The organism is Paenibacillus rhizoplanae, from assembly GCF_042684125.1.
Lineage (GTDB): Bacteria > Bacillota > Bacilli > Paenibacillales > Paenibacillaceae > Paenibacillus_AQ > Paenibacillus_AQ rhizoplanae.
Window position 1 is genome coordinate 57,432 of record NZ_JBHUKY010000010.1, and the last position, 49,473, is coordinate 106,904.

The following is a 49,473-nucleotide window of genomic DNA, read 5'->3' on the forward strand; positions in this document are numbered from 1 at the left end:
AAGGACATTAAATATTCACTGCATGTAGCAGTACACCCCTTCGACGGATTCTGGGATCTGAAATATGAGAATAAGGGCAAGCTGCGCATGGCACTGGGCATTCTTATCGCCCTTACCCTGACTATGATTGTGAAGCGCCAATATGTAGGCTATGTGGTCAATTATAATCACCCGCTAGCACTGAACAGCATCAATGAGCTCAAGTATATTATTTTCCCGTTCCTGCTCTGGTGCCTGGCGAACTGGTCCCTGACGACGCTGATGGACGGGGAGGGTAAGTTCGCGGAGATCGTCATTACTACTGGGTACGCCCTGCTTCCGCTGATTCTGATCAACATTCCTAATATCCTGCTCAGCAACGTGATTACGCTGCGGGAGGCTTCCTTCTATCATTTGCTGGATGCTTTGGCCACGCTGTGGTTCGTCTGGCTCTTGTTCATCGGGACTATGACGGTTCACCAGTACACGGTGCTCAAAACGATTACAACCATGCTGCTGACGCTGGCTGTAGTGGGCATCATCATCTTCCTGGGCCTGCTGTTCTTCAATCTGATCCAGCAAATTGTCAGTTTTGTCTACACCGTCTACCAGGAGCTTTCAATTCGCGAATAAGAAAGGAGGAGCCAGGCTTTGAAGAAGAAGCTAACCATCATTGCAATTGTGATTATGCTCAGCGGCGCAGCCCTGCTGCCGTACACAGACTTGGCGGAATCTGCGCCAGAAGCGGAAGCGGCGGTACAGTCTGAAGCAGCGATACAATCCGAAGCAACGGTACAATCTTCAGCGCAGAGCGTGCAGGACACCCCGAAATCGCCGGAGCTATCTGCAGATCTGAAGGCGGCCCTGGACAACGAATATTTGACCCTGTATCTGAATCAGACGACCACGGAGATTGCCGTTAAGGATAAGAAGAGCGGGGCGCTCTGGTATTCCAACCCGCAGGACCGCGAACAGGATGCTGTCGCCACCGGATATAACAAATCCAAGCTGAATGTGCAGGTGGAGCTGACCTACTATGACAGCAAGGGCAATCTCATGAACTACGACAACTACACTCACAGTGTGCAGGGTAGCCAATTTACCATCGAGGAATCGGGCGACAGCCTGAATATCGTGTACACACTGGGGGAGGTCAAGAGCAATATCGATGGGATTCCCAAATACATCAGTGAAGAACGCTTCCGCACCCTAATCATCGACCGCATTGAGAAGGAGCGTGACAAGAAGGAGATCGAGAAACGGTTCAGGTACGATGAATCCAATAAGCGGTATGAACGAAGAGATACCTCCTTCAAGGGAGTAGGGCTTAAGAAAGTGACCTCCCTGTTCGAGCAGGTGGGCTATGATGAGGAGCAAATCGCCATCGATAAGGCGGCCTACGGCGAAGAGGAGGACGGAGCCGCCCTGGTGACGCTTCCCCTGGAATACAAGCTGGACGGGAAGCAGCTGCGGGTAAGCATCCCGGGCGATAAGGTCAGATATCCGGATAATATGCACATTCAGACGTTGTCGCTGCTTCCGTTTTTTGGGGCGAGCGGGACGAAGGATGAGGGCTACAGCCTGGTGCCTGACGGCTCCGGGTCGCTGATACACTTCAACAATAACAAGCTCTATGCTGCCCCATACCGTACCGCGATGTACGGACCGGATGCTGCGCTGACCCAGCTGGGGCAAGTGCAGAAGGAGGAGACCGCACGGCTGCCTGTATTCGGCATGAAGGTTCAGGACCGCGGCTTCCTGGCGGTGATCGAGAGCGGAGATGCGGTTGCAGCCGTGGAGGCAGACGTCAGCGGGCGGCTGAATCAGTATAACAATGTCTTCTCCAGCTATACGCTGGGCAGTCTGGAGGAAGTGACGCTGACCAACGGCTGGCGCTCCAGTACGGTGAAGCAATTTCAGGCTGGTATCTTCTCCGGAGATATCACTGTAGCCTACAGCTTCCTTGATAAGGAGGGGGCCAGCTACTCAGGCATGGCCGCGCATTACCGGGAGTACTTAATCGAACATACCGGGATGGCAAGGCTGGAAGGGGCAGAGGACGTTCCCTTCTACCTGGAATTGATCGGCGGCATTCCGAAGAAGAAATTCTTCCTGGGCATTCCTTACAGCGCTTATGAGCCGCTTACTTCCTTCAAGGAGGCCAAGGTCATTCTGGAGCAGCTGCAGGAGAAGGGGATCGGGGACATTCAACTGCGGTATACCGGATGGTTCAACGGCGGCATCAACCATAATTACCCGAAGGGCGTATCTGTGGACAGCAAGCTTGGCGGAACCAAAGGGCTCAAGGAGCTCCAGGCCTACGCACAGGATAAGGAGGTTACACTGTATCCCGATGCTTCGTTCCTGCAGACCTTCCCGGAAGCCAAGGGCCTCGGCAAGTCACAGGCCTCCCGGCTGATTACAGGTAAGCTGGCGCATACGTATCCCTTTGACTTCTCCATGCTGAAGCTGGATGTGAAGCAGCCCTCCGGTTATGTCGTCAGTCCCCGGGTACTGCCGGGTGTGGTAGACAGCTTCCTCGGGGATTATGCAGCGCTTGGAGTGGACGGCTTGTCCCTGCGGGATCTCGGCAGCGGGCTGAATTCCGATTTCAATGTGGAGGATCTGGTTGACCGCCAGCGGGCCGAGGGAATCGTCAAGGAGCAGCTGGAGCGCGTGAGCAGCTCGGTGCCCCGCCTGATGGTGGAAGGCGGCAATGCGTACGCGGCTCCCTTCGCCCGTCATATTGTGGCTGCGCCCATGCAGAGCAGCGGGTTCAATATTACGGATGAGAGCATCCCCTTCTTCCAGATGGTGTACCACGGCTATCTGCAATATGCCGGAACCGCCTGGAATATGGCTGATGATCAGGATGCATCGCTCAGTCTGCTGAAGGCGCTGGAGACCGGGAGCGCACCGTATTACACCTGGTTCTATGCCGATCCTTCCGCGATTAAAATGACGGGCTTCGACAGGCTCTACTCGGCCGATTACCGCAGCTGGATTGACCAGGCAGCCGGGCAGTATCAGGCCTTGAGCCTTGTGCTGAAGAATGTCCAGTCCCAGACGATCAGAGAGCATAAGAAGCTGGCGGAAGGTGTCTATCAGACGACTTATGAAGCAGGAACCACGATTATAGTGAATTATAACCGTGCGCCGGTGAGTGTGGGCGGAGTGACCATAGACGGAAGGAATTACCGGGTAGGAGGTGAGCAGCAATAATGAAGCTAAAGAAGCTGTCCCTGGAGCAAAAAAACAGATATTACGGCCTGTACTTCATTCTTCCCTGGTTCGCGGGCTTCTGCTTCCTGTTCCTGACGCCGCTGCTGTCTTCCCTGCGGTTCAGCCTCAGTAACCTGCAGGTCAATGATGAGGGCTTCACGCTAAAATATATCGGACTCGCGAACTTCCGGGAGGCACTGTTCTCCCATGAATCCTATGTCCGGACATTAACGGAATCCGTGATGAATATCGTGCTGAACACCCCGCTTATTCTGATTTTCAGCCTGTTTTTCGCCGTGCTGCTCAATCAGAAGTTCCATGGCAGAGTGCTGGCGCGGGCCATCTTTTTCCTGCCGGTTATTCTGGCCTCGGGCATTATTGCCAGCATTGAGAACGGCGATTTGATGCAGTCTGTTGTGCGCAGCGCCAGTGATTCCACAGGCGGAGGCCTGTCGGTGATCAAGAATCTGGAGCTGACCACGCTGCTGATCGAATCCGGTCTGAGCCCCACTGTGGTGCAGTATCTGACTGGAGCGGTGAGCCGGATCTATGAGATTGTCAGCCAATCGGGCGTGCAGATCCTGATCTTTTTGGCGGGGCTGCAATCGATCTCCCCTTCCCTGTATGAGGCGGCGAAGATTGAAGGCTCCACAGGCTATGAGGCCTTCTGGAAAATTACGTTTCCGATGATCGGCCCGCTGATCCTTACGAATCTGGTCTATACCATTATTGACAGCTTCATCAGCGACCAGACCAGCCGCATGGTGGTGGATACAGCGTTCAAGAGCTTCAATTTCGGGCTGAGCGCAGCCATGTCCTGGATGTATTTTGCTATCATCGCGCTGCTGTTGTGGGTAACGACGGCGCTGATCTCACGTAAAGTCTTTTATCAAGACTAGCGGCTTGGAAGGAGGAGCATTCATGAAGACAGAGACCGCAGCAATGCCGCACCGCACCAGGAAAGAGCAGCTGCACCGGCTGGCTTCGGCCGCCTATTGGGTGGAATTTTCGAAAAAATGGTTGTGGGTGATCGCCCGTTTTGTGCTGGTCTTCGGCATATCGTTCGTCATTCTGTACCCGATCCTGCTGAAGCTGTCGATTGCGTTCAAAAGTATGGACGATTTGTATGATTCCACCGTGATCTGGGTACCGCAGGCGTTCACCCTGGAGAACTTCAGGCTCGTATTCAAGGCGATGAACTATCCGGCAGTACTGCGGAACACCATGCTGTTGTCGTCAGCGGTCATGGTGCTTCAGACCATCATCTGTGTGCTGGCCGGTTACGGCTTTGCCCGGATTAAGTTCAAGGGGAGCGGGCTGCTGTTCGCGGCAGTGATCTTTACGATCCTTGTCCCCTCCCAGACAATCATGATCCCGCTGTACCTGCATTTCAAGAACTTTGACCTGTTCGGTCTGATTGAGCTGTTCACAGGGAAGCCGGCGAACCTGATCAATACGTATTGGCCGTTTATCATTTCTTCGATGCTCGGGATGGGCGTCAAGACAGGGCTGTATGTCTATATTTTCCGCCAGTTCTTCAAGGGCATTCCACGGGAGATTGAGGAAGCGGCCTATGTGGATGGAGCAGGCTATTTCACCACCTTCGCCCGTGTGATTCTGCCCAATGCCATTCCGTCCATGGTAACGGTGATGCTGTTCTCCTTCGTGTGGCAGTGGAATGACTCATTCTTCACCAATATGTATCTGAACGAACCGAAGGTCATGTCATCGATGATGTCTTCGGCGGGCTACGGTATTGCTACCTACATGACCGGCGGCGGCCAGGCAGCGAATTCGCTGGTTCAGGACCCGTTCTTCATGTCCATGATGATGAATACCAGTGTGCTGATGGCGATTCTGCCGCTAATTATCCTCTATGTATTCGTTCAGCGGCATTTCGTAGAGAGTGTGGAGCGTTCCGGTCTGGTCGGATAGGAGGAGGATAGGAGCATGAAGCGGCTAACGGTTACGGCGGTTATCGGCGTTGTTCTATTATGTGTTGTTGTAATTCTGTTCAGTAATAGGAATGAGGAGGAAATCCCTGTGCAGCACCAGAAACCGCCGGATGCGGCAGTGACGATAGACGGCAATGTCCGCTATCAGACTATCGATAACTTTGGCGCGTCCGACGCCTGGTCCATGGACCCCCTGGGGAAGGAGTGGACCGAAGAGAATAAGAACAAGGTGGCAGATTTGCTGTTCTCACGCAGCAGAGGGATCGGGCTGTCAGCCTGGCGCTTCAATATAGGCGCAGGCTCGGCGGAGACCGATCAGGCCATCATTCCAGATCCGTGGCGAAGAACGGAAGCCTTCAAAATAACGGAGGAAGGGCCGTACGACTGGAGCAGGCAGGCAGGGCAGCAGTGGTTCCTGCGGGCGGCCCAGGAGCGCGGAGTCGAAACCCTGATTGCCTTCGCCAACAGCCCGCCGGTCTGGATGACCCGGAATGGTCATGCCCAGCCTGATCCAGAGGTAGGGTCCAGCAATTTGAAGGAAGGCTCTGAAGCTGCCTTCGCCTCCTTCCTGATTGAGGTGTTGGAGCATTTCAAGCAGGAGGGCCTTGAATTCGATTATATCAGCCCCGTTAACGAGCCGACCTGGGACTGGAACCATGCGCAGCAGGAAGCCAGCCGGTACAATAATGACGACCTGAAGCGGGTGATTCTGGAGCTGTATGCCCAGCTTCGCGCTAGCGGGCTGAAAGCGCAGATCAGTGCCCCGGATGGAGTGGAGATTATTTCTCTGCTCGATGATGAGCACTACCGGGAGTTCGCGGGCAGCGGCGTCTATTCCAGCGGGGCTAACAGTCTGGGGCTGGGGAAATACCGGGAATACATTAAGGACCTGCTGGGTGACCCTGTGCTGAAGGAAGCGGTAGGCAACAAGATCGCCTCGCATTCCTACTGGTCCGACTACAGTCATTCCGGCGACGACCGGCTGGTTAAGCTAAGACAGCTGCTGGACGGCAATCTGAAGCAATATGATCCGCAGGCCAAATATTGGGTCACCGAATACTGCATTATGGGCGACTATGGCCCGGGACGGGATCTGGGAATGGAGCCCGCGCTTCAGGTGGCGCGCACCATTCACTTCGATCTGACCGAGGCGAATGCAGCCGCATGGCAGTGGTGGACGGCAGTGTCCAAGGTAGATTACAAGGACGGCTTGCTGTACACCGATTACACTCAGCCTGGGGATGAGCAGAACATCCTAACCTCGAAGATCCTGTGGTCGCTCGGCAATTACAGCAAGTTCATCCGCCCCGGAGCGGTGCGGATTGCACTCTCCGGTCTGAGCCAGGAAGCCGGAAGCGAGCTGCTCGGCTCGGCTTATGTGCACGAGGAGGAGCAGAGCATGACGGCGGTGCTGGTGAATGACAGCCTGGAGGAGAAGCGGGTGCAGCTCACCCTGAGCGGACTAGGACTGAAGGCAGCTGCCTTGCGTTCCTATGTAACCAATGCGCAGCTGGATCTGGCCCGCAGCGAGGATGTGGTTGTTGATGTAGCCGCTGATGGGACGGCAGCTGGGGAGCAGGTATTCCAGGCCGTTATCCCGGCCCAGTCGGTGGTGACCCTGGTGGCAGGCGGGCCGGAGCTAGAGGAGGAGGCTGGCCTGCCGGGTGAGGTTGCCGGAACCCAGGTTACCGGGACTCAAGCTGCACAGGACATTCCGGCGGCGGAGGACTATGCAGGCTATCTGTTCAGCTATTTCACAGGCGAAGGAACCGGGGACGGCGAGCAGGTATACTTCGCCCTCAGCGAAGGCAATGACCCGCTGCATTGGCAGGAGCTGAACGGCGGGAAGCCTGTGCTAATCTCCCCCTTGGGGAACAAGGGAGTCAGAGATCCCTTCATCATCCGTTCACCTGAAGGGGGACGGTTCTATCTGATCGCCACCGATCTGAAGATCAACGGCAATTGGGATTGGGGCGCAGCCCAGACACGGGGCAGCCGGTCGATCATCGTGTGGGAATCGGATAATCTCGTGGACTGGTCGGAGCCTTGGGAAGCCAAGGTCTCACCGGAGGAGGCGGGGAATACCTGGGCACCTGAGGTGATCTATGACCAGGAGAGCGGAGAATATATCGTATTCTGGGCCTCGCGGATGTACGCCGGTTCCGCTCACACCGGGGACGCCTACCAGACAATCCTGTATAGCAAGACACGCGATTTCCGCGCGTTCACAGAGCCGCAGGTCTATATGGACTATGGGCATTCGATCATTGATACCACTATGGCTGCGTATAACGGGAAGATTTACAGATTCACCAAGGATGAACGCGAGCAAGGTCCGGAATCCCCTTTTGGCAAAATGGTCTTCCAGGAGTCCCTGGATTCGGTATTTGCGCCTGCGGTGAAGCTGTTAAGCGGGAGTGTCGGCGGACTGAAGGGCATTGAAGGGCCAACCCTGTTCAAATCCAATACGGAGGAGAAGTGGTATCTGTTTGTGGATGAATTCGGAGGGAGAGGGTACATCCCGCTGGAGACGGAGGATCTTGATTCGGGCAAGTGGACGGTATCCTCTGATTATGAGCTGCCGGCCAGCCCCCGCCATGGAACGGTAATTCCGGTCACCCGGCGTGAATACGACGCTCTGAGCGCCAAGTTCATGCAATGAATTCAGGCCGGACCTAGCGTGGCAAGTGGAAACGGCATTGCCGTCCTTTTAAAGGACGGTACCGTTTCAGCGAGAAATAGAAGGATAAGTTATCGTGTGGAACATATAAATTCTTATATTTTAAATAAAAACAGGTTCACCCTTGCCATTACGGCAGAGGTGAACCTGTTTGCTTAGAGCATCATGCTGAAGGCCGATGCTTATTTGGAGCTTTCGTAACGCTTGCCGACTTCTTCCCAGTTCACTACGTTCCAGAACGCCTTGATGTAGTCAGGACGTTTGTTCTGGTAGTTCAGGTAGTAGGCATGCTCCCATACATCGAGGCCGAGGATAGGAGTTGCGCCTTCGCTGATCGGGTTGTCCTGGTTCGGTGTGCTGGTTACAGCAAGCTTGCCGTCCTTCACAACGAGCCAAGCCCAGCCGCTGCCGAAGCGTGTAGTAGCCGCAGTAGCGAAGTCTTCCTTGAATTTATCGAAGCCGCCGAGCTCACTGTCAATGGCAGCAGCCAATGCGCCGGTTGGTGCGCCGCCGCCGTTCGGTCCAATCACTTCCCAGAACAGGGTGTGGTTGGCATGTCCACCGCCGTTGTTGCGGACCGCTGTGCGGATCGCTTCAGGTACAGCGTTCAGGTCGGTCAGAAGCTCGTCGATGCTTTTGTTTTGCAGTTCGGGTGCCTTTTCCAGTGCGGCGTTCAGGTTCGTCACATAAGTGTTATGGTGCCTGTCATGATGAATCTCCATCGTCAAAGCGTCGATGTGTGGTTCAAGTGCGTTGTTCGGATACGGAAGTGCCGGTAATTGAAAAGCCATGGAAAAATCCCTCCTGATTATATGTTGGTTTTGGAATATATCCGTTGAGATACTATTATTAAAACGCATCTGGAACAATAATGCAACATTAAATAAACAAAAATGTTTAAAAAGTATTTTCTTGTCCTCCGTACACAGAAAGTGTTAAGGCTATGTTAAACTATTAAGGCTTAGTAACTGGGACGTTTTGACTACCAATTCTCCTAATACATGTTAAATATGAAACTATATTGCATGAAAACGCTTCATATCAAGCGCTTTCAAAAGAAAAATGATGATAACGCGAGAAAAGTGTGCTTTAATAGAGACAAAAGCAGGTATTCCTCGGTTTTTGATGCTTTTTTCCACTTATACTGTTATGGAAACCCCTTCTTTTTGTAAAATCATAAGCCATAGAAAAGGGAGACTTTTAAGTATGCACGTTCGTTCCTTTCAATTAAGCGATGTTACTCCAGTGACTGAATTGCTGCAGACCGCATTATCGGAAGAATGTTTCGAGAGCACGATCGAGCCTTTCTCCAGGCAATTGTCATGGGATTCTGATCTCATTGTAGTTGCTGAGGATGAAGGAGAAATCATCGGTGCACTGATTGGTACGATTGAGAAGAATCACGGCTGTTATTTCCGCATCGCTGTCCATCCTGATTACCGCCGCAGAGGAGTCGGCAAGAGTCTTGTAACGGCTATGGAGAACAGATTTCAGGCGCGGAAGGTCAGCGGTATCTATGTTGCCGTGGATGAACACAATTCTTTTGCAATGCCGCTCTATGAGGCCATGGGTTATGACGAGAACCACATTTTCAAATCCGTGCGCAAGCTGAGCATTGTCGGGTAACTGTTGCTGAACCGCTGCTGTAAGCGGAATCAAATCTTAGAGTAGAGAACTATTGCAGGGCCGGAACTTCGAATATATGGATATTCCTGCATAGTCTGTTTCATTATACTAAAGCATATCTTCCCTATGTCCATTGCAAATGGGCGGGAGATATGCTTTTCTATTGTTAAGGACCTGATAACCCAATTGAAGCAAGTAGGTGGCCTATGAACCGGGAGCTTGAAGAAGATTACACGCGGAGCCGCAGACAAAGATACAGATCAGTAACGCATAACAAGTCCAGACAGAAGTCCGGAAGAACGTGGGTCAGGGATATGCGGGAGTGGATCATTACGGCGGGGATAGTGTTCGCTGTGATGTCGCTGCTTAATATTTATGTGTTCAATGTGTCTACTGTAATCGGCCAATCCATGGAGCCTACCCTATATCAGGGAGAGAAGCTGATTATTAATAAAATCGCCCTCAGCTTCGGGAAGCCGGGCCGCGGGGAGGTTGTCGTCCTTCATGATCCCAGTACGGGACCCAGCCGCAAGGAATATCTGGTCAAGCGGGTGATCGGTATTCCCGGCGACATTATTGAAGTACGGAACCAGCAGCTCTATCTCAACGGCAAGCTGCTGGATGAGCCTTATATCGATACATCTATAGAAGATCCCGATTTCAGCAGCCTGACCGTGCAGGCGGGGGCCTACTTCGTCATGGGGGACAACCGGCATGCCGGAGCCAGCAAGGACAGCCGTTATTTCGGCGCTGTCGCAGGGGAAAGTATCGTGGGTAAGGTGTCCCTGATCTGGTGGCCCATCTCCAAGATGAAGGCTCTGTAGAGTTACCTTATTCATTCTATAAAGGAGAGGCGGATATGCACCTCAACATCCAGAAAGGTTACGCTCCGCCTCCTTCCAAATGGGAGGAACTTAAGGCTGAGATTAAGGCGGCCGCACCTGCACTCGGTATTGATGATATCGGGTTCACCACTGCGGAGCCGTTTTTATATTTGAAGAACATTCTCCAGGAGCATCGGGACAACGGATATGAATCCGGGTTCGAGGAGCCGGATCTGGACAAGCGGACGGTTCCGTCTTTGCAGTCCGGGGAGCAGCCGCTCTCTATCATTGCGATTGCAGTGGCCTATCCCTCCAAAATGGAGGACCCGCCCAAATCCGAGCCGGGTGCGCGCAGAGGTATTCTGGCCCGCGCCTCCTGGGGCCAGGATTACCATCATGTGCTCCGTGAAGCGCTGGCGAGGCTGGAGAGCTTCATCCGTGAGCGTGTCCCGGATGCCGTGCTGGAGAGCATGGTGGATACGGGGGCGCTTGTAGACCGGGCTGTAGCAGAGCGGGCGGGGATCGGCTTCAGCGCCAAGAACTGCGCGATCATCTCTCCGAAGTGGGGATCATGGATCTATCTGGGGGAGATGGTGACGAATCTCCCGCTGCCCCCCGACCAGCCTGTGCAGGAGGGCTGCGGCGACTGCACCAAATGCATCGACGCCTGCCCTACCGGCGCGCTGGTCGGTCCGGGACAGCTCAATGCCCAGGCCTGCATCTCTTTTCTGACCCAGACGAAGGGCTTCCTGAGCGATCACTATATGACCAAGATCGGCAACCGGCTGTACGGCTGCGACACCTGCCAGATTGTCTGTCCGCATAACCGGGGCAAGAACTGGAACCACCGCCCGCAGCTTCTGCCTGATCCTGAGGTGGTCAAGCCGCTGCTGATGCCGATTCTGGACCTCAGCAACCGGGAGTTCAAAGAGAAGTTCGGCAGCAGCTCAGCGGCATGGCGCGGCAAGAAGCCGATGCAGCGCAATGCGGTCATTGCGCTGGGCAATTTCAAGGAGGCTTCGGCGGTGCCGAAGCTGACGGAGCTTCTGCTGAAGGAGCCCCGGCCGGAAATGCGCGGAACCTCGGCCTGGGCGCTCAGCCGCATCGGCGGCGAAGCAGCGCTTGCGGCTGTTGAGCAGGCGCTGGAGAGCGAAGAGGACAGCACGGTGCGCGACATGCTGGAGCAGGCTGTAGACAAGCTCCGCGAGCAGGGAGCAGCGGACGGGAAATGAACCGCAGGCCAGCGGGAATTGCCAATTGCTGTCCAGTTGTTGAAATGCTATGATAGATTCGCGTGCCTGAACAGGGTTATCGCCAGACAATAGAGTACAAAGGTGGATTACAGATGAATATTGCATTGCCTATTATTACGCTTGTTGTAGGGCTGATCGGCGGATTCTTCATCGGCGTGTATTATCTGCGCAGACAGATGACAACGATGCAGAATGATCCTGAAATGCTGCAGAAGGTTGCCAAGCAAATGGGGTATAACCTGAACGGGAAGCAAATGCAGCGTGCCCAGCAGATGATGAAGAATGGCAATCAGCCGGGGCGTGCTCCTGCTGCGGCCAAAGGACAGTCCCGCAAGAAGTAATAATGATGATCGTATGAAATAGATAAGAGTCAGCTGCAGGTGCGGAAGGGGGGAGCTTTCATGGGGGGCATCAAGGAGTACAAGAACGGGAAGGTTTCTGTAAACCGGGAGCAGATTGAGTATCATGTAGAGAAGATTCTGGAATTAATCGGTGAAGATACCAGCCGCGAAGGCCTGCTCGAAACACCGGCCAGAGTGACGCGGATGTATGAAGAGATCTTCGGCGGTTATTCCATTGATCCGCGCGAAGCGCTGGGCGTAACCTTCGACGAGTCTCATGAAGAGCTGGTCATTGTAAAGGATATTGTCTACTATAGCCAATGCGAGCATCACATGGCTCCATTCTTCGGCAAGGTGCATATCGGCTATGTTCCCAGCGGCCGCATTGCCGGACTCAGCAAGCTGGCCCGGCTCGTAGAAGCGGTCAGCCGCAGGTTACAGGTGCAGGAACGCATCACGGCCCAGATCGCCGACATCATGACCGAGGTGCTGAATCCGCACGGTGTCATGGTTGTAGTCGAAGGGGAGCATCTGTGCATGTGTGCCCGGGGCGTGAAGAAGCCGGGCAGCAAGACGGTCACGATGGCTACCCGCGGCTCCTTCCGTGAGGATGCAGCGGCAAGGGCCGAATTCCTGGCCTTGATCAAAGATTAGGAACGGATAAGCCCGCCTGCCACTTCGACAGTGGCGGCGGGCTTTTTTTGCGCGAAGGGGTGTGGCTCAATGCTCCGCAGAGCCTTAGAAAGGCTGCCAGACCAGCTTACGGGCGGCCCCGTAGCGTTCGGCGACATAAGGCCAGTTCACGACTCTCCACCAGTCTTGGATATAATCGGCGCGGTTGTTCTGATGCTTGAGGTAATAGGCATGCTCCCACACATCGAGCGCCAGCAGCGGAACGACATCCCATTGGGACAGATTCTGATGCTTCTCAGCCGTCAGAATCTCCAGTCTGCGGCTGCGCGGGCTCCAGACCAAGAGAGCCCATCCGCCGCCCTCGACTTTATTGGCAGCTTCACTGAACTGGGCTCTGAAGGCATCATAGCTTCCGAAGCTGCGTTCTATGGCGTCCAGCAGCGCACCGGAGGGGCGGCCGCCTCCTTGCGGGGACATGACATTCCAGAAGATCGTATGCAGATAATGGCCGGCCCCGTTGAACGCAAGCTCCCGCTCCCAATGCTTAACCAGATCGTAGTCGCCACTCAGGCGTGCTTCCGCCAGCTTGTTCTCCGCCTTGTTCAGTCCGTCTACATAGCTCTGGTGATGCTTGTCGTGATGAATGATCATCGTCTTCTCGTCAATATACGGCTCCAGTGCATTATAGGCATAAGGCAGAGGGGGAAGCGTATGCCCGCCGATGGGAACCGAGCCTGCCTCGCGGGATTCCCATAACGGAACTGCGAAGCTTCCTGTTCCCTGGAGATTGTCTCCGCTTGCAGCCGAATCAGGCGAAGGAGCGGCTTCAGCCTGCTCCGGTGGATTCATCCGCAGTATCCCGGGCCCGTAGTCCGCAGGGGTCAGAGCGGCCAGCACAGCGAGGAAGTATTCAGACTCGCGGATGAAGTGCAGCAGCGTGGTTCCCGCTAAGGGGAAGGCATTGACGGCAGCGCTGGCCTCCTTCATGGCCTTCAGGTGCCGAATGAATTCGGTGGACTGGTCGCAGGCGGTGTGCAGCAACAGACCGGCTTCGGCAGATGGGCTCCCCGGACCGCCTGCGTCCGGTACCTGCGGATTGACGAGCAACTGTTGCGCCGTCTGTTCTGTAGCCAGGAAGACAATCGCCCAGTCCTCCAGCAGCTTTACATAAGGCTCCTCCAGGCGTGGGATGATCTGGATTAGGACCTCGGCATGCTCCTTCTCCTGGTTTTTCCAGAAGGCAATCTCCCCTAGAATCTGTACTGGCGGCGGTGCAACGAATACATATGGCATGATTTGCAGTCCTCCCGTCCTAAAGTTTCATCGGTCCATTATATGCCGGAGAGGAACAGCTTATGAGACTGGCCTGTGCGGGGAATTGCAGCGGACTGGAGGTCCTGTGCCCCGCATAGTAAAAAGGCATGCACAGAATGTATCACAGGATACATCTGCATATGCCTTAGGTAATGATAAGACTATTTGCTTGCGGTGGGGTTGCGGGGGCTCCCGCTGATCTGGGCCAGCTGCACATTTCCGAGAAAAGCGGATACCCGCCGCAGATACTCACGCGGGTGCTCGCGGAACAGCAGCTCATGATGGCTGTCCTCTACGATCCATGAATCGGAATACGGATTACTCTGGTTCTCCGCCAGTTCTTCGGCAATCGGATAAGGCGCCTTGTCGTCCTTGGTGCCGTGCATGAACAGCACCGGGAACGGATAATCCTCCGATTTGACCTTGGAATAAGGAATCTGATTCAGTCCTGTGCCGTTCAGCACCGGGAAAAGCATCTCCATAATCTCCAGCGAAGGCTGGCGGGGAAGATTAATGTTCTGCTTGATGTTATGGTACAAGGTGTCCGGCTCCAGCAGGAAGGTGCTGTCCAGAATCATCGCATCCACATCTTTGGTTACTAGACCTGCCTGCAGGGCGGTGCCTGCACCCATCGAGAAGCCCCAGACCACGATCTGGTCTGCCCCCTTCTCCTTGGCGAACTCAATGGCTCCGAGCAACTGCTGGGACTCCTTTTTGCCGCCGGTAGCGATATCCCTGTCAGTCTTGGAGGCGAAGCCATAGTCGAACATGACGACATTGAATCTCAGGCTGTGCGCGTAATGGGCCAGATCGTACATGGGAACCCAGCTCTCTTCGCGGTTCGCGCCGTAGCCGTGGCTGAAGACAATGGTTTTGGTAGCTCCTTTGGAAGGAATATACCATCCGTCCATCATACGGCTGCCGTCCTGGGCAGGGAAGGTGATGTCCTCGTAGGCGAGCCCCTTGGCCTGATAAGGATTGGAATAGATGGGAGCTACGGTAGGATTCGAGAGCACCCAGGCGATATAGGCATGCAGGGCAATGAAGCAGAATACAAAGAAAAAGAATACGGATAACAGCAGAGCAACGACGATATGCTTAACGCGTATCATCCGCAGTGGAATTAAGGATGACGAAGCGGACTTATCCTCATTAGGGATACGGGAGACCGGCGCGCCGGGATGACTTGTTGCCAGATTCATAAGGTCCCCTCCTGAAAGTATCAAGATTCAGAGCATGAATAATTCATATATTTAATCGTAAATTTATGCCCTTACAAAGTCAATGGAATTAGCGCTTTTGTAATGTAACTGTAAACTGCGGACGGCGGAATATGGATGTGGAATCTGCTGGACTTTATTTAGGCTTTTGCACTAAGATAGGGATATCTTAATAATTATGTAACCGGGTTTCAATAGGTGAAACATGTGAAGGGGAGATCGGGGTGGAAGACCGGAAACTGACTGTACGCGCCGTAGAACGTGCGCTGGATATATTGTTGTGCTTCACTCAGGATAATGATGATTACGACCTTAGTCTGACGGAGATTTCTGCAAAGATTAGTCTGCATAAAAGCACAGTGCACCGCTTGCTGACCACACTGGAGGAGAAAGGCTTCCTGCAGCGGGACGAGGGGACTGACAAATACCGCCTGGGTATCCGCATCTGGGAGCTGTCCACACATCTCCCGACGCTGAACGAACCGGCGGTGCTTCTGCTGCCCGCCATGGAGCGGCTGCGCGACCGTCTGGGAGAGACGGTCAGCTTGTACCTGCGCGACAATCTGGAGCGTGTGCGCATTCAGGCTGTGCAGAGCCGGCAGGCCATCCGCCGGGTAGCCCAGATCGGCGCAAGGCTGCCGCTCTCGGTAGGCGCATCGAGCAAGGTGCTGGCTGCTTACGCACCGCCGGAAGTGCAGGTGCGGCTGCTGGCCGACCCCGCATGGCCGGACAGCGTAGAGCGCAGTCAGTACCTTGAGCAGCTGAAGGAGATTACCCGCTGCGGATATGCGACCAGCTTCGAGGAACGCGAGCCCGGCGCGGCAGCCGTGGCCGTGCCCATTGCCGGACGGGCCGGGGGCGTGGTAGCGGCGCTCTCGCTGTCTGGCCCGGTCAGCCGTCTGTCGCGGGAGACCCTGGAGGAATATGCTGTTATTCTGGCCGAGGCCGCAGCTGAAATGGGCCTAATGATGGGCTGAGCTGGAGGCTTCCGTCAGCAGATCCATGCAGGAAAACTTTAGGACATACAGGCTATTTAGCCTTCGTCTTTCATTGAATATCTAGTTAAAATGAACTATTATTAATCATGATTAGCTAAATTAAATTTGAAGAAATAATAGGAATCTAGGGGCATGAGGTGATGGGATGAAAGTAGTTATACCCGATTCACTGATGGGAGAAATTCAAGAGCTCCAGGATACGTTCGGCTCTGTTACGGGTCAGGCGATTGTGCTTACGGATCAGGCGGGGAATGTAGTTACCCGCCCCACGCTTTCCGGAATATTCTATCAGAAGATGTTTAAATCCCTACAGGGAATGGAGCGGCCCTTCGAGCCTGCATTGCTCAGAATAGGTCCCTTGTCACATCCTGCTGTACTTGAGGAATGGGTTCCCGGACTGAAATATGTGGTCAGTCCGCTGGTCCCTGACTATGGCCAGACGTACTATTTATGGTCCGGCTTATATATGGAGGAAGGCACCCGTGGGCTTATGCTGCAGGCGTTCGAGGCCAAGATGCGGAATCACCCCGACTATGAGATGTTGAAGGATGTACTGGCAGCCATGCCTGAGCTTAGCCGGGAAGGCATCGCCAGCATCAGGGGGAAATTGAGTGTGCTCGGGAATGTGCTCTCCAAATTGCTGGCGGGGTGCGCAGTGAAGCCGCTGGAACAGAGACGGGGCCTTGTGATTTCCCAGCTGTTATCCAATCTGGAGAGTGAGTTCCTGAAGATAGAGGTTGTGCTGCAGCAGATGGCCGGTACGTTATCTGACGCAGAGCTGTATGCCTTTGCCCAAGAGCAGGAGGCTGGCCAGTTCACGGTGAAATATTCTGCCGGCAAAGAAGCGGGACTCCTCATGAATGCCGGGTTCCAGCAAGGAGACGGTTTTCTGGGACAGGCCGTTCTGGGCAGAGAGCCACGGCACTGGCAGGGCGTTGCCCAAGATCCGAGATCGTTATTCTTCACCCAGCGCGGGATGACGCAGCCGGAATATTTGTCATGTTATCCGGTGAGAATTCACAGCGGGAAGAGAGCATTACTGCTCGCTGTCGGCTTTGGGAAGAGCCGCCCGATACAGGACTATGCCCAGTATGAGCAGAATGTTACTGCGCTCCTGGGCTTATCCGGACGGGGAGAGCAACTGGTGCAGCGTGAAGCCCTGCGCAGGGAGGCCACTCTGCGTTTGAAGGAGGCCGCCCGCCTGCTGCCGCAGGCCGCATCCACTCAGGAGCTGGGCACCGGACTGCTGGATATGATTATGGGCATGCCGTTCTTCCCGTCATCGGTGCTCGTATTCTTCGAGGAGCAGCCGGGGGATACCCACTACGCCAAGGGGTGGAGGGCGGAGGAGATTACGCCTTATGTCCAGGACCTCCAGTCCCGGTACTCCTCGCAGGCCTTTCTCTCTTCTGCGATCATCAACGGGGAGGCGGAGGGGCAGGTTTTGCTCGAATGTCCGCTGATTGCCGAGAAGGTATTCAAGGGCATTCTGTCTGTGGGCTTCAGACGCCGCAGTGAAGCCGAGGAGTGGCTGTCCTTAACCGGCTGTCTCGCCAGTCTGGCGAGTACTTCAATCCGTCTGATCGAGAAGGAAGCCAGACATATGAAGCAGGCAGGGGTCTTCACCGGGCAGACGCTTCATTATCTCCGGCTCAGTAATTCCGAGCTGCACCGCCTGTCGGCGGAGGCTTCTGCCATGGCGTATGAGCTTGCCCGTTATACAGGACTGCCGGAGCGGGAGTCAGAGCAGATGAGAACGGCCGGTCTGCTGGCACCGTTCAGTCTGGCCTTCCTGCAGGGGTACGGGTTCTATCCGGAGGAGCTTTCTTTGCTGAAGCAGGTGGACCAGTTTGCTTCGTTCTATTTTCAGATCAATAAGCCTTCGGTCTCTGTCACTGCCCAGCTGCTCACGCTAGTGCTTCATCATACAGGCAAAGGCGCGGATAAGGAGCAGCTGGCGAACACAGATCTGGAGTGGCTGGACCCCTCCCGCTTCAATCTGGATGATCATGTGGTCGGAGAGCTTTACAGTGAGCCGCGCAGCACCTTTCAATCCTTCTTGCGCAGCCGCTCGGAAGCGATGCCTGCCAGAAGAGGCGTGTCGGCAGGCAAGCTGCTGAACAATACAGCGCTGAAGACGCCCAAGGAAGAGTGGGGGATCTCGCCGCGCGAGGAGGAAGTGCTGGAGCTGATTATTCTGGGCAAGACGAATAAGGAGATTGCCGGTGCCTTGTTTATCAGCGAGCATACTGTTAAGAATCATCTAAGCCGCATTTTTAATAAAATGGACGTAACGGACCGTTCACAGATTATAGCGCTGGTCTACAAAAGAATATTTGATTCCGAGCGTATCGAAATGTCCTGAAGGCTCCCCTGAGGCCGCGATAATTTATCCGCGTATGCCATAGAAGGGCTGTCCCAAAAGTAAATATTCGTAAAAAAGGAGCGGTTCTCCGTTATTGGAGGAACGCTCCTTTGCGTTTCTGGTCGTTCGCTGCTTGCTTCAGCCCCGCAGCCCGTAACATTTTAGGGTAATATTGCAAGAATTGCAGCAATACTGCCCCATAGAAATGGTCTCTGCTGAAATCCTGCATGAAATGCAACAAATCCAGCGCTAAGTTACACTAAGCACCGGAGTTCCTGCAAATGATGCAACAATGTACCGCAGCCCGTAACATTTTTAGAAGAATCCTGCAAAATGTGCAACAATGCGATCCATACAAGCGGTCCGTGAGAGAAAACGCTCAGAATTGGCAATAAGGCGGAGCACCGCCCGGAAGGAAGAAACACTTCAGAAGGTATGCGGAAACCGGCTACAATGTGCAGCCAAAAGGCATAGGGGCTGGATGTATGTCACCAGAGGCGATGAGGCACCAGCATCCTTAACCCGTTAGGTTGATTTTGTTGTGAAAAAATTCCCGGGAGTGTTGTCAGCCTGCAAACTCTGTGTTATATTACTGATGATAATGATTATCAATATCATACATACATAGGGGGATTATCTTGCGATACTCTAAACGAAGTCTTGTCCTGATTGTCTTTACTCTCGTCATGGCTGTCCTGCTGGCAGCCTGCGGTTCATCGGGTAACTCCGGCTCTGGCTCCGGGACGGCAGCGAATGCACCTGCACCTGCAGCTTCTGAAGCACCCACTGCTGCTCCGGCTGCTGGCGAAGCTTCCGCTGAAGCGGAGATGGTTACCTTCCAGGATGGCGCCGGTGAGGTTCAAGTGCCTAAGAATCCGCAGAGAATCGTGGATACTACAGCTTTTTATACAGGATATCTTCTGGCGCTGGGCGTGAAGCCGGTAGGGGTGATGCAAGGAGCCAAGGATAGTCCGTATCTTGCAGACATGCTTGAAGGTGCAGAAGGGCTTGGTGATGATGTCACCCCGGAGAATATCCTGTCCCTGAACCCTGACCTGATTATTGTGTATACCGGCACAGAAGGCATCGATAAGCTGAAGGAAATTGCGCCTGTGGTACAGATCCAGTATGGCGCCAAGAATTATAAGGATCAGATGCTCGACTACGGCAAGCTGGTGAACAAGAATGATGAAGCTAAGGCCTGGATCGCCCAGTGGGAGGCCCGCATTGCTGAGCTGAAGCCGCAAGTGCAGGCTGCTGTTGGTAATAAGACGGTATCTATCCTGAATCCATATGCCAAGGGGCTGTATGTCTTTGGGCATAACTATGGCCGGGGCGGTGAGATTCTGTATGGGGAGTTCGGGCTGAAGGCTCCCGCTGAAGCGCAGAAGGAGGCCATCGACAGCGGAACTGGCTGGGCTTCCATCTCCATGGAGAAGCTGCCGGACTTTGCCGGAGACATTATCTTCACCTGCCCATGGTCAGGGGATACTACAGACCCGAAGATTGTCTATGACAACCCGCTGTGGAAAGGCCTTCCGGCAGTCAAGGCAGGGAATGTATTCCAGTTGAATCCTGCTGCCGATACGTACAATGACCCGATCTCCCTGGAGAAGCAGCTGGATTTCATTACGACCAGCCTGCTGTCAGTCAAATAGGGCCTTCTTGAATAAGACAAAAAGCTGCGCCGGTATCAGATTTCAGTCTGATACCGGCGCAGCTTGTATAATGATCTAATCTTATGAAGCCGACTTATTCTACCGGTTGAGCCGCTTCCGAAGCTGTAGCATCTGCCAGCATCTGGCGGAGGACTGTCTGCAGAATACCGCCATTGCGGTAGTAGTCGATGTCTACGGTACTATCGAGACGGGCAATGACCGGGAAGTCGAACTGGGTGCCGTCTTCACGGGTAGCAGTGACTGCCAGCTCCTGTCCGGGAAGGACATGGTTGTCAAGACCGGTAATGTCGAAGGTCTCGCGTCCGGTCAGCCCCATGCTGCTCCAGCCATGGCCTTCCTGGAACTGCAGCGGCAGCACGCCCATGCCGACGAGATTACTGCGGTGAATCCGCTCGAAGCTCTCGGCGATGACGGCTTTGACTCCAAGCAGGAGTGTACCCTTGGCGGCCCAGTCACGGGAGCTGCCTGTGCCGTATTCTTTACCGGCGATGACGATCAGATTCTGTCCGGCGGCCTGGTACAGCATGGAGGCATCGTAGATCGACATGACCTCGTCGCTTGGCAGGAAGGTGGTTACACCGCCCTCTGTTCCAGGCGCCACTGCATTGCGGATACGGATGTTGGCGAAGGTACCGCGCATCATCACCTCATGATTCCCGCGGCGTGAGCCGTAGGAGTTGAAGTCGGCGCGTTCCACGCCATGGCCCCGCAGATATTCTCCGGCTGGACCGGAGGTGGAGATATTCCCGGCCGGTGAGATATGGTCGGTAGTGACGGAATCGGCAAGCAGTGCAAGCACACGGGAATTTTTAATGTCCTTAATGTCAGAGACACCGTCTGCCAGATGCTCGAAGAATGGCGGATTCTGAATGTAAGTGGAGTTGTTATCCCATTCATACAGCTCGCCTTCCGGTACCGGAATGTTATTCCAGCGTTCATTGGCTGTGAATACATTCTCATATTTGCTGCGGAACATTTCCGGACTGAGCGAGAGCGCTACGGCTTCGCGGATCTCGGCTGTAGTCGGCCAGATATCGGCCAGGAAGACAGGCTCACCCTGCGGGTCATAGCCCAGCGGCTCGGTCTTCAGGTCAATATTCACCGTGCCGGCCAGGGCGTAGGCGACAACCAGGGGCGGTGAAGCCAAGTAGTTGGCTTTGACCTGGGCATGCACACGGCCCTCGAAGTTACGGTTCCCGGATATTACAGCGGCAACGGTCATATCATGTTCTGTAATCGCTTCGCTGACTTCATCCGGCAGCGGGCCGGAGTTACCGATACAAGTGGCGCAGCCGTAGCCAGCCAGGTAGAAGCCGAGCGCTTCCAGCGGCTTCAGCAGATCTGCCTTCTGCAGATATTCCGTAACGACCAGCGATCCGGGCGTCAGGCTGCTTTTGACATAGCCGGGTTTGGTCAGACCGCGTTCTACGGCCTTCTTGGCTAGCAATCCCGCTCCCAGCATAACGCTCGGGTTGGAGGTGTTCGTACAGCTCGTGATGGCTGCAATGACAACGGCTCCTGTGCTGAGCTTGCTGGAGCTTCCGTTCTTGTGCTGTATCTCAACCTCTTGGGCAATCTTCTCATCGCTGAGGCCATAGCCGCCCTTATCAACAGGTGTACGGATAATACCTTCGAAATTCTCCTTCATATGGGTAAGCTCTACCCGGTCCTGCGGACGCTTCGGTCCTGCCAGGCTGGGAACCACAGAAGCCAGATCCAGCTCAATGATATCGCTGAATGCAGGGTCCGGTGTCTCTGCGGTGCGGAACATCCCCTGCGCCTTATAATAATCCCCTACCAGCTCTACCAGCTCATCCGGACGTCCGGTGCTGCGCAGATAGGCCAGTGTCTCCTCATCTACAGGGAAGAATCCGATCGTAGCGCCATATTCAGGAGCCATGTTGGCTACTGTCGCACGGTCTGCCAGACTGATGTTAGCCAGACCCGGACCGTAGAATTCGACGAATTTGCCGACTACGCCTTTTTTGCGCAGCATTTGGGTAACGGTGAGGGCCAGGTCGGTAGCCGTAGCGCCTTCCATCAGACTGCCGGTCAGCTTGAAGCCAACGACATCCGGGGTAACGAAATAGAGCGGCTGTCCGAGCATGCCTGCCTCAGCCTCTATTCCGCCAACGCCCCAGCCTACTACTCCAAGACCGTTGATCATTGTAGTATGAGAGTCCGTGCCGACCAGGGAATCCGGATAAACTACCGTTTCTCCGTCGATAACCTTAGTGGTGGCTACAGAGGCCAGATACTCCAGGTTCACCTGATGCACAATCCCTGTTGCCGGCGGAACCGCGCGGAAGTTATTGAAGGCGGTCTGAGCCCAGCGCAGGAAGCGGTAACGTTCCTCATTACGCTCGAATTCAACATTCATATTATATTCCAGTGCATCGGCTGTTCCGAACGCATCAACCATAACCGAATGGTCAATAACAAGGTCAACCGGTACAAGCGGATTAATCTTCTTGGGGTCGCCACCCGCCTTCTTGACGGTATCGCGCATAGCTGCGAGATCGACAACTACAGGCACGCCGGTAAAATCCTGCAGGACGATGCGGGCCGGAATGAACGGGATTTCCTTATTGCGGTCAATGCCGCCCGACCAGTTGGCCAGCTGCTTGACATGTTCTTCAGTAATCGCCCGTCCGTCATATTGGCGGACAGCTGCTTCGAGTAATACCTTAATAGAGAATGGCAGGGAGGAAATATCGCCTGCGCCTTGCTCTTCCAGAGCGTTCAAATGATAGTAGCGATAAGTTTTGCCACCTGAGTTCAGGTTCTTGGCCAATGAAAAATGGTCCTTGCTTGGCATATATGCGCCTCCTCGTTTCATCTGGTGAAACTACATTTCATAATTCCTATACTTTAAGTATAACGTTTACAATAGGGGGAGTAAAGTTTTTTTTGCTCTGCTATTGTCAGGTATATTCAGGGTTTCCAGTGATGCATTGACCCCCCTGGTCCCGGACTTCCTTGCAGTTAAATCACTCCCGCTTCCGTATAGGTGCAAGCAATCCTTCATATACATAGGACAGCGGCCATTACGGCGGTAATCCTTGAAGGAATATTCATAGCTTACATCATATACATTCTTATCTTTAAACGAAAGGGCGGAGTATGAATGGAGCAGCAGTGGAAGAAAAGTCTCTATGTCTATGTGGACCAGCTGAATAAGGGGCGGGTTGCACCTGGCGCCGAGCCGCGCCATACCTCGATCAGGGACCCGCGGTTCCTGGACGAACAGCGGGCGCGTTCCCGCCGGATCGCCCAGTGGTACAGCCGGCGGGGCATTACTCCGCTGCGCGGGGAGACGGGGGTGCGGACGCTGCGGACCGTAAAGCAGAATCCTGCCGAGGTGGTCGCCGATGTGGCGCTGCACAGCGCCTTCTATTATGAGAAGGGCGGGATGACGCACCGCGAGGATGTGGTGGAGTCGGAGCGCCTGACCTTTGTACGTGAAAAGGGCGGCTGGGAGATTGTGAACGTGGAACGCCGTGTGCCTGAACGGAGTGGAGTGCACAAGGTGGTGGAGAAAGATCCGGCTCTGCGTCTCTCGGAGTGGGGGGAGGCTCTGCCCGATCCGCGTCCGTCCCAGCCGCTGCTGAACCGCCGTGTCCTGAAGGGCGCAAGCGGTGCAAGAGAGGTGCGCTACCGCCGGGAGGAAGCCGCAGCCTATGCCGACCTCTGGTGGAAGGAAGGGAATCCGGAGTTCGAGATTTTCGAGGTGGACTGCACCAATTATGTCTCCCAATGTCTCTTTGCAGGGGGAGCGCCTATCAACTATACTGGTAAAAGAGAAACGGGCTGGTGGTACAAAGGTTATAACGGGGCCCAGGAATGGTGGAGCTTCAGCTGGGCGGTCTCGGACAGCCTGAAGCGTTATCTGAGCGGGAGCCGCGGCAGCGGGCTGCGTGCGGAGATTGTCGAGCGGCCGGAGCAGCTTGAGCTGGGCGACATTATTCAGTATGACTGGGACGGCAACGGACATTACCAGCACAGCACGATCGTTACCGCTTTTGATGCGGGCGGGCTGCCGCTGGTGAATGCGCGGACGGTTAGCAGCCGTCACCGCTTCTGGGATTACAAGGATTCCTACGCCTGGACGGACCGGACGGCTTATCGTTTTTTTCATATTAATGACTATTTATAGATCAGAAAGAGGTTAGGGCATGGGGAACGCTAAGACTACCGTAGGACTGGTGTACGGCGGCAAATCCGGAGAGCATGAGGTATCGCTGCAGACGGCTTATGCGGTTATGAACGCTTTTGACTACGATAAATATGAGATTATTCCGTTCTATATCTCCAAGCAGGGGGGATGGAAGGTAGGTGCAGTGCTGGAGGCTCCCTTCCCCGCGATAGAGCAGCTTAAGCTCTCCGGGGTGGCCGGAGATATGGGCACGGCCCTGAATGCCTTATTCAGCGGGCTCAGCGGAGGCGAGCAGGTAATAGACGTCATGTTCCCGCTGCTGCATGGCACGAACGGCGAGGACGGCACCATTCAGGGGCTGTTCGAGATGGCGAATATCCCGTACATCGGCGCAGGCGTGCTGGCTTCATCGGCGGGCATGGATAAGGTGGTCATGAAGAAGCTGTTCGGTGAGGCGGGGCTGGAGCAATGTGACTATTGCTATTTCAATGCCGCGAACTGGAGACAACGCAAGCACGAGCTGATTGTAGATCTAGAGGATAAGCTGGGATATCCGGTTTTCGTCAAGCCTGCTAATCTGGGCTCCAGCGTAGGAATCTCCAAGGCCAACGATAAGGAAAGTCTGATCAAGGCTGTGGATTATGCCTTCCGCTATGACACGAAGGTGATCATTGAGGAATTCGTGGATGCGCGCGAAGTGGAGGTGGCCGTACTCGGCAATGAGGAGCCGGAGGCTTCGGTTCCGGGTGAAATCGTCTCTTCTGGTGAATATTATGATTATGCGGCCAAGTACACGGACGGTAAATCACAGATGCTGATTCCGGCACCTGTCGATCCCGAGGTAGCGGACCGTCTGCGCGAGTCGGCTATACTGGCCTTCAAGGCTATTGAGGGCAGCGGAATTACCCGGGCCGACTTCTTCCTGCGGAAGTCTGACGGCAAGATTCTTATTAATGAAGTGAATACCATGCCTGGCTTCACCCCGTTCAGCATGTATCCGCTGCTGTGGCGTGAGACCGGTGTGTCCTATAAAGCGCTGCTGGACCGTATGATCGGGCTGGCGCTGGAGCGTTACCGGTTCAGACAGGGCCTGAAGTACGATAATGAATAAACCACGGTGATCGGCGGGAGCATTCCGGCCGGGAAGGAGAGAGAAGCATGGGGTTTCAATCAGAATTCAATTCGGTGTGCAAGTTCAAGAATGAGCAGGAGCTGTACGAACTGCTGGAGTACGGACGTACCAAGATGGTGAAGCAGGGCTTCCGTGTCTATCCGACCGGTCAGAAGGTCATCGCCTATAATCCGCAGAATGTTGCGGTGGCGATTGTCAAAATTTCCGCGTCGATTGCAGAAATTAATTTTCAGGGCAACGAAGTTACGGCGGTGGAAATGGATCTGGTCCGTAAGCTGAATGAGGAAGAGTCACGTGTACAGACGGCTCTTGCCTACGAGATGTTCTTCGGGGAAGAGGGATGATTGTCCGCTTCGGCTATGTCGCCATGTCTACGGTGATCCCGGACTGCTCTCCCTCCAAAACGATGACTATGGCAACCTTCAACAAGCTGGGCGACCGGGAAGCGGGCCTTCGCAAGCTGGAATCCATCGCCCGGATGAATCTGCATAATACGCTCCGTCTGCTGAAGCATAATGTCGGCTCGGATATTAAGGTCTACAGGCTTACTTCCAAGCTTGTTCCGCTGGCAACCCATCCTGATCTCGCAGACTGGAATCCGCTCGCTGCTCTTGCGGAGGAATTCGCAGAGGTGGGCAGCTATGTGAAGAAGCACGGGCTGCGCGTCAGCTTCCACCCGGATCACTTCACGGTGCTGAGCACACCGCGGCCGGAGGTGCTTGTAAGCTCCATCCGCGATCTGCAGCATCATACGGACATGCTCGAAGCGATGGGTCTGCCGGCGACGGCTAAGAGCAATATCCATATTGGCGGTGCTTACGGGGACAAGCCTCTGTCTGCGCAGCGCTTCTGTGAGCAATGCTCCGCACTGCCGCTTGCGCTTAGAGAGCGAATGACACTGGAGAACGACGACAAGACGTTCAACGCGGTAGAGACGCTGGAGGTCTGCCGCAGGATGGAGCTGCCGATGGTGCTGGATATCCATCACCAATGGGTCAACAATGAGGGCGAGCTTCCGTGGGAGCTGTGGCCGGAGATCCGGAAGACATGGACAAGCCCCCTGGCGCTGAAGGATGTGCTGCCCGGCGGGCAGCTGCCGCCGAAGATTCATGTGTCCAGCCCGCGCAGCCCGTCTGATCCGCGCAGCCATGCCGATGGCGTGGAGCCGGCACCGCTGGTCGCTTTTCTGAAACGGATTGCTGCGGATACTCCGGCTGTAGATGTGATGATTGAGGCGAAGCTCAAGGATGGCGCCTTGTTTGGTCTGATGGAGGAGATGAAGGGACTGGCAGAGGGCGGGAATGGAATTATGGTACTAAACGGAGCCAGCGTGAATATAGAACCATAACTGGCAAAAAACATGCCGGTTAGGCCTTGTAACGGCGTCAGTCATGACTTGATAAGTCGGCTGAAATGAGTTACGTTGGAAGAAAGTTGAGCAGTCATGTTCTAAGGCAGTGAAATGGGTATCCTGCGGAAACAGCGTTCCTAGGGAGAACAATCATGCTCAAAGAAAGCGGAGTGAAGAGATGAGTCCTGTAAGTCCTGATAACCGAAATGAACGGGAGCCCTATGTAGTTACAAGCAAGGGACATACGGCGGCAGCCATCAATGCTGCGGCCAAAGCGGGGGAATGGATCAAGAGCAGACAAGGCCAGGTGAAGGAGCTGGGCAGCAAGACATCGGCCCAGGATCTGGTCACGGAGGTCGATAAAGGTGTGGAGCAAATGATCCGCCGGCTGATCCTGACCCATTATCCCGACCATGCCATCCTTGGCGAGGAGGGTGTTCTGCCCGGTGCGGATGCACTGACGGCCGCCTTAGATGAAGCGCGGGAACATGATTATCTGTGGATTGTCGATCCAATAGACGGCACAACCAATTTCGTGCACGGCTTCCCGTTCTATTGCGTGTCGATTGCTCTGGTGGTCAAGGGAGAGCTTACGGTAGGCGTGATCTATGATCCGACCCGGGACGAGATGTTCGTAGCCGAGAAGGGAAAAGGCGCATACATGCACGGGATTCCTACGAAGGTATCAGCGGAGACACTGCCGGGCAACAGCCTGATTGCCATGGGCTTCCCGCCGGACCGTGTGGTGGCTCAGCCGGCGAATATGGCCGGGCTGCAGCAGATTCTGCCACAGGTTCGCGGCATTCGTGCCGGCGGCTCGGCAGCGCTGCATCTGGCTTATGTTGCTGCCGGACGAGTGGATGGGTATTGGGAGGTTGGGCTAAGTCCCTGGGACTGCGCGGCCGGAGTACTGCTGGTGTTGGAATCCGGCGGTAAGGTCACGGATACGCAGGGCGATCCCTACGATATTAGTACACGCCATGTAGTCGCAAGCAATGGACGAATCCATGATTATCTGGTAACTTCCTTGCAGGCCGCAGATGCCACAGGCTTCAAGAAGCAGTAGGAGGGCTTACATCGTTATGAATGAGAATGATGATCTGGAGCGTAGGCTAAGCGAGCTTCTGGAGGACGGCGAGATGGAGCAGGCGGACCGGCAGGCCAAGGAGAGCCGTCAGATTTCGCCCAAGTATGAGATTCGCATACAGACTACGCTCGATCCTATAGTCGAAGAGACGCTTCGTTACCGCAAAATCGCCTATGAGCTGGATGACCGGTTTGATAAATATGTGAAGCGCTCAAGCCAGGCAAGCGGTCCGCCAAGCACTGGCGGCCAGAAGAAATCTTCAGAATCCGGCAGCGGAGAGCAATAAGCTGCTGTTATCCACAGGAGCGGTTTTCCGAATCATCGGGAGACCGCTCTTTTTGTGCAAAGATAAGCCGCTGAAGCGCTATCGACTCAAGTGGAAACGGCATTGCCGTCCTTTTAAGGACGCTACCGTTTCAGCGAGAAATAGAAGGATCATTTATAGCGTGAAACATATAATTCTTATATTTATAAAAAGACGGCAAAGCTGTTCCACAGGTGCTGGGCGGGATGTTAGAATAGAATTATATTAATTTAGGAGGAATACGATGCTGAAGACATGGAGAAGGTTAATATCAGCTTCTGCTAGCGGACTGCTGTTGTTCACCGTATTAATCAATGTGCATGCAGGTCCAGCGGATGCCGCAGCAGCAGCCGTGGCGCAAGGAACAGAGCAGGATGTCTTTCGCATCGTGGCACTTGGAGATTCCATTACTGCCGGGTATGAGCCAGGGATGACTGATCCCAGCGTGAAGCCGTACGGATATGCTGAGAGATTACTGGAGCAAGGCTGGTATCACGGCAGAAGTGAGCTTAAGAATTACGGCGTCTTGGGCCTTAGGTCAGCGGGACTGCTTCAATATACGGGAGCTATTAAGGACAATGCGGCCATTACGCCGGAGGCTATTCAGCCGGGGCTGTCTGATCCGCGTATCGGACAGTTTGCTGCTCTGGCCCCGCAGATTAGAACGGAGCTCGCTGCGGCGGATCTGATTACCATTACCATCGGCGGCAATGATGTCAGCAGCCTGTTCTTGAATTACAAGACGCTGACCGATGCTGATTTCGCATCCCAGCTTGAGGAGCGTCTGACGGAATACAACATGAATGTAACAGCGCTGCTGAAGAATATCCGGGAAGTGAATCCGCAGGCAACCATTCTGCTGGCCGACCAGTATCAGCCTGCTCCGCGAATCGCCCTGGGGGCTTCGTATGACAAGCTGATGAATGCGGCTGCACAGTTCACCATCGCGGCGGAGAATATCGCGGCTACCCTGAACCAGGCAGGTGCTCCTCTGAAGGTGGCTCATGTAGCCGCAAAGTTCGCCGGGGTAGAGGGATCGCTTACCCATATCATCGGGGCCGGGGCGGCAGACTTCCATCCTACGCAGCTTGGATATGAACGGATTGCCACTGTATTCGCTGAACTGCAATGGGGGGAATACCGTATGCCGGCAGTAACGGCGATGGCTTCAGAGACGGCGCCAATGTCCATCGTGGTGAAGGGGAAGGAACTGAATACGCCTAATAAGCCGATTCTGAAGAACGGGCAGAATTTTCTGGCGCTGAAGGATATTCTGAATGCGGCCTCGGCAACAGGCAAATGGGATAACAAAACCTCCAGCGCGACCGTAATTTACGGCGGAAGAACGGTAGTTATTACGATCGGCTCGAAAACTATGAAGGTTAACGGTGCGGATGTGGCGATCGATACCCCGGCATTTCTGCAAAAGGTTGGCAAAGAGGATAAAACCTATCTTCCGCTCGCCGCCCTCGCTACCGGTCTTGGTTTCGATGTGAATTACAGCAGTAAGCTGCGTACAGCCTTCATTAACCCATAATCACGCATAATTTAACCATGTGCAGTATCAAATCAGACCCGTAACGGAAAAGGTGGATGAATCCAGTTGTCTAGTACAAAATTTAATGCTGAGTATATCATCTTGATGGATGATATCGTACGGGAAGGCGACCCTGTACTGCGTGCGGTAACGGAACCCGTACATTTGCCGCTGCAGGAGGAGGACCGCGGTGCGCTGAAGAGCATGATGCAGTTCCTGAAAAATAGTCAGGATGCCGAGATGTCTGCCAAGTACAAGCTGCGTTCAGGAGTGGGCTTATCCGCCAATCAGATCGGACTATCGAAGCGGATGTTTGTCATGTATTTGAAGGACGATAATGGCAAGAATGTGGAATATACCTGGGTGAATCCCAAGATTATCAGCCATTCGATGGCAATGGTCTATCTGCCGGAGAGCGAAGGCTGCCTGTCTGTTGACCGGCCGGTGCACGGCTTCGTACCGCGTTATGAGTCTGTGAAGGTCAGGGGCTTTGATCTGAACGGCGAGGTGATTACCCAGAAATTCAAGGGCTATCAGGCCATCATCATCCAGCATGAGATGGATCATCTGGACGGAATGATGTTCTATGACCGGATCAATCCGCAGAACCCGTTCAAGCTTCCGCAGGATGTGGAGATCCGCAGCCTCTATGAGCAGAAGGGCAAGTAGCGGCGGATATGAATATTGAGGGATTACCGTTGACCCTTCTCTACACAGGATTGGCCTTCGTCATCGCCCTGGTGTTCATCTACAGGATGAGACAAGGAACCTTTCACAAGCACCTGATGTCCGAAGCAGCGATCGTAATAAGCTATGTGGTGGTCGCCTTCACGGGCGGGAGCATGCCGCTCACCGTAAGGTTGGTGACACCGCTTGTGGTGGCGGCGTTGTTTGTGTATGGGAGGCGGAAGAGTGGGGAGCGGTGAGGATTTCCATCTGAGGGGTGGGGGATTAGACGAGACCCCATCTCAAGTAGGTCACTTTGGACAAGCAGATCTACTTTTTGTGAATAAGTATACCATGGAGATGGCCAACAGGTTATTACTTAAGTAACTTCTTCGCGGACTCATCCAGTGCAAACTGTTCGATGACCTTTTCTTCACAGCAATAATCGGCGGCAGTCTTAGACTTTATTGATTAAGTCTTAGACTGCCGCTGTTTCGTTTCAAAGAATAACGGAAGCAAAAAAAGGATGGCTATCGCCTTCCGAGGGGGACGACGCTGGTGAGATCCACGGAGTTGCTTTTAGAAGGAAATAAAATAGTGAAAGGCAATAACAGAGTATGTAGGCTTGGGAGTAGTCTATTTTCTCTGACTCCCTTTTTGCAGTGGGCTTTTTTTATTCTAAAGAAGCTATTTCAATCAACTTGTTTTTCTTTTATGCTTGTGTCTTATATTCATCTTTAAGCTGGATTGCTTCAGCATAGGTGATGACAAGCTGTAAAATAAAAAAGAAAACTCGATTGAATGATCCCATGGGGGAATAGAGTATAACAACAAATGTACTTAGACCAGTCAATAACGCTAAAAGGGTCAGTACAAAACGCAGGACACGATTTGTTTTTGAGTTCAATATCTTCGATAATTGAAGAAAAACAGCTTGAACCAAGATGCAGTTCATAAATAACGTAAAATGCATCCAAATCAACGAATTTAAAGAATCACCAAATAGATTGATAAGTAAAAGTGCCAAAAGTATGGTAAGTAAAGAAACCCGATCTTTTTTGCTCTTCAAGAGCAGACACCCTTTCATATTGGAATTAATCACTTGATTATTTTAACATTTTATTGAATTAAATGATATAAACGAGAAAATTACCAGTGATATAAGAGCGTGATTAAACCGATGTGGAAACCACAATCCATGCGTTTAATTCGAGGACGGAAGAACCCAAAGTAAATTGAAATTTTTGCAATAATCAAAAATGCCCCCCTGCCGCTTAAAGCAGGGGGGCATTCTATACGATCAAAAGATATTACTTCTCCGCAGCCATAGCCGCGAACGAAGCTTCTGCCGCCTCCAGGGTGAGGTCGATGTCGGCGTCCGTGTGAGCTGTGGTCAGGAACCACGCCTCATATTTGGACGGGGCCAGGTTGATGCCCCGGCTCAGCATGTGCCGGAAGAAGCTGGCGAACATTTCACTGTCGGTATCCTGCGCCTCTTCATAATTCGTAATAGGATGGCTGCAGAAATGCGTGGAGAATGCGCCGCGAATCCGGTTGATGGTGAGCGGAATGCCGTGACGGTCAGCGGATGCCTGAAGTCCTTCGGTCAGGCGGATGGCCAGCCGCTCCATCTCGTCATAGACGCCTTCCGCGCTAAGCACCTCCAGGCAGGCAATCCCTGCCGAGATCGAAGCGGGGTTACCGGCCATCGTGCCGGCCTGATACGCAGGACCGAGCGGAGCGACCTGCTCCATGACATGCTTGCGGCCGCCGTAAGCACCGATGGGCAGCCCGCCGCCGATGATTTTGCCCAGGGCCGTAAGATCGGGAATAATCTCCTCATGCCCGGCAAGACCGGCATAGGTCTGTGTGGAGCCATAGTGGAAACGGAAGGCGGTGATTACTTCATCATAGATAACCAGGGAGCCGTTCTCATGCGTCAGCTTACACAGGCCTTGCAGGAAGCCGGGGTGCGGCATCACCATACCGAAGTTGCCGACAATCGGCTCAACCATAACGGCAGCCACATCCTGGCCCCATTTCTCCAGCGCTTTACGCAGGGCGTCCAGATCATTGAAGGGAACGGTAATGACCTCCTGGGCAATGCTGGCCGGAACGCCTGCGCTGTCCGGGATACCCAGCGTTGATGGACCTGAACCTGCGGCTACGAGCACAAGGTCAGAGTGACCGTGATAACAGCCTGCGAATTTGATGATTTTGCTGCGCTTCGTGTAGGCACGGGCGACGCGGATGGTCGTCATAACAGCTTCTGTACCGGAGTTGACGAAGCGCACCTTGTCCATCGAGGGAATGGCTTCCTTCAGCATCTTGGCGAGCTTGATCTCAAGCCGGGTTGGCGTTCCATAGAGCAATCCGTTCTGTGCGGCCTCTGTAATGGCGGCAGTGATATGCGGGTGGGCATGTCCGGTAATGATCGGGCCATAGGCGGCCAGATAATCAATATATTCATTGCCGTCCTCATCCCAAAAGCGTGAGCCTCCGGCGCGTTTCATGAAGACAGGGGCGCCTCCGCCCACGGCCTTGAAGGAGCGGGAGGGGCTGTTCACACCTCCCACAATATGCTGGAGAGCTTCCTCGTATAACTGTTCAGATGTGCTGCGGTTCATAGGTAATGTTCCTTTCTTCTTGGCTTGCGCCCATGGGAAAGGGCGAACCGCGGCTGATTCCCGCTGTCCGCCCGCCCCGTGTGCCAAGCATGGTTATATTGGATGTTACTTTGTTCCCGGTGATGCGGAAGGGCTGCTGCCCGGTGAAGCCTCTGCTCCAGGAGTTGGCGATGGTTCGGGTGCAGTGAGCGTATCCTCTACGAACTGCTTCAGCGCCCGCTCGCTGCTGAACCCGATCACCTGGGAGCCGTCCTTGAGGGTCTTCTCCCGGATCAGATTCATCGGCGGAATCTGCGCGCTGCCGCCCATAGAGCTGTCATAGCCTACAGCGCCGAGCTTCCACATGTCGCTAATATCAAGATTCGTGTCAATATAAGGTGTAACCTCACCAAGAATGGTCGGCAGCTTGATAATGGAGGTGGTGCTGATTACCTTATCTGCTACAGCCTTAAGGAAGCCGCGCTGGCGCTCTGTCCGGGTGAAATCGGAGGTCGCGTCATGGCGGAAGCGCACATACTGCAGGGCCATTTTGCCATCCAGGTGCTGGAAGCCCTTCTTGAGATCGATATCGAACTCAGGCCCGTCCGCCTTGGTGGTATAACGCATATCCTTCTCGACCTCATAATCCACACCGCCTACAGCATCCACCAGCTTCATGAAGCCCTGGAAATCGGTATAGACATAATATTGAATCGGGATACCGAGCAGGTCGCTGACCGTCTGCATCGCCGTATTGGGTCCATAGGTAATGGCGGCGTTGATCCGCTGTGTACCATGGTCAGGGATGTCAACATAAGTGTCACGAAGAATGGAAAAGACGTAAAATTTCTTCTTCACCGGATCAAGTGAGGCGACCAGCATAGTGTCGGAACGCGGCACCTCGCCCTTCTTCACCCCGCGCGCATCCACGCCCATGAGCAGGATATTGACCGGCTCCGTGCCTTCCCATTCAGGGGGCTTAACCGCTTCTGCCGAGGCTGTCGGTACATTCGCCCACGGAGAATCTTCACCTGTCTTATGCATGTTGTCGAGCTGATTGTAGATGGAGGTGAAATAATAGACCAGACCTCCGATAATTAGAAGGAGGAAGATTGCCAGAGTCCAGAGCAGCGTTTTCTTCTTTGACTTGCCGGCTTTGGCGTGCCGGTTCTTTCTTGGTGGCATTTCGTTCGTCCTTTCCAGTTCACATTCTCTACATTATAATTTCTTTTGGGAAGACACGCAATTTCAGAAATCAACAAATACATTACGAGGAGTGAATAATAAATGAGTATCACAGTAGGCGACAAGGTTCCGGACTTCACAATCCCTGCCTCAACAGGGGGCAACATCAGCTTGAGCGATTATCGCGGCAGGAAGGTGCTGCTCTACTTCTATCCCAAGGACAGTACCTCAGCCTGCACCCAGGAGGCCTGCGATTTCCGTGATGCCCACGACACGATTGCCGCGAATGGGGCGGTTGTCCTTGGAATCAGCGCCGATCCGCTTTCCTCACACAGCAAATTTATTGCAAAGAACAGTCTGCCCTTTCCGTTATTGTCCGATGAGGAACATGTGGTGAGCGATTTGTTCGGAGTATGGCAGCTTAAGAAGCTCTACGGCAAGGAATTTATGGGCATTGTCCGCTCTACTTTTCTGATTGATGAGGAAGGGATTCTGAGAGCGGAGTGGCGAAAAGTCAGAGTGAAGGGCCATGTGGAGACCGCATTAGAACAAATCGTGAAATAATTAAGTATGCTGGTAAATAATTGTATTTGTCTGTTACTTTTCTAACAGCTATAGCCAGGCTCACTCGTGATATAGTTGCCTCATATTACTTCAAATTTGGAGCAAGGTATGGGGGATGGCATGAAGAGACTGCGTATTGGGCTTGACGTCGGATCAACTACAGCCAAATTGGTGGTTATGGAACGAAATACAATTATTTATCAGGATTATGTTCGTCATTTCAGTGATATAAAAAAAGCGGCGATCGCCCTACTGTCCGATGTACAGCAGCGATTCCCCGATAGTGAAGCAGCACTCACCGTCAGCGGTTCCTCCGGGTTGTCCTTATCCAAGCTGGGGGAGATTCCGTTTGTCCAGGAGGTCATTGCCTGCACGAAGGCGATAAGCGGACGGATTCCGGAATGTGATACCGCGATTGAGCTGGGCGGGGAGGATGCCAAAATCATCTATCTCAGCGGCGGCATTGAGCAGCGGATGAACACAGCCTGTGCAGGGGGTACAGGGGCATTCATCGATCAGATGGCCTCTCTGCTGCAGACGGACCCTGCGGGTCTGAATGAGCTTGCTGTGAAGCATGAGCGGATCTATCCCATTGCTTCGCGCTGCGGGGTCTTTGCCAAGAGCGATGTGCAGCCGCTACTGAATGAAGGGGCGCGGCGCGAGGATGTGGCGGCTTCGATCTTCCAGAGCATTGTGAACCAGACGATCAGCGGCCTGGCCTGCGGGCGGCCGATCCGTGGGCGTGTTGCTTTTCTCGGGGGACCGCTGACCTTCTTGTCCGCTCTGCGGGACCGGTTCACGGAGACGCTCGGGCTGAAGGAGGACGAGGTACTGTTCCCCGAGCACTCGCAATATTTCGTTGCTATCGGTTCGGCGCTTGCCGGGTCAGATCCCTTATTCCTGCCGCTGAACGGCTGGATTGCCCGGATCATGGCTGTAGACTTCTCGCAAGACCGGGCGGAGGATGCAGAACTGGCGCCGCTGTTCAGAACACCGGATGATCTGGCGCAGTTCAGACTCCGTCACGGTCAGGCGACAGCACCGCGTTCCACGCTGGCTGCTTACCAGGGGCCGGTCTATCTCGGCATTGATGCAGGCTCTACCACGACAAAGCTGGTAGTTACCGGAGCGGCGGATGAGATTCTGCATACCTTCTACGGGAGCAATGGAGGGAATCCGCTGCAGTCGGTTACGGATGCTTTGAAGGACATTTACCGGATTCTACCCTCAGGCTGCTATATAGCTGGAGCTTACGCAACCGGTTATGGAGAGGGTCTGGTCAAGGCGGCGCTGCGGATGGATGGCGGGGAAGTAGAGACAGTTGCCCATTACAAGGCAGCTTCCCGGTTCATGCCGGAGGTCGACTTCATCCTCGATATCGGCGGCCAGGACATGAAGTGCATCAAGATCCGCGGGGGAGCCATCGACAGCCTGATGCTTAATGAAGCCTGCTCGGCAGGCTGCGGCTCCTTCCTGGAGAGCTTCGCTTCCGCGCTGGAGCTTGGAATAGAAGAGTTCGCCGCTGCGGCGCTCAAATCGAAGGGACCGGTGAATCTCGGCTCACGCTGTACCGTGTTCATGAACTCCAAGGTGAAGCAGGTCCAGAAGGAAGGGGCGACACTTGCCGATCTCTCGGCCGGGCTGGCCTATTCCGTGGTGAAGAATGCGCTGCAAAAGGTGATCAAGATCCGTAATCCCGAGGATTTGGGACGGAATATCATTGTTCAGGGCGGCACCTTCTATAATGAGGCTGTCCTGCGGGCCTTTGAGCTGCTGACGGGAAGAACAGTAGTCAGACCCGATATCGCCGGCGTGATGGGCGCTTACGGCTGTGCGCTGATTGCCAGAGAACAGGCTGCGCCGGAAGGAATCAGCACGATTCTGGGACCGGAGGAGCTGGAGACCTTCCAGTATTCAGTCGCTCCAGGCCGCTGCAGCCGCTGTGCCAACAACTGTGCGCTGACCATCAGCCGGTTCCCGGACAAGAGCTTCCATGTGACGGGGAACCGCTGTGAACGCGGCGCAGGCGGCAAGAAAGAGAAGAATACGCTGCCGAATCTGATGCAATACAAATATGAGCGGTTCTTCGCCTACGAGGGTCTGCCTGAAGTGGCGGCGGTCCGGGGGACGGTTGGACTTCCGCGCACGATGAATATGTTCGAGAATTACCCGTTCTGGCATACCTTTTTCACCTCGCTGCGCTACCGGACCGTGCTGTCTCCGAAGTCCAGTAAGAAGCTGTATGAGAGCGGAATGGATACCATTCCTTCGGAATCCATCTGCTATCCGGCCAAAATGGCCCACGGGCATGTACAGCAGCTGATCGGCCAGGGCGTGGACTTCATCTTTTACCCGGCGGTGGTATATGAGAAGAAGGAGGATGATGCGGCGCAGAATCACTTCAACTGCCCGGTGGTTGCTTCCTACCCCGAGGTGATCCGCAATAATATGGACGGTCTGAAGGAGCAGGGGGTTCCGCTGGTTAGCCCGTTCCTGACCTTCGACGATATTCCGGCGCTGACCCGGGTGCTGGCGCGAACCTTCGCCGAGGTGCCTAAGGAGGAGATTGCAGCCGCTGTTCAGGCGGGACTGGCGGAAGCGGAGCAGGCGAAGAACGATGTGCGCACCAAGGGCGAGGAGACGCTGGTCTTCCTCACGGAGACAGGTACGAAGGGAATTCTGCTCTGTGGACATCCGTATCATGCCGACCCGGAGATCAATCATGGGATTGCCGATATGATTACCGGTATGGGGCTTGCTGTGCTGACCGAGGATTCGATCTGCCATCTGGACCGCAGCGAAGGGGATGTTGGCGTGGTGAACCAGTGGACCTATCATGCGCGGATGTACCGTGCGGCCCGGCTGGCGGCGGGAAGAAGTGATCTGGAGCTTGTCCAGCTAACTTCCTTCGGCTGCGGGATCGATGCGATTACCTGCGATGCGGTGCAGGAGATTATGGAGCGCCACAACAAGGTCTACACGCTCATCAAAATTGATGAGATCAGTAATCTCGGAGCCGCGCGGATTCGCTTGCGTTCCCTTCAGGCCGCGATGCGCGAACGCGAGAGGGGCGAGGTTAAGCCGCAGCTGCTCTACAAGCCGCAAGTCAATGTGCCGTTCACCAAAGAAATGAAGGATACCTATACCATCCTTGCTCCGCAGATGTCGCCGATTCATTTCGAGCTGTTCGAACGGGTCTTCCAGGGTGCGGGCTACCGGCTGAAAATTCTGAAATCGACCAGTCCGCAGGAGACGGAGGAAGGCCTCCGGTACGTCAACAATGATGCCTGTTATCCGGCGATTGTAACGATCGGGCAGATGCTGTCGGCACTGAAGAGCGGCGATTATGACCCGGACCGGACTGCTGTAATTATGTCGCAGACCGGCGGCGGCTGCCGGGCGACCAACTATATCTCCCTGCTGCGCAAGGCGCTGAAGGATGCCAATCTGGGGCAGATCCCGGTGATCTCCCTGAATGCCTCCGGGATGGAGAATCAGCCGGGCTTCCGCATCAGTCTCAAGCTGGCAAACCGCCTGATTGCAGCAGCCTGTTACGGGGATCTGATGATGCGCCTGCTGCACCGCTTCAGACCCTATGAAGCAGTGCCGGGAAGCGCAGAGGCTTTATTCCGCCTGGGAATGGGACGCTGTAAGGGCAGCTTGTCGAATTTCTCGTTCCGTGAGTATAAGCGGCTTACCCGTGAGATTGTTGCCGGGTTCTCACGGCTACCGGTCATCCCGGCGGATAAGCCCAAGGTGGGCATTGTCGGGGAGATTCTGATCAAATTCCATCCGGATGCCAACAACCATATCATCGACATGATTGAGGCGGAGGGCGGAGAGGCCGTGATGCCTGATTTCCTGGACTTTATTTTCTATTGTGTCTACAATCCGATCTACAAGGCTGAGCAATTCGGCAAAAGCAAACGGCTGGGCTATATTAATCCCATGCTGATCTCCTATCTCGAAATCTACCGTAAGCCGGTCAAAGTGGCGCTGGAGCAGGCTGGACTATCCAAAGGCCGGGAGAATATCTACGGCCTGGCCGAGAAGGCAAGCCGCCTCGTGTCGGTCGGCAATCAGATGGGCGAAGGCTGGTTCCTGACGGCGGAAATGATGGATCTATTGGATAACGGGGTGAACAATATTGCCTGCATTCAGCCGTTCGCCTGCCTGCCGAACCATATTACCGGACGCGGGATGATCAAAGGGCTGAAGGAACTGTATCCAGGCGCGAATATAGTCGCCATTGATTATGATGCCGGAGTCAGCGTCGTGAACCAGGCCAACCGGATCAAGCTGATGATGTCGATTGCCAGCGGCCTTGCCGCCGGCACCCAGCCGTCAGCGGACGAGGTGGCGCAGCTCTTGCCGGTACTGGCCGGCAGTGTGGGGTGCCAAGGATAGAGCGAGTTGCCTGAATAGATGAAGAGCGGACCGGAGGAAACTCCGGTCCGCTCTTTTTTGGCCTTCGTGCGTGAAACGCGCGAAAAAAACCTTGGACGGGGGCCTGGCCTCTTGGGGGAGAGATATGCTCAGGCGGGATGGGGACGGTTATGTGGGACAGGAAATGGGGAATGGAAACAAGTGGATTTTCTCCAACTACTAATGCACAATTAGGCTGCTGCTGAATCAGCAATTGGAAAAAAGGCACTTAAATCTACCCGTTTCATCCATAGTAGCGATAACTGTCCTAAACAGATGGTGTTTATCCACTTGCTTCCGGCTAACCCCCAAATCTGGTCAAATTAAGATACATTTATCCAACTGCTTCCGGTCAGCCCCGCATCTGGGCTACCTGCTTGTAGGCAGAAGGCGGCTTCAATGCAGGTTCCTCGAAATTTTTAAGCTTTGTTCCAGGCTAGGCAAGAATAGTCGATTACCGCTGGAGCTTCTGCTTCACACGCATGGCCTTGGTAAGATGGACGAAATTATGGCGTGTAACCGGCATCAGAACATGACCGGCAAAGGTCTTGCCGCTCCAATAATCGAATAACCACTGCTCGGTTTCCAGGACGGCCTGCTCCTCTCTGACTCTTCGGAACTGCGTCGGTGTGGCTCTGGCCGTGAATTGGCCCGGCTGCAGCGCAGAGAGGATGCAGCGGGTTCTGCCCGCGACAGCACACCGGTACGCTGCCAACGCTCCGAGATCGATCTCTGCGCTGAGGGCGGCGATATCCTGCTCGCTCATCCCGTTGCCGGAATGAGGGAAAGGGATCTGCAGCCTATCTGCAAAGCTCTCTGTATGAAGCACCTGCTCACGGTCTGCCCCCAGGATGTTCATGGTAATATCCTCTATTCGTGCACTGTGCCACAGATGCCAGACTATAGAATTACGGCTGCCGGGTGTCTGCACCGGGTAGCTGCGCGCGGTGGACTCCAGCAGCTGGTCCCATAAAGCATCCTCATAGGTTGCCTGTTCCCCGTTTCCTTCTTCAGAAGCATAGAGGGCGGTATGCAGCTCCAGAATGATAGCGGCTGCTTCAGTATGCGCCCCCGGCTTGGTGATCATCCCGGACAAAATTTTATGCTGCCCGTTCCAGTAATTGCGTTGTTCAGAATTCATGATAAATCCTCGCTTTCATTAATTTTTCAGAAAATTTCTGCAAGAAAACCATTGACGAATAAATAGGTAAATAGTAAAATAGTTCGCATGCGAAGTATTATTGTGCATTATGCTTGTGGAGGGATAAGGCTTGGAAGAAAAGGAAAAGCAACTGGACGATATTCTGTCCTCTTTCCGCTGCATTACCCATAATTTCCAGCAGCTTCTGTGGAAGGATGCAGAGGAGCTTAACATCACATCTACCCAGCTGATGGTATTGCGTAAGTTATCCTTGCATCCCGATATCGGGATCACGGAGCTGGCCGATCTTCTGCATCTGGGCAACAGCGCAGCCAGCGGTGTAGTGGACCGGATGGTGAAGGCCGGACTGATCACCAGGGAACGCTCGCAGAGCGACAAACGAATATTCAAGCTGGCGATGACCGAGAAAGGCAAGGAGATCCGTCTGCTCAGCAGACAGTCACTCCGAAGACATTTGCAGCCCTTGGCAGATATTCCTACGGAGGATGTACAGGAGCTGCTGCGGCTGCACGGTGAAATTATCCGAATTCTAGAACAAGGGAGAGACAACAAGAAGCTATGAGTACAATTACAGCCGGTAATGCACCGTCGAAGACGTTCCGCAGAGGCCCAATTATCGCAGCGCTCCTGATCGGCGCCTTCGTGGCGTTATTGAATCAGACACTGATGAATGTGGCACTGCCCAAAATGATGGAGGATCTGAATATCCTCGCCAATACGGCCCAATGGCTGACGACAGGGTTCATGCTGGTCAACGGTGTATTGGTGCCGATCAGCGCCTATCTGGTGGAGAAATTTACAACCCGTCAGCTCTTTACGACAGCAATGATGTTATTTTCGATAGGTACACTGGTGTGTGCAATAGGAACAGGCTTTGAGATGATTATGGTCGGCAGAGTCATTCAGGCCGTGGGTGCCGGAATTCTGATGCCGCTGATGAACATTGTGTTCCTGCGCATCTTCCCGATTGAAGAACGGGGCAAGGCGATGGGCCTGATGGCGGTTGCGATGATTTTTGCTCCGGCAGTCGGACCTACCTTGTCCGGTTGGGTCGTGCAGAATTATTCCTGGCGCGTACTGTTCTACATTGTGCTTCCGCTGGCCATCTTTTCGATGCTGCTCGGTATGAAGACCATGCAGAATGTCGGTAAGCTGACTTCTCCGAAGCTAGATAAACCGGGTGTGATCTTATCGACCCTGGGCTTCGGCGGGCTGCTCTACGGCTTCAGTGACGCCGGAACGGACGGCTGGGGAAGCACGACCGTTATTCTTTGTCTGATCCTGGGTATCGTGTCCCTGGGACTGTTCGTGTGGCGTGAGCTGACAGCGGATAAGCCGCTGCTTGAGTTCCGGATTTTCCGCTACAACATGTTCTCACTGACTACCGTAATCAACATTATTGTCACCATGGCTATGTATGCAGGGATGATCCTGCTGCCGATTTATCTGCAGACGATCCGGGGCTTCACACCGATGGAATCTGGACTGATGCTGCTGCCGGGTGCGATTCTGATGGGTATTATGTCACCGATCACCGGAATTATATTTGATAAAATCGGTGCCAGATGGCTGGCGGTTATCGGCCTTGCCATCACCGCCGTGACGACCTGGGAATTCAGCCAGATCAGCAGCACCACCACCTATACCCACCTGATTCTGACGTATACGGCACGGATGTTCGGCATGTCCATGCTGATGATGCCAATCGTCACCGCCGGTCTGAATCAGTTACCGCAGCGTCTGGCTTCCCATGGTACAGCCATGTCGAACACCCTGCGAACCGTGGGCGGCGCCCTGGGGATGGCCCTGTTCGTCAGCCTGATGACCAACCGTACGAAGAGCAACATTACCGATGCACTGGTCAGTGGTGCGGTATCCAAGACCGATAAGGCCGCGATGATGAAGCTTACACAGGACGCAACGATTAACGGAATTACCCACGCGTTCGCTGTAGCAACCTGGGTGACTGTTCTTGCCCTGGTGCTGGCCCTGTTCATCCGCAAGACCTCTCCGCAGCCGGACTTCCTGAAGACGGAAGAAGCGGAAGGCGCACAGCCGCAGCCGAACCTGGCGAAATCACAGAGAGCATAATTCTGTATATAGTATAAAAAGAGACGATCCGCTATAACCGTTAACGGTTATAGCGGATCGTCTCTTTGCGTCTGGAGAGGATGTAGAACTGCCCCGCTGTCCAGCATCCTCCCAAGCAACCCAGCCAATAACCAGCTTATCCCTTAGAGTATATACCGGCAAACCTGACAGCATAGATTCAGGTTCGTATGCGGATGGAAAAAGATTGTGCATGTGCGAGTGGGGCGGTTATTGCGTCTCCGCCAGATCTGCTGAATATGCCGCCGCGACCCCGCGGGCCACCTCGCCTAATCTGCGGCGGACATGCTCCGGTCCCAGCACCTCCAGGACGGTCCCGAAGCCTAGCAGGAAGCCATACAGCCAGTCATTCTCAGGGTACTGGAGCGTGATGGTATATCCGCCGGTATCATCCCGCTCTAGCGTCTCACAGTCGAAGTATTCCTCGGCGAGATGCTTGCCTTCCGGCGTGAAACGCAGCGTGACCCGTGTGAGATTCTGCGGTTCTTTCCAGCTACTACTCCACGGCAGCTCTGTAAGCGGAATATCCTGGCGGATATAGTGCCTGTTCTCCTTCACCAGCGCTTTCATCCGCAGCAGCTTGAAGAGGCGGAAATCCTGACGGTCCTGACAGAACCCGTATAAGTACCAGAACTGTCCCTTGAGGACCAGCGTATACGGCTCGACTGTACGCAGACTTACCCTGCCTTCGGCAGTTATGTATTCAAAAGTGACCATGACCTCCTCCTCCAAGGCTTCTTTAAGGAGGCCCAGCCGCTCCTTTAGCGGACCCGTCAGCTCCCAGGGGGAGAAATCGACGATCATCCGGGTGGTTTTGCTGCGGAAGGCAGCAACCTGGGAGGGAGGGACGACACTGCTGATCTTCTCCATCAATAGCTGATGGCCCGCTCCTCCGATGGAAGAGGTACTTTGCAGCGCATTGAAGATATCGGCCAGCTCGCGCTCCGACAGCACGTTGCGGTCCAGCCGGTAGCCCTGCATGAGGCCGATGCCGCCCCCTGCTCCCTGATAGGTAACCACAGGGATGCCTGCGCTGTTAATGCTGTCTATATCGCGGTAAATCGTTCGCACGGAGACCTCGAACATATAAGCCAGCTCCTTGGCCTGAATCAGCGGCCGGTTCAGCAGCAGAATAACAATGGAGAGCAGACGGTCTATTTTCACAGGAAAACCTTCTTTCAGGCGTTAGGTGAGGGTTTAGTCAGCGAGTCTTGGAGGTTTCTTTAACCTTCACTTGGACCTTGGGTTCAAGTGTTGCCACTGGCTTGCGCCGCCGCAGCCGGAGAGAAATGGCAGCCCGGTAACGGTAGATGACAATCAGCGCAGCGATGGCCAGCACGCCAACCGCGATCCAAAGGGCGTAGGATTCGATCAGATGGAAGATGCCCATCCACTGCGGGCCGAAGATTTTGCCGATTCCGAGGAATAACACCACCCAGAATATTGCGCCCCCATAGGCATACATAGCGAATTTACGGAAGGGCAGGGCGATAATCCCGGCAAAATAGCCGGTGAAGTGGCGGACGCCGGGGATGAAATAGCCGATGGAGATCAGCACGCTGCCGTATTTCTCGAACCAGCGCTGCGTCTTTTCCAGCTTGGCCGGAGAAAACATGAACCATTTGCCGTACCGCTGGATAAAGGGCAGACCGGCCTTCAGTCCGATGAAATAAGTAATGGTCATCCCGATTGTAGTCCCCAAGAAGGCTACGATCACCAGTGTGAAGAAATCCAGCCTCCCCGTGAAAGAGAGAAATCCTGCGAAGGCCATCGTGGTCTCCCCGGGAAAGGGGAGGGCGATAAATTCGAGCAAAAGCCCGAAGAACAACACGCTATATCCATAGCTCGCAAACAATTCCTGTATCCATTTCAGCATATCCATAGATTCTTCACTCTCCAAAGGCTGCGCGCCTATTCTATTCTGAAGCTTGTCTTCATACAATCTACCAAATGGTGCGGGTGCGCCAATAGAATGCTGGAGGTAGAGAAGATGAAGGACAACCTGGAAAATCCTATCCGCCGCATCATGATCTGCGGGTTGCTTGTTATTGCTGTTGTACTGAGTCTGGGTGTGTCAGCTTATGGAGGGCAGGGGAATTCTTCCGGTTCGCGGAGTAAGTACTCCCTACAGGCTGAAGCAGGCAGTACGTTAACTCTACTCTCTAAGAATAATCCTCCAGCTGTCCCGGTGCAAGATTTGCCCCCGGCAGTGGTCAGAATGACAACCGCAGAATCACGGCAGCCGCATATTTCCGGGGGCGCTTCAGCCCCTAAGGCAGGGGTAGAGCATCCTGCTCCCGCGATACATCAAGTATCCGCTGCTGCGGGAAAAGCTGCTCCAGCAGCGGGACAGCGCAAGGAGAAGGTGGTCTATCTGACTTTTGACGACGGGCCAAGCGCAGTTACTCCCAAGGTCCTTACCATATTGCAGGAGCAGGGGATTAAGGCGACCTTCTTCGTGCTGGGGGATCAGGCCGCAAGCCGTCCTGAGCTGATCAACGCCATCTGGGAGCAGGGGCATGCTATCGGCAACCATACCTATAATCATAATTATCATGATTTATATAGCGGATTCACGGAATTTTGGCGCCAAATCAAAATGGCGGAGGAAACGGTACGTGAGATCACAGGCGTCCGTCCGCAGCTGGTCCGTGCGCCTGGCGGTACGTTCGGCCATTTCGACAGCACGTACTTCAATCTGCTGAAGCAGGCAGGCTACGGGGTGATGGACTGGACCGTGGATAGCGGGGATTCCCGCCGCCGGGGAGTGCCCGCTGCGGAGATTGTGCAGGCTTCTGTTGCGGACCTGACCTCCTCCAGTGTGGTATTGCTGCTGCATGACGGATCAGGCCATGAACAGAGTGCCAAGGCACTGCCTGCCATTATTGAACGCTACAGAGCGGCCGGTTATGAGTTCGGCGTTCTGAATGCGCAGAGTGATCCGGTACAGTTCAGGGTGTCCTCCAAGGCAGCCGCACTTCAGCGGGGCAAGCCGTCACAGGAGTGGATATCAGCCAATATTGCTCCGAATGCGGAGCTGTTTGCACCAGGCAAGGCGCTTGCACTTGAGATTGGCCGGATGGAGATTAAGCTGAAGCCCGGAGAGTACCGTCTCCAGGACGGGCAGTACTATGTTCCGCTACGCGCCACCGTGGAACGGCTGGGCGGACGGGTCGGCTGGAATGCGGCTACCCGCAGCGCAGCTGTAAGCTGGAACGGCCGCAGCATGACGTTAGACTCAGAGAAGCAGGAGGTTGGCATTCACTGGCCGGACGGAACGGCAGAGTACAAGGCGGCACAGGTGCAGCTCCAAGGCTCCTCCCTCTGGGTACCCCTGCGTACGCTGCTTGAGGCGGCTGGGCATCCGGGCGCCGAGGCCTTTGTTAATGTAGAGGAGCGCAGGGTTACAGCAGCGTAAGGCAGATATCAGGGTTAGGAGGAAGGCTGGGCGGCGAAGACGGCAAGGAGAGTAGGGAGCAGGGAGCGCTGGCGGGAAAAGCGGCTGCTGAATGTCTGGGCATCCTTTTTCGTGGAAAGAATAGATAGCAACAGGCCTCAGTAAGCGGTATAGCCAGTGGAAGTACAGGCTATCAGGAGGTTAGTCTATGACCATGGAAGGGTGTCCTCCTTGTCCTCATCATCATTGATAGATCCGAAATCACAGGTATATTCACAGCAGAACAGGTATGGGAATGCAGAGATTGCCGGGTTCCCCCGGAAGCGTGTGCGCCGCGCAGCCAAGGAGTGGGGGCGAATGCTGCTCCTGATGGCAGTTACCGGAGGACTGTATTTGTGGCGTGGAGGAGAATCGCTCCTGCTGCTGCTGACAGCTGGCGGAGTGGTCATGTCCGGCGGCCTGCTGATGCAGCTCTGCGGTCCCCGGAGAGTTAATGTCCAGCGCACGATTACTCCTGCGCATCTGTCTGCGGGGGACGATGCAGTTGTGGAAGTGGAGATTTCTTTTGCCGCCAGAATCCCGCTGCCCTGGATGATTGTGACCGATTACTGGAGCGGGGGCAGCCATCAGGAGCTGCTGTTTCCCGGCTTCCGGCGCTCCTTCAAATATTCGTATGAGCTGCTGTCTGCTCCCAGAGGTGTGCATCAGCTTCATGGGTGCAGTGTAACCTGGGGGGATCTGCCGGGGCTGTTCACCGGCGGCTGCCAGCCGGGCGGCAAGGCGGACTTCAAGGTGCTGCCAAGGGCACTATATATGGGCACAGTTGTGCCGGATACCGGCTTGCTGCCCGGGGACCGTGCATCCGGGCGGGGGAACCACAACAGCCCGCAAGCAGCGGATATCCGTGATTATGCGCCGGGTGATCCGTTCAGCCGGATTCACTGGAAGAGCAGCGCCCGTAAGGGCAACCTGCAGAGCAGAGTGCCGGAACGTGAAGCGGGGCAGATGACCTGCATCGTGCTTGCGAGCAGTCCGGCGGATTACGAGATTCCCGGCGGTGCGCATCCTCCCCGCAGCCAGCGCTGGTCGGTGATCCCGGCCTTTGAACAGGCGGTATCTGCTACTATGGGGCTGCTGCTCTCTGCCGAGCGTACCGGCAGCTACATCCAGCTCTTCAGTGGCGGCTGGCCGGAAGGGATGGCCAGACATGAGGGGCTGGGCCAGATTCCCGGGAGGGTCCGGGAACTGCTCACAGAGATTGCCCCCTCCGGTTCACAGAGTCTCAGCAGACTGCTGGAGGATGCGTCGCGGAGCTGGATTCCCGGGATGACGGTATCGGTCATTACCGGCCGGTTGGAGGAGGAGTCGGCGAGAACGCTGGCCCGCTTCCTGGTGCAGGGAATCAGGGTGGAGCTGTATTATGTCTGGGATCAGCCTGCTCCGAGCCGAACCCCCGGTAATCCTGTGCGGAGTCCCGCCGGAGCAGCGGGTACAATGCCGGAGCTATCCCGCAGCAGCAGGCTGGCACGGGAGGGGTGGGAAACAACCGAGCAGCATGATCCTGCAGCTTACGGGAACAGCAGACCGCCTGCCTCGGATACGATTGCGGGAAGTCTGATGCGGCTTGGAGCGAGGATTCACTGTCTGAGCTATGCTGCTCCTGCAAAAGGGTACAAGGGGGCGGAGCCTGATGGATTCCCGGATAACTCCAACTCTCGTTAATGTGAGTACGAATGGCGCCAGTCCGAAGGGCTCAACCTACAGCAGGCAGCGGCGCTACGGAAGCATCTGGTTTTCAGCGGCAGGGATGCAGGAATCAGACCTTGCAGAGAACAGCTCCGCAGGTAAAAGAGAGAACAGCCCCCTGTACTATCGCGGCCTGTTCTCTTTGGCGATTATGGGCGTCTTTGCGCTGTGGCTGCTGCCGCTCTACAGATTGTCTGCGGCAGCGGACCATACACAGCTCCTGCGGCTCCTGATGCTCTCGGCAGCAGCATTACTCGCATGGGGCTGTCTGCTGCTGCCCCGTCTTGTCCAGGCAAGCGGGCAGTTTCTTCTAATCTTCATGACCTGGTATGCCCTTTGTGCTGCTGCAGGAGGTGGGGGCGGGTGGCTGAAGGTCTATGCCATGGAGAAAAGCAGACAGGATGCCTTGCTGCTCCTCTCTGGCCGGATCTCTGCATTAAGCGAGGATAGCAGGCTGCTGATTCTGGTGCTGGGCTGGGGACTGCTGGTATCCTCTGTCCAGCAGATTGCGCTGTACAGAGGAAGTATTGCGCTGTTCACCAGTCTAACGCTGGTGTATCTGTTGGTGCTGGATATGGGCTATGCCGTTAATACTTCCGGGGATGTCCTGGTCACTGTTGGGCTGATCCTGTGGCTGCGGGCCTTAAGCGGGCTGCTCCACCTGCAAGAGAGGACAGGAAGGCCTGTTCTTCCTTATGCCCGCTGGGGAGCCAGGGCATTCTCAGCGGCTGTAATCGTAACGCTGGCCGCCTGGATAGCCGGGCAAGGGCTGGGAGCGCGCCAGGCTGCCCCGGTTACGCTGCAGCCGGTGCTGGACAAGCTGGAGCACTGGGCTACGGCGCAAAGGCCGGAGGATGCAGGCGTACCCAGCAGTGGCAGCACTGGCTACAGCATGGAGGACAGAGAGCTTGGCATGCCTTTGACTCCCAGCCGGGAGGCGGCCTTCACGGTCACTGCTTCCCGTCCCTACTATTGGCGCGGGGAGAGTATGGCGTATTATGACGGCCGCCGCTGGATCAGGAGCGGAGCCGCGTATTCAGCACTGAATCTGCCCCGGCTGTCCGGGGCGGTGCCCGCTCTGGCCGATGCTGTATCAGCCGGGGGGCAGACGTTTATTCAGCGGATTCAACTGGCTTCGCCCTCCCCTGGAGGTGTGCCGCTGTTCAGTGCAGGCGCTATAACGGACGTACAGAACATCCGGCTTGCGGACGGAAGCCAGCTGGGTTACGTGCTTGCCAGTTCGGACAAGCTTAGCTTCCGCCTGCCGGAAGTCTACGGCTCTGCAGGGGTTACGGAGTATACTGTGAAGTCTGTTCTGCCGCCAAGCGATCCGGCGGTGCTGCGGACGCTGAAGGGGAGTGATCCTGAAGGGGTTCGCAGTCAGTATTTGCAGCTCCCCGCTGCTCTGCCGCCCAGAGTGCGTGCGCTGGCTGGCCAGCTTACTGCTGCTGCGGTCAGCCGTTACGATGCCGCTGTAGCTGTTGCTGGTTATCTTCAGGACGGCTACTCCTATTCGTTGAAGACCCTCGTGCCGCCATCCGGTGCCGATTTCACCGATGATTTTCTGTTCGGGACCCGTCAGGGGTATTGTGTGCATTTTGCCACTGCGATGACGGTCCTGCTGCGCAGCAGCGGCATTCCGGCGCGGTACGTCCAGGGCTACGGCCCGGGAACCGCCGTGCCCGGCTCTGTGCCGCAGCGCTACAGCGTGACCGGCGGCGATGCCCACGCCTGGGTCGAGGTCTATTTCCCCGGCGCGGGCTGGGTCCCCTTCGACCCCACGCCCTCCGCCGCTGCCGCCGCTGCCCTCGGCGCGGCGGCTACGGACCCGGCGGCTCTCCCCGCGCCGCAGGACACCCGCCGCTCCGCTGCGCTGCACGCGGACGCGCTTACCGCCGCCCTGCCGCAGGCGGGCGGCCCGGATCGTGCGCCGCTCGCGCTGGCGGCGCTGGTGCTG

The 49,473-nt window shown here is 54.9% G+C and carries 39 protein-coding genes and 1 pseudogene (2 of these 40 running past the window's edge); 30 read left to right on the top strand and 10 right to left on the bottom strand.

Going from position 1 to position 49,473, the window contains the following annotated elements:
• Window positions 1-2, top strand: a 2-nt sliver of a protein-coding gene (locus tag ACFSX3_RS03465; protein WP_209993722.1) for a tetratricopeptide repeat protein. 1,441 nt of this gene lie to the left of the window's left edge; just 2 of its 1,443 coding nucleotides fall inside the window; its start codon lies off the left edge, out of view; only part of the stop codon is in view: it crosses the left edge, with 2 bases visible at window positions 1-2.
• Window positions 1-612, top strand: partial view of a Yip1 family protein gene (locus tag ACFSX3_RS03470; RefSeq protein WP_209993723.1) — the 3' portion only. Its footprint begins 12 nt before the window's first position; the window shows 612 of its 624 coding nt (coding positions 13-624); its start codon lies beyond the left edge, outside the window; its stop codon occupies window positions 610-612. The genes ACFSX3_RS03465 and ACFSX3_RS03470 overlap by 14 nt, the downstream gene beginning before the upstream one ends.
• Before the next feature lie 18 nt (window positions 613-630).
• Window positions 631-3,201: a DUF5696 domain-containing protein gene (locus tag ACFSX3_RS03475; RefSeq protein ID WP_209993724.1), complete on the top strand. Its 2,571-nt coding sequence runs from the start codon at window positions 631-633 to the stop codon at window positions 3,199-3,201.
• On the top strand, window positions 3,201-4,100 hold the full coding sequence (locus ACFSX3_RS03480) for a carbohydrate ABC transporter permease (RefSeq protein WP_209877854.1): 900 nt from the start codon (window positions 3,201-3,203) through the stop codon (window positions 4,098-4,100). Before ACFSX3_RS03475 ends, ACFSX3_RS03480 begins: the two co-directional genes overlap by 1 nt.
• Window positions 4,101-4,122: 22 nt before the next feature.
• Complete coding sequence (locus tag ACFSX3_RS03485) at window positions 4,123-5,136, top strand: carbohydrate ABC transporter permease (RefSeq protein ID WP_209993725.1); 1,014 nt, start codon at window positions 4,123-4,125, stop codon at window positions 5,134-5,136.
• Between the two features lie 15 nt (window positions 5,137-5,151).
• The gene (locus ACFSX3_RS03490; protein ID WP_379258079.1) at window positions 5,152-7,818 is read left to right on the top strand and encodes a glycoside hydrolase; all 2,667 of its coding nucleotides are present in this window, start codon (window positions 5,152-5,154) and stop codon (window positions 7,816-7,818) included.
• A gap of 200 nt (window positions 7,819-8,018) precedes the next feature.
• Here the strand turns inward: ACFSX3_RS03490 and ACFSX3_RS03495 are convergent, their stop codons facing one another.
• Entirely contained in the window at window positions 8,019-8,627 is a 609-nt protein-coding gene (locus ACFSX3_RS03495) for a superoxide dismutase (RefSeq protein ID WP_036700036.1), read from the bottom strand.
• Window positions 8,628-9,042: 415 nt separating this feature from the next.
• Between ACFSX3_RS03495 and ACFSX3_RS03500 the strand changes: the two genes are divergently transcribed.
• The 5 genes and pseudogenes from ACFSX3_RS03500 (at window position 9,043) to folE (ending at window position 12,534) form a co-directional block, all read left to right on the top strand.
• Complete coding sequence (locus ACFSX3_RS03500; RefSeq protein WP_036700038.1) at window positions 9,043-9,462, top strand: GNAT family N-acetyltransferase; 420 nt, start codon at window positions 9,043-9,045, stop codon at window positions 9,460-9,462.
• Between the two features lie 206 nt (window positions 9,463-9,668).
• Window positions 9,669-10,286 carry a signal peptidase I gene (gene lepB, locus ACFSX3_RS03505; RefSeq protein ID WP_209993726.1) on the top strand — a complete coding sequence of 206 codons (618 nt, stop codon included), beginning with the start codon at window positions 9,669-9,671 and terminating at the stop codon, window positions 10,284-10,286.
• Between the two features lie 35 nt (window positions 10,287-10,321).
• Window positions 10,322-11,509: pseudogene (gene queG / locus ACFSX3_RS03510) on the top strand (tRNA epoxyqueuosine(34) reductase QueG); the annotation flags it as partial.
• Between the two features lie 122 nt (window positions 11,510-11,631).
• Window positions 11,632-11,880, top strand: coding sequence for a YneF family protein (locus ACFSX3_RS03515; protein ID WP_209993728.1), 249 nt, complete (start codon window positions 11,632-11,634; stop codon window positions 11,878-11,880).
• A 60-nt stretch (window positions 11,881-11,940) separates the two neighbouring features.
• Window positions 11,941-12,534 carry a GTP cyclohydrolase I FolE gene (gene folE, locus ACFSX3_RS03520; protein WP_209993729.1) on the top strand — a complete coding sequence of 198 codons (594 nt, stop codon included), beginning with the start codon at window positions 11,941-11,943 and terminating at the stop codon, window positions 12,532-12,534.
• An 84-nt stretch (window positions 12,535-12,618) separates the two neighbouring features.
• Here the strand turns inward: folE and ACFSX3_RS03525 are convergent, their stop codons facing one another.
• Window positions 12,619-13,806, bottom strand: coding sequence for a Fe-Mn family superoxide dismutase (locus ACFSX3_RS03525; protein ID WP_209993730.1), 1,188 nt, complete (start codon window positions 13,804-13,806; stop codon window positions 12,619-12,621).
• 182 nt (window positions 13,807-13,988) lie between these two features.
• The gene (locus ACFSX3_RS03530) at window positions 13,989-15,029 is read right to left on the bottom strand and encodes an alpha/beta hydrolase (RefSeq protein WP_209993731.1); all 1,041 of its coding nucleotides are present in this window, start codon (window positions 15,027-15,029) and stop codon (window positions 13,989-13,991) included.
• A 242-nt stretch (window positions 15,030-15,271) separates the two neighbouring features.
• On the opposite strand from ACFSX3_RS03530, the gene ACFSX3_RS03535 reads away from it, so the two are divergent.
• From ACFSX3_RS03535 to ACFSX3_RS03545, 3 genes are all read left to right on the top strand, one after another.
• A complete protein-coding gene (locus tag ACFSX3_RS03535; protein ID WP_209993732.1) occupies window positions 15,272-16,024 on the top strand; it encodes an IclR family transcriptional regulator in 753 nt (250 codons plus the stop codon).
• Between the two features lie 166 nt (window positions 16,025-16,190).
• The gene (locus tag ACFSX3_RS03540) at window positions 16,191-18,410 is read left to right on the top strand and encodes a LuxR C-terminal-related transcriptional regulator (protein ID WP_379258074.1); all 2,220 of its coding nucleotides are present in this window, start codon (window positions 16,191-16,193) and stop codon (window positions 18,408-18,410) included.
• Between the two features lie 638 nt (window positions 18,411-19,048).
• On the top strand, window positions 19,049-20,068 hold the full coding sequence (locus ACFSX3_RS03545; RefSeq protein ID WP_379258072.1) for an ABC transporter substrate-binding protein: 1,020 nt from the start codon (window positions 19,049-19,051) through the stop codon (window positions 20,066-20,068).
• A gap of 94 nt (window positions 20,069-20,162) precedes the next feature.
• On the opposite strand, the gene acnA is transcribed toward ACFSX3_RS03545, so the two are convergent.
• Window positions 20,163-22,907, bottom strand: coding sequence for an aconitate hydratase AcnA (gene acnA, locus ACFSX3_RS03550; RefSeq protein ID WP_209993733.1), 2,745 nt, complete (start codon window positions 22,905-22,907; stop codon window positions 20,163-20,165).
• Between the two features lie 309 nt (window positions 22,908-23,216).
• On the opposite strand from acnA, the gene ACFSX3_RS03555 reads away from it, so the two are divergent.
• The 9 genes from ACFSX3_RS03555 to ACFSX3_RS03595 all read left to right on the top strand — a co-directional run bounded on the left by ACFSX3_RS03555 (window position 23,217) and on the right by ACFSX3_RS03595 (window position 30,582).
• Complete coding sequence (locus tag ACFSX3_RS03555; RefSeq protein WP_209993734.1) at window positions 23,217-24,245, top strand: amidase domain-containing protein; 1,029 nt, start codon at window positions 23,217-23,219, stop codon at window positions 24,243-24,245.
• Window positions 24,246-24,264: 19 nt separating this feature from the next.
• Window positions 24,265-25,356 carry a D-alanine--D-alanine ligase gene (locus ACFSX3_RS03560; RefSeq protein ID WP_209993735.1) on the top strand — a complete coding sequence of 364 codons (1,092 nt, stop codon included), beginning with the start codon at window positions 24,265-24,267 and terminating at the stop codon, window positions 25,354-25,356.
• Window positions 25,357-25,403: 47 nt separating this feature from the next.
• Window positions 25,404-25,721: a hypothetical protein gene (locus tag ACFSX3_RS03565; protein ID WP_036700056.1), complete on the top strand. Its 318-nt coding sequence runs from the start codon at window positions 25,404-25,406 to the stop codon at window positions 25,719-25,721.
• Complete coding sequence (gene uvsE, locus ACFSX3_RS03570) at window positions 25,718-26,725, top strand: UV DNA damage repair endonuclease UvsE (RefSeq protein ID WP_209993736.1); 1,008 nt, start codon at window positions 25,718-25,720, stop codon at window positions 26,723-26,725. Before ACFSX3_RS03565 ends, uvsE begins: the two co-directional genes overlap by 4 nt.
• Window positions 26,726-26,906: 181 nt before the next feature.
• Entirely contained in the window at window positions 26,907-27,794 is an 888-nt protein-coding gene (locus tag ACFSX3_RS03575; protein WP_209993737.1) for an inositol monophosphatase family protein, read from the top strand.
• A gap of 16 nt (window positions 27,795-27,810) precedes the next feature.
• Window positions 27,811-28,101: a hypothetical protein gene (locus ACFSX3_RS03580; RefSeq protein WP_209993738.1), complete on the top strand. Its 291-nt coding sequence runs from the start codon at window positions 27,811-27,813 to the stop codon at window positions 28,099-28,101.
• Between the two features lie 262 nt (window positions 28,102-28,363).
• The gene (locus ACFSX3_RS03585) at window positions 28,364-29,656 is read left to right on the top strand and encodes a stalk domain-containing protein (RefSeq protein ID WP_209993739.1); all 1,293 of its coding nucleotides are present in this window, start codon (window positions 28,364-28,366) and stop codon (window positions 29,654-29,656) included.
• Between the two features lie 105 nt (window positions 29,657-29,761).
• Window positions 29,762-30,325 carry a peptide deformylase gene (def, locus tag ACFSX3_RS03590; RefSeq protein WP_209993772.1) on the top strand — a complete coding sequence of 188 codons (564 nt, stop codon included), beginning with the start codon at window positions 29,762-29,764 and terminating at the stop codon, window positions 30,323-30,325.
• 86 nt (window positions 30,326-30,411) lie between these two features.
• On the top strand, window positions 30,412-30,582 hold the full coding sequence (locus ACFSX3_RS03595; RefSeq protein ID WP_379258068.1) for a hypothetical protein: 171 nt from the start codon (window positions 30,412-30,414) through the stop codon (window positions 30,580-30,582).
• A gap of 452 nt (window positions 30,583-31,034) precedes the next feature.
• On the opposite strand, the gene ACFSX3_RS03600 is transcribed toward ACFSX3_RS03595, so the two are convergent.
• The 3 genes from ACFSX3_RS03600 to ACFSX3_RS03610 all read right to left on the bottom strand — a co-directional run bounded on the left by ACFSX3_RS03600 (window position 31,035) and on the right by ACFSX3_RS03610 (window position 34,113).
• Window positions 31,035-31,391, bottom strand: a complete 357-nt coding sequence (locus ACFSX3_RS03600) for a hypothetical protein (protein ID WP_209993741.1) — start codon at window positions 31,389-31,391, stop codon at window positions 31,035-31,037.
• A 241-nt stretch (window positions 31,392-31,632) separates the two neighbouring features.
• Window positions 31,633-32,949 (bottom strand): glutamate-1-semialdehyde 2,1-aminomutase, encoded by a 1,317-nt coding sequence (locus tag ACFSX3_RS03605; RefSeq protein ID WP_209993742.1) that lies wholly within the window; start codon window positions 32,947-32,949, stop codon window positions 31,633-31,635.
• 105 nt (window positions 32,950-33,054) lie between these two features.
• Window positions 33,055-34,113, bottom strand: a complete 1,059-nt coding sequence (locus ACFSX3_RS03610) for an LCP family protein (protein ID WP_209993743.1) — start codon at window positions 34,111-34,113, stop codon at window positions 33,055-33,057.
• A gap of 102 nt (window positions 34,114-34,215) precedes the next feature.
• Between ACFSX3_RS03610 and bcp the strand changes: the two genes are divergently transcribed.
• On the top strand, window positions 34,216-34,677 hold the full coding sequence (gene bcp / locus ACFSX3_RS03615; RefSeq protein WP_209993744.1) for a thioredoxin-dependent thiol peroxidase: 462 nt from the start codon (window positions 34,216-34,218) through the stop codon (window positions 34,675-34,677).
• Between the two features lie 120 nt (window positions 34,678-34,797).
• Window positions 34,798-39,084, top strand: coding sequence for an acyl-CoA dehydratase activase-related protein (locus ACFSX3_RS03620; RefSeq protein ID WP_209993745.1), 4,287 nt, complete (start codon window positions 34,798-34,800; stop codon window positions 39,082-39,084).
• Window positions 39,085-39,556: 472 nt separating this feature from the next.
• Here ACFSX3_RS03620 and ACFSX3_RS03625 read toward each other — a convergent pair whose 3' ends face one another.
• Window positions 39,557-40,243: a DinB family protein gene (locus ACFSX3_RS03625; protein ID WP_209993746.1), complete on the bottom strand. Its 687-nt coding sequence runs from the start codon at window positions 40,241-40,243 to the stop codon at window positions 39,557-39,559.
• A gap of 130 nt (window positions 40,244-40,373) precedes the next feature.
• Here ACFSX3_RS03625 and ACFSX3_RS03630 point away from each other — a divergent pair, with 130 nt between their 5' ends.
• Together ACFSX3_RS03630 and ACFSX3_RS03635 are read left to right on the top strand one after the other, a co-directional pair.
• Window positions 40,374-40,826 carry a MarR family winged helix-turn-helix transcriptional regulator gene (locus ACFSX3_RS03630; protein WP_209993747.1) on the top strand — a complete coding sequence of 151 codons (453 nt, stop codon included), beginning with the start codon at window positions 40,374-40,376 and terminating at the stop codon, window positions 40,824-40,826.
• The gene (locus ACFSX3_RS03635; RefSeq protein WP_209993748.1) at window positions 40,823-42,355 is read left to right on the top strand and encodes a DHA2 family efflux MFS transporter permease subunit; all 1,533 of its coding nucleotides are present in this window, start codon (window positions 40,823-40,825) and stop codon (window positions 42,353-42,355) included. Before ACFSX3_RS03630 ends, ACFSX3_RS03635 begins: the two co-directional genes overlap by 4 nt.
• 228 nt (window positions 42,356-42,583) lie before the next feature.
• Here the strand turns inward: ACFSX3_RS03635 and ACFSX3_RS03640 are convergent, their stop codons facing one another.
• Both ACFSX3_RS03640 and ACFSX3_RS03645 read right to left on the bottom strand, forming a co-directional pair.
• Entirely contained in the window at window positions 42,584-43,537 is a 954-nt protein-coding gene (locus tag ACFSX3_RS03640; protein ID WP_209993749.1) for a helix-turn-helix transcriptional regulator, read from the bottom strand.
• Window positions 43,538-43,574: 37 nt separating this feature from the next.
• A complete protein-coding gene (locus ACFSX3_RS03645) occupies window positions 43,575-44,255 on the bottom strand; it encodes a DedA family protein (protein ID WP_209993750.1) in 681 nt (226 codons plus the stop codon).
• Window positions 44,256-44,363: 108 nt separating this feature from the next.
• Here ACFSX3_RS03645 and ACFSX3_RS03650 point away from each other — a divergent pair, with 108 nt between their 5' ends.
• From ACFSX3_RS03650 to ACFSX3_RS03660, 3 genes are all read left to right on the top strand, one after another.
• Complete coding sequence (locus ACFSX3_RS03650; RefSeq protein ID WP_379258063.1) at window positions 44,364-45,791, top strand: polysaccharide deacetylase; 1,428 nt, start codon at window positions 44,364-44,366, stop codon at window positions 45,789-45,791.
• Window positions 45,792-46,001: 210 nt separating this feature from the next.
• Entirely contained in the window at window positions 46,002-47,492 is a 1,491-nt protein-coding gene (locus ACFSX3_RS03655) for a DUF58 domain-containing protein (RefSeq protein WP_379312612.1), read from the top strand.
• Window positions 47,461-49,473 (top strand): transglutaminaseTgpA domain-containing protein (locus tag ACFSX3_RS03660; RefSeq protein ID WP_379312614.1); only part of this gene is annotated, 2,013 nt, incomplete at its 3' end. The genes ACFSX3_RS03655 and ACFSX3_RS03660, both read left to right, overlap by 32 nt.

Excerpts from the sequence above, each read along its gene's own strand:
- ACFSX3_RS03480 (WP_209877854.1), top strand. The coding sequence starts at position 3,201 with ATGAAGCTAAAGAAGCTGTCCCTGGAGCAAAAAAACAGATATTACGGC.
- ACFSX3_RS03485 (WP_209993725.1), top strand. The coding sequence starts at position 4,123 with ATGAAGACAGAGACCGCAGCAATGCCGCACCGCACCAGGAAAGAGCAG.
- ACFSX3_RS03490 (WP_379258079.1), top strand. The coding sequence starts at position 5,152 with ATGAAGCGGCTAACGGTTACGGCGGTTATCGGCGTTGTTCTATTATGT.
- ACFSX3_RS03495 (WP_036700036.1), bottom strand. The coding sequence starts at position 8,627 with ATGGCTTTTCAATTACCGGCACTTCCGTATCCGAACAACGCACTTGAA.
- ACFSX3_RS03500 (WP_036700038.1), top strand. The coding sequence starts at position 9,043 with ATGCACGTTCGTTCCTTTCAATTAAGCGATGTTACTCCAGTGACTGAA.
- lepB (WP_209993726.1), top strand. The coding sequence starts at position 9,669 with ATGAACCGGGAGCTTGAAGAAGATTACACGCGGAGCCGCAGACAAAGA.
- ACFSX3_RS03515 (WP_209993728.1), top strand. The coding sequence starts at position 11,632 with ATGAATATTGCATTGCCTATTATTACGCTTGTTGTAGGGCTGATCGGC.
- folE (WP_209993729.1), top strand. The coding sequence starts at position 11,941 with ATGGGGGGCATCAAGGAGTACAAGAACGGGAAGGTTTCTGTAAACCGG.
- ACFSX3_RS03525 (WP_209993730.1), bottom strand. The coding sequence starts at position 13,806 with ATGCCATATGTATTCGTTGCACCGCCGCCAGTACAGATTCTAGGGGAG.
- ACFSX3_RS03530 (WP_209993731.1), bottom strand. The coding sequence starts at position 15,029 with ATGAATCTGGCAACAAGTCATCCCGGCGCGCCGGTCTCCCGTATCCCT.
- ACFSX3_RS03540 (WP_379258074.1), top strand. The coding sequence starts at position 16,191 with ATGAAAGTAGTTATACCCGATTCACTGATGGGAGAAATTCAAGAGCTC.
- acnA (WP_209993733.1), bottom strand. The coding sequence starts at position 22,907 with ATGCCAAGCAAGGACCATTTTTCATTGGCCAAGAACCTGAACTCAGGT.
- ACFSX3_RS03555 (WP_209993734.1), top strand. The coding sequence starts at position 23,217 with ATGGAGCAGCAGTGGAAGAAAAGTCTCTATGTCTATGTGGACCAGCTG.
- ACFSX3_RS03560 (WP_209993735.1), top strand. The coding sequence starts at position 24,265 with ATGGGGAACGCTAAGACTACCGTAGGACTGGTGTACGGCGGCAAATCC.
- ACFSX3_RS03565 (WP_036700056.1), top strand. The coding sequence starts at position 25,404 with ATGGGGTTTCAATCAGAATTCAATTCGGTGTGCAAGTTCAAGAATGAG.
- uvsE (WP_209993736.1), top strand. The coding sequence starts at position 25,718 with ATGATTGTCCGCTTCGGCTATGTCGCCATGTCTACGGTGATCCCGGAC.
- ACFSX3_RS03575 (WP_209993737.1), top strand. The coding sequence starts at position 26,907 with ATGAGTCCTGTAAGTCCTGATAACCGAAATGAACGGGAGCCCTATGTA.
- ACFSX3_RS03580 (WP_209993738.1), top strand. The coding sequence starts at position 27,811 with ATGAATGAGAATGATGATCTGGAGCGTAGGCTAAGCGAGCTTCTGGAG.
- ACFSX3_RS03585 (WP_209993739.1), top strand. The coding sequence starts at position 28,364 with ATGCTGAAGACATGGAGAAGGTTAATATCAGCTTCTGCTAGCGGACTG.
- def (WP_209993772.1), top strand. The coding sequence starts at position 29,762 with ATGGATGATATCGTACGGGAAGGCGACCCTGTACTGCGTGCGGTAACG.
- ACFSX3_RS03595 (WP_379258068.1), top strand. The coding sequence starts at position 30,412 with ATGAGACAAGGAACCTTTCACAAGCACCTGATGTCCGAAGCAGCGATC.
- ACFSX3_RS03605 (WP_209993742.1), bottom strand. The coding sequence starts at position 32,949 with ATGAACCGCAGCACATCTGAACAGTTATACGAGGAAGCTCTCCAGCAT.
- ACFSX3_RS03610 (WP_209993743.1), bottom strand. The coding sequence starts at position 34,113 with ATGCCACCAAGAAAGAACCGGCACGCCAAAGCCGGCAAGTCAAAGAAG.
- bcp (WP_209993744.1), top strand. The coding sequence starts at position 34,216 with ATGAGTATCACAGTAGGCGACAAGGTTCCGGACTTCACAATCCCTGCC.
- ACFSX3_RS03620 (WP_209993745.1), top strand. The coding sequence starts at position 34,798 with ATGAAGAGACTGCGTATTGGGCTTGACGTCGGATCAACTACAGCCAAA.
- ACFSX3_RS03625 (WP_209993746.1), bottom strand. The coding sequence starts at position 40,243 with ATGAATTCTGAACAACGCAATTACTGGAACGGGCAGCATAAAATTTTG.
- ACFSX3_RS03635 (WP_209993748.1), top strand. The coding sequence starts at position 40,823 with ATGAGTACAATTACAGCCGGTAATGCACCGTCGAAGACGTTCCGCAGA.
- ACFSX3_RS03645 (WP_209993750.1), bottom strand. The coding sequence starts at position 44,255 with ATGGATATGCTGAAATGGATACAGGAATTGTTTGCGAGCTATGGATAT.
- ACFSX3_RS03650 (WP_379258063.1), top strand. The coding sequence starts at position 44,364 with ATGAAGGACAACCTGGAAAATCCTATCCGCCGCATCATGATCTGCGGG.